This is a genomic window from Nocardia sp. NPDC003999, assembly GCF_053604885.1.
Map to the genome: position 1 here is coordinate 1 of NZ_JBSGIB010000016.1, position 57,671 is coordinate 57,671.

At 68.5% G+C, this 57,671-nt stretch carries 49 protein-coding genes and 1 tRNA gene (1 of these 50 running past the window's edge); 22 read left to right on the top strand and 28 right to left on the bottom strand.

The window, feature by feature from the left end; all coding sequences use genetic code 11:
• Nucleotides 1–204, bottom strand: a 204-nt coding sequence (locus ACWESM_RS26395) for a hypothetical protein (protein ID WP_452494028.1), incomplete at its 3' end; no start/stop codon positions are given.
• Nucleotides 205–861: 657 nt separating this feature from the next.
• Between ACWESM_RS26395 and ACWESM_RS26400 the strand changes: the two genes are divergently transcribed.
• Nucleotides 862–2,595, top strand: coding sequence for a glycerol-3-phosphate dehydrogenase/oxidase (locus tag ACWESM_RS26400; protein ID WP_364433314.1), 1,734 nt, complete (start codon nt 862–864; stop codon nt 2,593–2,595).
• A 6-nt stretch (nt 2,596–2,601) separates the two neighbouring features.
• Here the strand turns inward: ACWESM_RS26400 and ACWESM_RS26405 are convergent, their stop codons facing one another.
• From ACWESM_RS26405 to ACWESM_RS26420, 4 genes are all read right to left on the bottom strand, one after another.
• Entirely contained in the window at nt 2,602–3,168 is a 567-nt protein-coding gene (locus ACWESM_RS26405; protein ID WP_379252183.1) for a TetR/AcrR family transcriptional regulator, read from the bottom strand.
• A gap of 56 nt (nt 3,169–3,224) precedes the next feature.
• The gene (gene hpnE / locus ACWESM_RS26410) at nt 3,225–4,586 is read right to left on the bottom strand and encodes a hydroxysqualene dehydroxylase HpnE (protein ID WP_452494030.1); all 1,362 of its coding nucleotides are present in this window, start codon (nt 4,584–4,586) and stop codon (nt 3,225–3,227) included.
• A gap of 148 nt (nt 4,587–4,734) precedes the next feature.
• Complete coding sequence (locus ACWESM_RS26415; RefSeq protein WP_355073459.1) at nt 4,735–5,517, bottom strand: Fpg/Nei family DNA glycosylase; 783 nt, start codon at nt 5,515–5,517, stop codon at nt 4,735–4,737.
• 36 nt (nt 5,518–5,553) lie between these two features.
• The gene (locus ACWESM_RS26420; protein WP_452494032.1) at nt 5,554–10,446 is read right to left on the bottom strand and encodes an ATP-dependent helicase; all 4,893 of its coding nucleotides are present in this window, start codon (nt 10,444–10,446) and stop codon (nt 5,554–5,556) included.
• A 108-nt stretch (nt 10,447–10,554) separates the two neighbouring features.
• Between ACWESM_RS26420 and ACWESM_RS26425 the strand changes: the two genes are divergently transcribed.
• The 3 genes from ACWESM_RS26425 to ACWESM_RS26435 all read left to right on the top strand — a co-directional run bounded on the left by ACWESM_RS26425 (nt 10,555) and on the right by ACWESM_RS26435 (nt 12,946).
• A complete protein-coding gene (locus tag ACWESM_RS26425) occupies nt 10,555–11,103 on the top strand; it encodes a histidine phosphatase family protein (protein ID WP_039796212.1) in 549 nt (182 codons plus the stop codon).
• A 62-nt stretch (nt 11,104–11,165) separates the two neighbouring features.
• Nucleotides 11,166–12,113: a patatin-like phospholipase family protein gene (locus tag ACWESM_RS26430; RefSeq protein ID WP_364433303.1), complete on the top strand. Its 948-nt coding sequence runs from the start codon at nt 11,166–11,168 to the stop codon at nt 12,111–12,113.
• A complete protein-coding gene (locus ACWESM_RS26435; protein ID WP_452494034.1) occupies nt 12,110–12,946 on the top strand; it encodes an SDR family NAD(P)-dependent oxidoreductase in 837 nt (278 codons plus the stop codon). The genes ACWESM_RS26430 and ACWESM_RS26435 overlap by 4 nt, the downstream gene beginning before the upstream one ends.
• A 55-nt stretch (nt 12,947–13,001) precedes the next feature.
• Here the strand turns inward: ACWESM_RS26435 and ACWESM_RS26440 are convergent, their stop codons facing one another.
• Together ACWESM_RS26440 and ACWESM_RS26445 are read right to left on the bottom strand one after the other, a co-directional pair.
• The gene (locus tag ACWESM_RS26440) at nt 13,002–14,168 is read right to left on the bottom strand and encodes a lipase family protein (RefSeq protein ID WP_412807166.1); all 1,167 of its coding nucleotides are present in this window, start codon (nt 14,166–14,168) and stop codon (nt 13,002–13,004) included.
• Between the two features lie 378 nt (nt 14,169–14,546).
• Complete coding sequence (locus ACWESM_RS26445; protein WP_452494036.1) at nt 14,547–15,026, bottom strand: hypothetical protein; 480 nt, start codon at nt 15,024–15,026, stop codon at nt 14,547–14,549.
• A gap of 286 nt (nt 15,027–15,312) precedes the next feature.
• Between ACWESM_RS26445 and ACWESM_RS26450 the strand changes: the two genes are divergently transcribed.
• Complete coding sequence (locus ACWESM_RS26450) at nt 15,313–18,786, top strand: indolepyruvate ferredoxin oxidoreductase family protein (protein WP_397280089.1); 3,474 nt, start codon at nt 15,313–15,315, stop codon at nt 18,784–18,786.
• 144 nt (nt 18,787–18,930) lie between these two features.
• On the opposite strand, the gene ACWESM_RS26455 is transcribed toward ACWESM_RS26450, so the two are convergent.
• The 3 genes from ACWESM_RS26455 to ACWESM_RS26465 form a co-directional block, all read right to left on the bottom strand.
• Nucleotides 18,931–20,394, bottom strand: a complete 1,464-nt coding sequence (locus ACWESM_RS26455) for a subtype B tannase (protein ID WP_364433294.1) — start codon at nt 20,392–20,394, stop codon at nt 18,931–18,933.
• Between the two features lie 395 nt (nt 20,395–20,789).
• Entirely contained in the window at nt 20,790–21,419 is a 630-nt protein-coding gene (locus ACWESM_RS26460; protein WP_452494038.1) for a hypothetical protein, read from the bottom strand.
• A 609-nt stretch (nt 21,420–22,028) separates the two neighbouring features.
• A tRNA-Met gene (locus ACWESM_RS26465) sits at nt 22,029–22,102 on the bottom strand.
• Nucleotides 22,103–22,650: 548 nt separating this feature from the next.
• Here ACWESM_RS26465 and ACWESM_RS26470 point away from each other — a divergent pair.
• The 5 genes from ACWESM_RS26470 (at nt 22,651) to ACWESM_RS26490 (ending at nt 27,281) form a co-directional block, all read left to right on the top strand.
• Nucleotides 22,651–23,331, top strand: a complete 681-nt coding sequence (locus ACWESM_RS26470) for a helix-turn-helix transcriptional regulator (RefSeq protein ID WP_364433290.1) — start codon at nt 22,651–22,653, stop codon at nt 23,329–23,331.
• Nucleotides 23,332–23,412: 81 nt separating this feature from the next.
• Nucleotides 23,413–25,371 (top strand): M13 family metallopeptidase, encoded by a 1,959-nt coding sequence (locus ACWESM_RS26475; RefSeq protein ID WP_452494041.1) that lies wholly within the window; start codon nt 23,413–23,415, stop codon nt 25,369–25,371.
• A gap of 55 nt (nt 25,372–25,426) precedes the next feature.
• On the top strand, nt 25,427–25,681 hold the full coding sequence (locus ACWESM_RS26480; RefSeq protein ID WP_364433284.1) for a DUF2283 domain-containing protein: 255 nt from the start codon (nt 25,427–25,429) through the stop codon (nt 25,679–25,681).
• Between the two features lie 77 nt (nt 25,682–25,758).
• The gene (locus tag ACWESM_RS26485) at nt 25,759–26,568 is read left to right on the top strand and encodes an ABC transporter permease (RefSeq protein ID WP_397280095.1); all 810 of its coding nucleotides are present in this window, start codon (nt 25,759–25,761) and stop codon (nt 26,566–26,568) included.
• 2 nt (nt 26,569–26,570) lie between these two features.
• Complete coding sequence (locus tag ACWESM_RS26490) at nt 26,571–27,281, top strand: ATP-binding cassette domain-containing protein (protein WP_364433278.1); 711 nt, start codon at nt 26,571–26,573, stop codon at nt 27,279–27,281.
• Here ACWESM_RS26490 and ACWESM_RS26495 read toward each other — a convergent pair.
• The 7 genes from ACWESM_RS26495 to ACWESM_RS26525 all read right to left on the bottom strand — a co-directional run bounded on the left by ACWESM_RS26495 (nt 27,203) and on the right by ACWESM_RS26525 (nt 35,238).
• Complete coding sequence (locus ACWESM_RS26495; RefSeq protein ID WP_412807118.1) at nt 27,203–27,763, bottom strand: hypothetical protein; 561 nt, start codon at nt 27,761–27,763, stop codon at nt 27,203–27,205. The two genes, ACWESM_RS26490 and ACWESM_RS26495, sit on opposite strands and share 79 nt — an antisense overlap.
• Entirely contained in the window at nt 27,760–28,755 is a 996-nt protein-coding gene (locus ACWESM_RS26500) for a DUF6895 family protein (protein WP_364433272.1), read from the bottom strand. Before ACWESM_RS26500 ends, ACWESM_RS26495 begins: the two co-directional genes overlap by 4 nt.
• Nucleotides 28,752–29,546 carry an ABC transporter permease gene (locus ACWESM_RS26505; RefSeq protein WP_355073488.1) on the bottom strand — a complete coding sequence of 265 codons (795 nt, stop codon included), beginning with the start codon at nt 29,544–29,546 and terminating at the stop codon, nt 28,752–28,754. The genes ACWESM_RS26500 and ACWESM_RS26505 overlap by 4 nt, the downstream gene beginning before the upstream one ends.
• The gene (locus ACWESM_RS26510) at nt 29,543–30,469 is read right to left on the bottom strand and encodes an ABC transporter ATP-binding protein (protein ID WP_364433268.1); all 927 of its coding nucleotides are present in this window, start codon (nt 30,467–30,469) and stop codon (nt 29,543–29,545) included. The genes ACWESM_RS26505 and ACWESM_RS26510 overlap by 4 nt, the downstream gene beginning before the upstream one ends.
• 14 nt (nt 30,470–30,483) lie before the next feature.
• Entirely contained in the window at nt 30,484–31,875 is a 1,392-nt protein-coding gene (locus ACWESM_RS26515; RefSeq protein WP_364433266.1) for a lanthionine synthetase C family protein, read from the bottom strand.
• The gene (locus tag ACWESM_RS26520; RefSeq protein WP_452494046.1) at nt 31,872–34,985 is read right to left on the bottom strand and encodes a lantibiotic dehydratase; all 3,114 of its coding nucleotides are present in this window, start codon (nt 34,983–34,985) and stop codon (nt 31,872–31,874) included. The genes ACWESM_RS26515 and ACWESM_RS26520 overlap by 4 nt, the downstream gene beginning before the upstream one ends.
• Nucleotides 34,986–35,061: 76 nt before the next feature.
• Complete coding sequence (locus ACWESM_RS26525; protein ID WP_281875328.1) at nt 35,062–35,238, bottom strand: gallidermin/nisin family lantibiotic; 177 nt, start codon at nt 35,236–35,238, stop codon at nt 35,062–35,064.
• A 255-nt stretch (nt 35,239–35,493) separates the two neighbouring features.
• Between ACWESM_RS26525 and ACWESM_RS26530 the strand changes: the two genes are divergently transcribed.
• Genes ACWESM_RS26530 through ACWESM_RS26550 form a run of 5 tightly spaced genes read left to right on the top strand, consistent with a single transcriptional unit; the run spans nt 35,494 to nt 39,233 of the window.
• Complete coding sequence (locus ACWESM_RS26530) at nt 35,494–36,063, top strand: RNA polymerase sigma factor (RefSeq protein WP_364433261.1); 570 nt, start codon at nt 35,494–35,496, stop codon at nt 36,061–36,063.
• Nucleotides 36,060–36,959 carry a hypothetical protein gene (locus ACWESM_RS26535; RefSeq protein ID WP_355073498.1) on the top strand — a complete coding sequence of 300 codons (900 nt, stop codon included), beginning with the start codon at nt 36,060–36,062 and terminating at the stop codon, nt 36,957–36,959. Before ACWESM_RS26530 ends, ACWESM_RS26535 begins: the two co-directional genes overlap by 4 nt.
• Nucleotides 36,956–37,570, top strand: a complete 615-nt coding sequence (locus ACWESM_RS26540) for a hypothetical protein (protein WP_452494048.1) — start codon at nt 36,956–36,958, stop codon at nt 37,568–37,570. Before ACWESM_RS26535 ends, ACWESM_RS26540 begins: the two co-directional genes overlap by 4 nt.
• Entirely contained in the window at nt 37,567–38,340 is a 774-nt protein-coding gene (locus tag ACWESM_RS26545) for a hypothetical protein (protein ID WP_364433254.1), read from the top strand. The genes ACWESM_RS26540 and ACWESM_RS26545 overlap by 4 nt, the downstream gene beginning before the upstream one ends.
• 17 nt (nt 38,341–38,357) lie before the next feature.
• Nucleotides 38,358–39,233: an ATP-binding cassette domain-containing protein gene (locus ACWESM_RS26550; RefSeq protein WP_355073504.1), complete on the top strand. Its 876-nt coding sequence runs from the start codon at nt 38,358–38,360 to the stop codon at nt 39,231–39,233.
• On the opposite strand, the gene ACWESM_RS26555 is transcribed toward ACWESM_RS26550, so the two are convergent.
• A complete protein-coding gene (locus ACWESM_RS26555) occupies nt 39,234–40,283 on the bottom strand; it encodes a glycosyltransferase family 2 protein (RefSeq protein WP_452494051.1) in 1,050 nt (349 codons plus the stop codon). It abuts the gene before it with no gap.
• A 76-nt stretch (nt 40,284–40,359) separates the two neighbouring features.
• Here ACWESM_RS26555 and ACWESM_RS26560 point away from each other — a divergent pair, with 76 nt between their 5' ends.
• The gene (locus ACWESM_RS26560; RefSeq protein ID WP_397280109.1) at nt 40,360–40,800 is read left to right on the top strand and encodes a DUF2511 domain-containing protein; all 441 of its coding nucleotides are present in this window, start codon (nt 40,360–40,362) and stop codon (nt 40,798–40,800) included.
• 13 nt (nt 40,801–40,813) lie between these two features.
• Here the strand turns inward: ACWESM_RS26560 and ACWESM_RS26565 are convergent, their stop codons facing one another.
• The 6 genes from ACWESM_RS26565 to amaB all read right to left on the bottom strand — a co-directional run bounded on the left by ACWESM_RS26565 (nt 40,814) and on the right by amaB (nt 45,161).
• The gene (locus tag ACWESM_RS26565) at nt 40,814–42,157 is read right to left on the bottom strand and encodes a DoxX family protein (RefSeq protein WP_452494053.1); all 1,344 of its coding nucleotides are present in this window, start codon (nt 42,155–42,157) and stop codon (nt 40,814–40,816) included.
• 63 nt (nt 42,158–42,220) lie between these two features.
• Nucleotides 42,221–42,496: a hypothetical protein gene (locus tag ACWESM_RS26570; RefSeq protein WP_452494055.1), complete on the bottom strand. Its 276-nt coding sequence runs from the start codon at nt 42,494–42,496 to the stop codon at nt 42,221–42,223.
• Between the two features lie 18 nt (nt 42,497–42,514).
• Nucleotides 42,515–42,898 carry a hypothetical protein gene (locus tag ACWESM_RS26575; protein ID WP_452494057.1) on the bottom strand — a complete coding sequence of 128 codons (384 nt, stop codon included), beginning with the start codon at nt 42,896–42,898 and terminating at the stop codon, nt 42,515–42,517.
• Nucleotide 42,899: 1 nt separating this feature from the next.
• Nucleotides 42,900–42,983, bottom strand: a complete 84-nt coding sequence (locus ACWESM_RS26580) for a toxin C-terminal domain-containing protein (protein WP_364433334.1) — start codon at nt 42,981–42,983, stop codon at nt 42,900–42,902.
• A 62-nt stretch (nt 42,984–43,045) separates the two neighbouring features.
• Nucleotides 43,046–43,423 (bottom strand): DUF4258 domain-containing protein, encoded by a 378-nt coding sequence (locus ACWESM_RS26585; protein ID WP_355073518.1) that lies wholly within the window; start codon nt 43,421–43,423, stop codon nt 43,046–43,048.
• A gap of 208 nt (nt 43,424–43,631) precedes the next feature.
• Complete coding sequence (gene amaB / locus ACWESM_RS26590; protein ID WP_356964620.1) at nt 43,632–45,161, bottom strand: L-piperidine-6-carboxylate dehydrogenase; 1,530 nt, start codon at nt 45,159–45,161, stop codon at nt 43,632–43,634.
• 112 nt (nt 45,162–45,273) lie between these two features.
• Here amaB and ACWESM_RS26595 point away from each other — a divergent pair, with 112 nt between their 5' ends.
• From ACWESM_RS26595 to ACWESM_RS26605, 3 genes are all read left to right on the top strand, one after another.
• Entirely contained in the window at nt 45,274–45,726 is a 453-nt protein-coding gene (locus tag ACWESM_RS26595) for an Lrp/AsnC family transcriptional regulator (RefSeq protein WP_039796222.1), read from the top strand.
• A gap of 64 nt (nt 45,727–45,790) precedes the next feature.
• Nucleotides 45,791–47,125, top strand: a complete 1,335-nt coding sequence (gene lat / locus ACWESM_RS26600; RefSeq protein ID WP_364433233.1) for an L-lysine 6-transaminase — start codon at nt 45,791–45,793, stop codon at nt 47,123–47,125.
• A gap of 126 nt (nt 47,126–47,251) precedes the next feature.
• Nucleotides 47,252–48,493: a YncE family protein gene (locus tag ACWESM_RS26605; RefSeq protein ID WP_364433230.1), complete on the top strand. Its 1,242-nt coding sequence runs from the start codon at nt 47,252–47,254 to the stop codon at nt 48,491–48,493.
• 24 nt (nt 48,494–48,517) lie between these two features.
• Here ACWESM_RS26605 and ACWESM_RS26610 read toward each other — a convergent pair whose 3' ends face one another.
• Nucleotides 48,518–48,862: a hypothetical protein gene (locus ACWESM_RS26610; RefSeq protein WP_355073528.1), complete on the bottom strand. Its 345-nt coding sequence runs from the start codon at nt 48,860–48,862 to the stop codon at nt 48,518–48,520.
• Nucleotides 48,863–49,045: 183 nt separating this feature from the next.
• Here ACWESM_RS26610 and ACWESM_RS26615 point away from each other — a divergent pair, with 183 nt between their 5' ends.
• Nucleotides 49,046–50,515, top strand: coding sequence for a serine/threonine-protein kinase (locus tag ACWESM_RS26615; RefSeq protein WP_452494060.1), 1,470 nt, complete (start codon nt 49,046–49,048; stop codon nt 50,513–50,515).
• A 170-nt stretch (nt 50,516–50,685) separates the two neighbouring features.
• The gene (locus ACWESM_RS26620) at nt 50,686–52,650 is read left to right on the top strand and encodes a serine/threonine-protein kinase (RefSeq protein ID WP_364433223.1); all 1,965 of its coding nucleotides are present in this window, start codon (nt 50,686–50,688) and stop codon (nt 52,648–52,650) included.
• Nucleotides 52,651–52,828: 178 nt separating this feature from the next.
• On the opposite strand, the gene ACWESM_RS26625 is transcribed toward ACWESM_RS26620, so the two are convergent.
• From ACWESM_RS26625 to ACWESM_RS26635, 3 genes are all read right to left on the bottom strand, one after another.
• On the bottom strand, nt 52,829–53,767 hold the full coding sequence (locus ACWESM_RS26625) for a patatin-like phospholipase family protein (RefSeq protein WP_355073534.1): 939 nt from the start codon (nt 53,765–53,767) through the stop codon (nt 52,829–52,831).
• A gap of 132 nt (nt 53,768–53,899) precedes the next feature.
• Complete coding sequence (locus ACWESM_RS26630; RefSeq protein WP_452494063.1) at nt 53,900–55,705, bottom strand: acetyl/propionyl/methylcrotonyl-CoA carboxylase subunit alpha; 1,806 nt, start codon at nt 55,703–55,705, stop codon at nt 53,900–53,902.
• A gap of 197 nt (nt 55,706–55,902) precedes the next feature.
• Complete coding sequence (locus tag ACWESM_RS26635; protein WP_364433215.1) at nt 55,903–56,820, bottom strand: sulfurtransferase; 918 nt, start codon at nt 56,818–56,820, stop codon at nt 55,903–55,905.
• A 169-nt stretch (nt 56,821–56,989) separates the two neighbouring features.
• Here ACWESM_RS26635 and ACWESM_RS26640 point away from each other — a divergent pair, with 169 nt between their 5' ends.
• A protein-coding gene (locus tag ACWESM_RS26640; protein ID WP_355073540.1) for a helix-turn-helix transcriptional regulator crosses the window boundary here: on the top strand, nt 56,990–57,671 show its 5' portion. It continues 92 nt past the right edge of the window; 682 of the gene's 774 nt are visible here — the first part of the coding sequence; it begins with the start codon at nt 56,990–56,992; its stop codon lies beyond the right edge, outside the window.

The following is a 57,671-nucleotide window of genomic DNA, read 5'->3' on the forward strand; positions in this document are numbered from 1 at the left end:
ACCACCCAGGCCGTGCTGGACGTGTTCGAGACGCTGCGCGCGGGCCCGCTGTCCGGCGTGCGGGTCGGCTCCTTCGTCGCGGACGCGGCGGCCGCGCAAACGCGAGCCGGGCCGCGAACGGCGGATGCTCGGTCTCGCTTCGCTCGAAAGACGTGGTTGGGGTGCGCTGGGCGCGTCGGTGTAGGAACTCGCTACCAGGTGCACGCGGTTGTAGTGCTGGCTGCGGGTCCGGCGGTCTGTTTCTCCTTTCGTCGCGGACGCGGCGGCCGCGCAAACGCGAGCCGGGCCGCGAAGGGTGGATACTCGGTCTCGCTTCGCTTCGAAGGCGTGGGTGCGTCGGGGTCGAGGCTTGCTACCGGGTGCGCGCGGTTGGTGGTAGCTCTGGTGTCGGCTCGATCGGTTCGGCGAGTTGTCGGGTACGAGTCGGCTGTGTTGGCCGCCGGCGCGTGTGACTCGGCCGGGACTGCCCGGAGGGGCAGGCGTGTTGGCCGTTAGGGCTGTGGCGGGGCACGTGCGACTCGTGGGTCGAATTCGAGACGTTGTGCATGAGGCCGCAGTAGTTGCCGGTCCGCCGGGGTGTTTTGCCCTGCCTGGGCGGCTGCTCGGTCTCGGTTCGGTCGCAATTGTGCTGGGTCTGATGAGGCGATCCGGTCGTTGTGGCGGCGGGATTGTGAGTGCGGGAGTGTGCTGTTGTGTGGCTCACTGGGCGGTGGGGACGGGTCGCCGCTCGGCTAGGGTTGGGATTGTTACCGACGAGTAGGACGGGGCGACACGGGCCGGGGCGCGGGCGGTCGATTCGCGGCGGTTCGCCTAGCCTGGATCTGAACGCTCGATCGGACACATCCGCTGGAGGAGTCGAGCATGGCGAAGAAACCGGAATCGCAGCTTCTCGGGCCGGAGCAGCGCAGTGCGGCCTGGGAGCGCTTCGGCAAAGATCATTTCGATGTGGTCGTCGTCGGTGGGGGCGTGGTCGGGGCCGGCATCGCGTTGGACGCGGCGACCAGGGGCTTACAGGTCGCTTTGGTCGAAGCCCGCGATTTCGCGTCCGGGACGTCCAGCCGGTCGTCGAAGATGTTCCACGGCGGACTGCGCTACCTCGAGCAGCTGGAGTTCGGATTGGTGCGCGAGGCGCTGCGCGAGCGCGAACTCGCGCTGTCCATGCTGGCGCCGCACCTGGTCAAGCCGCTGCGCTTCCTGTACCCGCTGACCAACCGCGTGTGGGAGCGTCCGTACGTGGCGGCGGGCCTGGTCCTGTACGACACCATGGGCGGGGCGAAATCCGTTCCCGGGCAACGGCATCTCACGCGCGCGGGCGCGTTGCGGCTGGCGCCCGGGTTGCGGCGCGATTCGCTGATCGGCGGTGTCAGCTACTACGACACTGTCGTCGACGACGCACGCCACACCATGATGGTGGCGCGCACGGCCGCGCACTACGGTGCGGTGATCCGCACGTCCACCCAGGTCGTCGGATTCCTGCGGGAAGCCGATCGGGTGGTCGGTGTGAAGGTGCGCGACACCGAGGACGGTCGCGCGGGCGAGGTCCGTGGACATGTGGTGATCAACGCGACCGGCGTGTGGACCGACGAAGTCCAAGCTCTGTCGCATCAGCGCGGCCGGTTCCATGTGCGGGCCTCCAAAGGCGTGCACATCGTGGTCCCACGCGACCGGATCGTGAGCGACACCGCGATCATCCTGCGCACCGCCACATCGGTGCTGTTCGTCATTCCCTGGGGCGCGCATTGGATCATCGGCACGACCGACACCGAGTGGAATCTCGACCTCGCGCATCCGGCCGCGACCAAGGCCGATATCGACTATCTGCTGGAACGGGTGAACCAAGTACTGGTTCAGCCACTCACGCCGGACGACATCGACGGCGTGTACGCGGGCCTTCGCCCGTTGCTGGCCGGGGAGAGCGACGAGACCTCCAAGCTCTCACGTGAACATGCCGTCGCCCGGGTCGCACCCGGTCTGGTCGGCATCGCGGGTGGCAAGTACACCACCTATCGTGTGATGGCTCTCGACGCGGTGGACGAAGCGGCGCAGGACATACCGGCCCGGGTCTCACCGTCGATCACGGCGAAGGTGCCGCTGCTCGGCGCCGACGGCTATTTCGCGCTGGTCAACCAGACGGTGCAGCTGGCCGAGACCTACGGGGTGCATCCGTACCGGATCAAGCACCTGCTGGATCGGTACGGCTCGCTGATCGCCGATGTGATGGCCTTCGCCGAGGACCAACCCGAACTGCTGCAACCGATCACGGACGCGCCGTCCTATCTCCAGGTGGAGGCGGTCTACGCGGCGGCGGCCGAGGGCGCCCTGCATCTCGACGACATCCTGGCCCGGCGGACCCGGATCTCGATCGAGTACCCGCACCGCGGAGCCAATTGCGCGGAGCAGGTGGCCCGGCTGGTCGCGCCCGTCCTGGGCTGGGACGACGAGGAGATCGACCGGGAGGTACGCACTTATCAGGCGCGGGTCGAGGCGGAGATCCAATCGCAGACCCAACCGGACGACGCCTCCGCCGATGCCCTGCGGATCGCCGCGCCCGAGCCGCGCCCGCAGATCCTGGAGCCGGTGCCGTCGGAGGGCTGAGTGTGGTCAGTCGGGCGCTTCCATCGCCATGGCCCAGCCGACCAGCGAGCGCAGGTAGCGCAGCACCAGTTCGTCCGGATACGCGCTCGGGTCGGTGAGGTGCAGCCGGGCCAGTTCCTCCATGGCGGCCAACAGGATTCGCTCTGTCGGACCATTCGGATCCACGGTGACCCCGAGGTATCTGGACAGATGACGCGCGCCGATCGCCCGCGCGTAAGCGCGACCGAGCGCGAGTCGCTCGCGCAGCTCCGGCGGCCCGCCGTCGAACGGGCTGAGCATGATCCGCCAACTGGTCGGCGCGGCGTGCAGGTAGGCGAGGATGCCGCGACCGACCCGGTCCACGTCACCGTGGTCCCAGTCCACGCTGCGCACACCGGCGAAGGCGATGGCCGACTCGCGGTCCAGCAGCGCCGACGTCAGCCCGGACAGGTCGGTGAACTGCTGGTACACCAGCGCACGGGCGACCCGCGCTTCGCGGGCCACCCGGTCGATGCTCACCGCGCCGAAGCCTTCGGTGGCGACGATGTCGCGCGCCACGTTCAGCAGCTGGGTACGGCGGTCGGCGGCGGACATCCGGCGCTTCGGCCGCGCCTCGCTGGTACCGCGCTCGGCCGTGGAGCGGTCGGTGGTCACGCCGTCGAAGGTAGCTCGAGCAGCAGCTCGACCGCCCGCGCCGCGCTCTGCGCCGCGCTTTCCATCGTCGCCGACCAGTCGGTGGCGGTCCAGTCACCCGCGAGGGTCAAAGTGGGCACCGAGGTGCGCTGGCTCGGGCGCAACGCGTGGTTGCCGACGACTTGGGAGAAGGTGGCTTTCGGCATGCGGACGACTTGGGCCTGTACCACGTTCGCCGCTCGCGCCGCCGGATAGTAGCGGCGCAGCAGCGCCATCTGCTCGGCGACGATCTCGTCGCCGGACTTGTGGATCTGTTCGTAGGCGCCACTGGTGGTCAGGCAGTACAGCCAGGCCTTCGCGGTACTGCGCCCGGTCATCCGCTGGCGATCGAAGACCTCGTCGATGACGCCGGTGCCGCCGATCAGCGCCTCGAACTCGGCCGTGGTCCCCAGTGGGCGATCGAGATAGAGGTTGGTGCTGACGATCGGCGTGTAGCCGAGTTTGTCGGCCGCCGCGTAGATCTCGGCGTGCTCGGGTAGATCGTCGAGCAGGCCGCCGATGTTCGAGTTGGGCACGGCGCACACCACCGCGTCGGCCGGGATCGTGCTGCCGTCCGCCAACGCGACGCCGCTGGCCTTCCCGTCCACGATGTGGATCCGGCGCGCCACGGCTCGATAGCGCACCTGCACGCCGTGCTTCTCGAAGACACGCAACGCCCCGGTGACATACAACGTGTCCAGATCGGTGGTCGGATAACCGATGTCGACGGCCTGCCGGTGCCGCAGGCCCAGCCGGATGCCCGTGGCCATCACATCGGCGAACACCTTCGCCGACTCCCGCTGGACCGGCTCCGCCGCGATGCCGAGCGCCAGCCAATCCCACAGTGCTTCCCGGGCTTTGGCGGGCATGCCGACCCGGTCGAACCATTGCTCGGTGGTGAGGCCGGGCAGGTCGGCGGGCTGACGCAGGCACTGCCAGCCGAGCCGGACCGTGGCGATCGTCGCGCGCACGCGCTCCAGCGGGTTCGCATCGGGATGTGCGCCGGACAGCGTGCGCAGCGCGGCGATTCCTTTGGTGCGCATGGTGACGCTGCGGCCGTCGGGCCAGCGCAGTGTGCCGCCATGCGGGAAAGCGACGTACTGCCGTGTGCCGACGCTGGTCAGATAGCGGAACAGGTGGTCGTATCCGCTGGCGATCACGTGCTGGCCGTTGTCCGGTGGATCGTCCACGGCCTCGGCGCGCATGGCGTGGGTGCGTCCGCCGAGCCTGCCTCTGCGTTCGAGCAGGGTGACCTGCTTGCCCGCTTCCGCCAGCCAGACCGCCGAGGCGAGCCCGGCCAGGCCGCCCCCGATCACCACGTATCGCCGTCGGTCGCCCATGCTGCCTCCCGCCATAACTGACAAATTGTAAGTTAGGTGGGCGGGAAGTGCTCGTCAAGAGTTGTCGGCCGATATCGGCTGTAAGACAGCGAATTACCGCGCGGCGTGGCGGATCGCCGTGCCGGAAACCGGGACTCGCGGCATCGGATCAATCGGCCGGGATGGGCTGACATCGAGGGCAGAAGAAGATGCCCCGCTCTCGCTGCACCACGCGGTCGTGATCCGGTGCGGTGTCACCGAGTAGGTCGGCGACGAGTGGGGTGCCGCAGCGCTGGCACGGACGGTGTGTTCGGCCGTAGGCCAGAGCGCGCCGCGGCGGCTTGGCCACCGATTCGGCGAGGATGCGGTGTGCTTCGTTGACCATGGCCAACAGGTCCGGGACGTCGCCGACCCTGGTCGCGGGGTGGACGCGGCGCAGGAAACACACCTCGCTGCGGAAGATGTTCCCGATACCGGCGAGATTGCGCTGATCCAGCAGCGCGACGCCGATGGGTTGATCCGGATACCGCGCCAATCGCCGGACGGCTTCCGCCGCATCCCAATCCGGGCCCAGCAGATCGGGTCCGAGATGGTCGACGATGCGGTGCTCGTCGCCCACCCGCACGACCTCGACGGTGCCCAAGGAGAACCCGACGGCTTCGACGTCCGCGGTGCTCAAGACGACTCGTGCGGCGACGCGCGGTTTCGTCCAGCGCTGTCCGCAGTGGAACACGCGCCAGCTGCCCTCCATCTTCAGGTGGGTGTGAACGCTCACGGTGGGCGTGCGGATGAACAGGTGTTTTCCGTAACTGCCGACGCTTTCGATCACCTGTCCGCGCAGATCCACCGTCGCGTATCGCGGTACGCGGAAGTCGCTGCGCGTCAGTTCTTTGCCCTCCAGCGCGGTGCGAAGCCGTTTCGCGGCGAGAAAGACGGTGTCCCCCTCAGGCATACGGCAGCTCCGCCGAGTCGGCGCGGAATCGCGGGCTCACGGGCGGCTCCGGAGGCGCAGGCCGCGGGGGGTGGCGGAGAAGCCGGCTTCGGTGAGGAACCCGGCGAACGTGTTGCCATGCACGGTGTCTCCGTTGACCCGGTCGATGACCAGCGAGTCCACCCGGCGGCGGTGGACCAGGCCGGCGAGCGCCGCGGCGGCGGCGCGGCGGGCGCCGGGGTCCTCGGTGAAGGTGAGCAGGGTCTTGCCGCCCCGCTCCAGATATAGCACCAGTTCACCGTCGACGAGCACGACGAGCGCTCCGGCTTTGCGTCCGGGGCGATGCCCGCCCTCCACGTCGCTCTTCGGCCAAGCCAGAGCGGCGCCGTATGGGTTCGCCGGATCGGACGCGGCCAGTGCCAGTACCGTGCCGGTCGGCTCCCTGGACTCGGGACGGGCGCGTTCCGGGTCGAAGGAGCGCAGCCGGTCCACCACGTCGGTGGTGGAGAACTGCGCGCCGCCCAGCGAATCGACGAAATAACCGCGGCGGCAGCGTCCTCGGTCCTCGAACTCCGTGAGCACCCGGTACATCAGCGCGAACCCGCCCGGCACGCCCTCGTTCTGCACCGAGCCCCTGGTCAGCACGCCGTACCGCTCCAGGAGCAGGTCCGCGGTCGCGTGGGCGCGCAGCGTGTTGTCCGAGACTCGCTCCGGGAGCAAAGACCATCTCCCGGCGACCGAGGGCGGGCCGGAACGGGTGGGCATGCTCGGCCGGGGCAGGTAGGCCCGTCCTCGCGGGGCGCGGCGGGGCGTGCGGTGGGCCGTCGTGGTCCGGGCCGTGCCGGAAAGCAACGCCCGTACCGGCGCGAACGTGTCACCGGAAACCATTCCGGCCCAAACCAATTCCCACAGTGCTGCGGCCGCAGCGGTGTCGTCGAGCAGGCCGGTGGCGTCCGAGAGTTGCCGGAAGAAGTACGCGCCGCCGCCCTGCGGCACGGGTATCAGTCGTTCCGCGGGAGCGCCGGAGATCGAATGTCCCGCACCGGCCGCGTCTTCCGAGCCGACCGGTGATCGTCGGCCACGTCGGCCGTTGTCCGACTCGTTCGGTGTGGCGCCACCGGCCGTCTCGGCGGATCGCCTGCGCGCGCCGTGACCGTCGGACGCACTGCCGGTCGGCGGATCCGGCTCGTCCAACGGCACGGGCGGTCGATCCGGCACGGTTTCCGCGGGGCCGGGTGGCGTCCATGGCACGAAGGTCGCGCCGAGCGCGGCGAGCAGGCGTAATTGGACATCGGTGAGATCGACCTCGTCCGGCGGCGCGAGGGTGAACGGCGCCTGCTCGGCCGGATGCAGGGCGATCCAGCCGTCCTTGGCGGTGATGGCGCCGTGCCCGGACCAGATCACCTCACCCGTCGCCATGAGCTCGTCGAGCATGGCCGGGGTGTAATCACGCACCCGCGCGGGCAGGACGAGCGATTCCCAGGCGGACGCCGGGATCGGCACGCCCGCGAGCTGTTCCACGACGGCCGCCACGCCGTCGACGCCGCGCAGTTCGCCGCTGCCGACGTGCTGCCAGGACGGGAGAAAGCGCCCGAACGCTGCGGTCGAGACCGGCTCGACCTCGTGCCTGGCGGCGGCGAGCGATCTGCGGCGCAGCCGGCGCAGCACCTGCGCGTCGCACCACTCCGCCCCGGCGGCTCCGGGCGTGAACTCCCCCTCGACCACCCGTTTTTCGATGGCGAGCCGGTGTAGTGCGGTGGCGGCGACCGCGGTGCCGAGCCCGAACCGGGCTGCCACCGCCTCCGTGCCGAACGGGCCGTGTGTGCGGGCGTAGCGGCCGACCAGATCGCCGAGCGGATCGGCCACCGGCTCGATGAACGCCGATGGTGTGCCGATCGGCAGCGGAACCCCGAGCGCGTCGCGCAGCCGGGCCGCGTCCTCCACCGCGACCCACCAGCTGCGCCCCGCGAAGGAGACCTCCAGCGCACGGCGTGCGGACACGAGGCTCTCGAACCAGGCGACGGGATCCTCGTCGGAGCGCTCGGCGGCTTCGGCGGCGGTGAGCGGCCCGAGCAGCCGCAACAGATCCGCCAAGCCCTCGGCGTCGCGCGCGTGCCGCTCCGGAGTGAGCCGCTGCAGTTCTCGCTCGGTTTGCTCGATGACCGCGGCGTCGAGCAGTTCGCGCAGCTCGACCCGGCCGAGCAACTCGGCGAGCAGACCGGAATCGAGCGAGAGCGCGGCGGCGCGCCGCTCGGCCAGCGGGCTGTCGCCGTCGTACATGAACTGCCCGATGTAGTCGAACAGCAGGGCGTTGGCGAACGGTGACGGCGTCGCGGTCTCCACCTCGACCAGCCGTATCCGGCGCCGCCCCACCTGTCCGAGCAGGTCGCGCAGCGACGGCAGGTCGTAGACGTCGCGCAGGCATTCGCGCACCGTCTCCAACAGGATCGGGAATTCGGGGAACTTGCGCGCGACGTCCAGCAACTGGGCCGAGCGCTGCCGCTGCTGCCACAGCGGCGCTCGCTTGCCCGGGTCGCGGCGCGGCAGCAACAATGCGCGGGCGGCGCACTCGCGGAACCTCGAGGCGAACAGCGCCGAGCCGCCCACCTGCTCGGTGACGATGTCATCGATCTCGTCGGACTCGAAGACGAACAGTTCGGCGCCGGGCGGATCGTCGGTGGTATCGGGCAGCCGCACGACGATGCCGTCGTCGGAGGCGTTCGGCGCGGCGTCCACACCGAACCGTTCGCGCAGCCGCGCCCCGATGGCCAGCGCCCAGGGGGCGTGGACCGGAAGACCGTAGGGGGAGTGCAGCACCAGCCGCCAGTCGCCTAGTTCGTCGCGGAACCGCTCCACCACCAGCGTGCGGTCGGTGGGCAGATGTCCGGTCGCGGTGCGCTGTTCGTCCAAGAGTGTGAGCAGGTTGGCGGTCGCGTTGTCGTCGAGACCGGCGGAAAGCATGATATCCGCGACGCGCTCCGGTACCGCGGGCGTGCGACCCGTGCCGTTGGGTATCGAATCCGCCTGCGCGCGAGTCTGTTTCGACGCCTTCGGAGGTGTTCCGGCATCGCGCCGTGCGGTCTTCCCGGTACCCGTGGACGCCTCGGCGGCGAGGTCCTGTGCGACCGTGCGCACGAATTCACCGAGCGCAGCGCCGAGTTCGGCGGGCCGACCGAGCCCGTCGCCGTGCCAGAACGGCAACCGCCCCGGCTGTCCGAACGCGGGCGTCACCAGCACTCGATCGAAGGTGATCTCCTCGATCCGCCAGCTCGTCGCCCCGAGCGCGAACACGTCGCCGACCCGGGACTCGTAGACCATCTCCTCGTCGAGTTCCCCGACCCGGGAGGCTTTCTCGCCCACCATGTACACCGCGAACATGCCGCGATCGGGGATCGCTCCGCCCGAGGTCACGGCCAGCCGTTGCGCGCCGGGCCGCCCGGTGAGCGTGCCCGCGTCGCGATCCCAGACCAGCCGGGGACGCAGTTCGGCGAACTCGTCGGACGGATACCGCCCCGAGAGCAGGTCCAGCACCGATTCGTAGGCCGAGCGCGGCAGCGACGCGTAGCTGCCGGTGCCGCGCACGACGTCGAACCACGCGTCGACGTCGATCGGGTCCAGCGCGCACGCGGCGACGGTCTGCTGCGCGAGGATGTCCAACGGATGCGCCGGGATCTGGATCGCCTCGATCTGTCCGGCCGTCATCCGCCGCGACGCCACCGCGCAATGGATGACGTCGGTGCGGTGTTTGGGGAAGATCACCCCGCGGGAGATCTCGCCGACCTGGTGCCCGGCCCGCCCGATCCGCTGCAATCCGCTGGCCACCGAGGGCGGCGCCTCCACCTGGACCACCAGGTCGACCGCGCCCATGTCGATGCCGAGTTCCAGGCTGCTGGTCGCGACGACGCAGCGCAGCCGCCCGCTCTTGAGATCGTCTTCGATCAGCGCTCGCTGCTCCTTGCTGACCGAACCGTGGTGCGCGCGCGCCAGCAGGGGCCCCGCGCCGTGGATCACCTCGGTGGACGGGCCGAGCTGGGCGGGCGGCTTGTGCTCGGTCTCCACCGGCTCGCCCAGCCGCGCCGCGTAGGCCTCGTTCAGCCGGGCGGTGAGCCGCTCGGCCAGCCTGCGGGAGTTCGCGAACACGATCGAGGACCGGTGCTCCAGCACGAGTTCGACGATCGCCTCGTCCACGTGGGGCCAGATCGATCCAGGCTGGTCGGAGTCGCCGGGCTCGGTCATGTCCGCCACCGGCACGCGCACCGACAGGTCGAACGTCTTGGGCGCGGGCGGCGCGACCAGGGTGATCGGCGCGTTGCCGACCAGGAACCGGCCGACTTCCTCCGGCGGCCGGACGGTCGCCGACAGCCCGATGCGCTGGGCGGGCCGCTCGGTCAGCAGATCCAGCCGGGCCAGCGACAGCGCCAGGTGCGAACCGCGCTTGGAACCGGCGATCGCGTGCACCTCGTCCACGATCACCGTGCGCACGTCCCGCAGCGTCTCGCGGGCCGCCGAGGTGAGCATGAGGAACAGCGACTCCGGCGTGGTGATCAGGATGTCCGGCGGGGTGCGCAGCATGGACCGCCGATCGGACGCGCTGGTGTCGCCGGAACGGACCCCGACGGTGATCTCCGGCGGCTCCAGTCCCAGGCGTTTCGCCGTCTGCGTGACGCCGACCAGCGGCGCTCGCAGATTGCGTTCCACGTCCACCGCCAGCGCCTTCAGCGGGGACACGTACAGCACGGAAGTGCCTGCCCGCTCCGGCCGCCGTTCCCGGCCGGCCAGCTGGTCTATCGCCCACAGGAACGCCGAGAGCGTCTTGCCGGACCCCGTGGGCGCGACGACCAGAGTGTGCTCGCCCGCCGCGATCGCCTTCCACGCGCCCAGCTGAGCGGAGGTCGGCGCGGGGAACGCGCCGTCGAACCACTCCTGGGTCGCGCGGGAGAACGGGGCCATGGATTCAAGTGTGCACCGGCCCACCGACAAGCACGCCCGTACCGTTTCACGAGCGAAGCGGGAGCAATCGAACAACGGCCGTCGACGCCGGGCCGTACGCTTCGACAGGTGCAAAAAGTGCTCAGACTCGACCTGGTCAGCCATGGGATGACCGAGGCGATGCGGAAGGCACGGTTCCCGGTGGACGAATCGCTCACCGAGGCGGGCAGGCGGGCGGTGGCCGGATGCGGGCCGCTCACCGCCGCGCGCGTGCTCACCGGCCCGGAACGCCGGACGGTGGAGACCGCCGCGTTGCTGGGGCTGCTGCCGGATGAGGAGGACAACCGGCTGCGCGACCTGGACGCGGGCGCGTGGCGCGGCGGCGAACTTATGTCGGTGCCCCAGGATGAGCTGTACGCCTGGTTGACCGACCCGGCGTTCCGCGGGCACGGCGGCGAGTCCGTGCTGGACGTGATCGAACGGACCAGGCTCTGGATGGCCGAGGTCGCCGCGCGGTCGGTGTCCACGATCGCGGTCACCCACCCGGCGGTCGTCCGGGCCGCGCTGCTGGTGACGCTGGACGCTCCACCGAAGTCGTTCTGGCGCATCGATATCCCGCCCGGCAGCGTCACCCGCCTGCACTATCGCGGCGAATGGACGCTGCACTTCACGGCCTGAGCCGGGATACCGACCGCTCGAGGGGGTGGCTTTCGGGCCGAGCCGGGCTAGTGTCTGAGACTATGAGTAACAACAAAGGGTCGCAGCGGCGCGGCCTGGCCATCGGATGCGGTGGCACCGTGGGGGCGGCCTGGATCGTCGCCGCCCTCGTCGCCGCCCGGGACGTGCTCGACTGGGATCCGCGCGAGGCGGACGTGCTGCTCGGCACGTCGGCGGGTGCGGAGACGGTGACGATGCTCGGCAGTGGCGTTTCGGTGGACGACCTGGTCGCGTTGCAGCGCGGCACCGCGACCGACCCGATCCTGCGCGAGCACCGCGCCGCCGAGCCAGGCCGGTTTCCGCCGCTGCCGCGCCCGCGGCTCGGCTCGCCCCGACTGCCGCTGCGTCGCCAGGAGCCGGGCCAGGCGCTGTTGGCCGCGGGCAGCGGACTGCTGCCGGTCGGCGGTGGCGACCCGGGCTGGCTGCAACGGCTGGCCGAACGACTGAACCCCGGCCGCGACTGGGTGCCGCATCCGGCGACCCGGCTGGTGGCGATGGACTACGCGACGGGCGAGCGCGTCGCGTTCGGCGCGCCCGGTGCGCCCGCCGCGACCATCGGCGCGGCACTGCGGGCATCGTGGGCTGTGCCCGGCTGGTTCCCTCCGGTCACCATCGGGGGCCGCCGCTTCGTCGACGGCGGCGCGGGCTCCACGGCCTCGGTGGACCTGCTCGTCGCCGAGAACTTGGACGAACTCCTCGTGCTGGCTCCGATGGCCTCCGCGGCCCGGATCCCGGCGACCGGCCCTGGGCACCTGCTGGAACGGCAGCTGCGCAACCGGATGAGCGACAAGCTCCGCACCGAGATCGCACGACTGCGCGCCGCGGGCACGAAGGTGCTGTTCGTTGGCGCGACCGCCGATGACCTCGCGGTGACGGGACCGAACTTCATGGACGGCCGCCGCCGTCTCGCCACCTTCGAACACGGCCTGCGCAGTACCCGTCGCACGCTCGAACAAGGAGCATTCGTATGAGAATCCTCGGATCCGGTTACCCCGCGATCGACCTGCGCGAGGCGACAGTCCTGATCACCGGAGGCGGGCGGGGAATCGGCCGGGCCACCGCGGAATTATTCGCCGCGAAAGGATCCCGGGTCGTAATCGCCGACGTGGACAAACCCGCCGCCGAGGAGACGGCCGCCGCGATCGGGGCGAGCGCGTTCGAACTCGACGTGCGTTCGCGCGGGCAATGGGACGCGGTGACCGCTGCGGTCGGCGGAATCGACGTGCTGGTCAACAACGCCGGTGTCATGCCTGCGGGCGCGTTCCTGGACGAACCGGACGTGGTCGGTCAGGCCACGCTGGATATCAACGTCTGGGGTCTCATCCACGGCATGCGCGCCGTCGCGCCGGGCATGATCGAGCGTGGTCGCGGCCATGTCGTCAACGTCGCCTCGCTGGCGGGCAAGGTCCCGATTCCGGGGCTGGCCGTGTACAACGCGAGCAAGTTCGCCGCGGTCGGTCTCTCGGCGGCGACCCGCCTGGAATTCGCCGGGCATGGCGTCAGTGTCAGCTGCGTCCTGCCGTCGGCCGTGCGAACCCGCCTTTCCTCGGGATTGACACTCGGCCACGGCATGCCGACCGTCGACCTGGAAGACGTCGCCGGCGCGATCGTGCGCACCTGCGTCACCCGCAAAGCCGAGGTGGCCGTGCCGAATTACCTCGGCCCGCTCGACATCGCATTGGCGGCCGCGCCGGAACGCGCGGTGCGCCTGATCCGGGGCCTGTTCGACGGGGATCGCGCGTTGCACCCGGCCGACGAGAAGGTCCGCGCGCAGTACGAGAAAGAGGTGCGTTCCATCAGCTGATGCAACGAAAAGCGGGCCCGGGAGAAGCACTCCCGGGCCCGCTTGTCTTCTGGGTTCAGCAGCTGGTCGGTGCGGGTTCGCCGCGGAACCTGGCCTCGACGTAGTTCCACGCGTCCGCGAATCCGGCGGCGGCCGCGGTCAGGTGCTCGGAGATGTCGACGGTATGGAACGTCAACCGCGCACCCGCCTTGCAGTACCGGTCGGCGACCTCGGCGACCGGGTTGTAGAAGGTGAGGGTGTCGAAGCGGCCCTGCCACATGTAGGTCGGCACAGTCGGAACGCCGTCGAAGTACTTCAGGCTGTTCTCCCGCAGGACGGCGTGCGCCTCCGGGCTGTCCATCAGGCTCTTGGACGCCGCCATCTGCTCCGCGCTGCGGAAGGCGCCGTGGAAGAGCAGGAATCGGCGGCAGGCGTCGTGGGTGAATTCCCGGAACCACAAACCGTTCTCGTTGAGCTGATCGGAGATCGGCAGCCGGTCCGGGTACTCCCGCTCCAGCCCCATGGCGGCGGCGAATGCGAGGCCGAATCCGGGGTGCGGCTCGAAGCCGAGCGCCATCGCCATCTCCTCCAGGTCGGCGGGGATGCCACCGGCCACGGCGGTGGTGAGTTTCAGATCCGGCGCGTAGGTGGGTTGCATGGCGGCGGCCCACGCGGTGGCCATGCCGCCGCCGGAGTAGCCCGCGATGGCGACGGGGGAGTCGGACAGCCCCAGTTCGGCGACCTTGCGGACGGCCTTCACGCTGTCGAGGGTCATCATTCCGGCCAGGCGCGCGGCGCCGTAGGCGGAGGTGGGGCCCAGATAGTCCGGCAGCGAGATCGCCCATCCGCGTCCGATGGGCAACATCGCGCCGACCGCGTCCTGTAGTTCGCCGTTGAACAGCGAGCGCGACGGATTGCACTGGGTGCCGAGGGAATTGATCAGCGCCTGGTAGGAGACCAGCGGCGGATTCTTCACCCCGGCGGGCATCAGGACCGTTGTGATGCCCATGACGGGCTTGCCCTGCGAATTGGTGGAGCGGAACGCGACTTGCCAGCCCTCGGTCCCGACATACATACCGGTGTCGATCCTGCGGCTCCGTACGACGTCGCCCGGGGTGAGCGCCCCCAGGTCGGGCGGCGCGGTGTAGAAGGGATCGGGATCGGGAGTGGGATAGAGGGGTTGCGCAGTAGCGGGCAGGCCGAGCAGGCCGAGCGAGACGATGCTCACCAGCAAGATCGCGATCCTGAACGGAACTCTGGACACGGGTTTCCTTCGAAAGTCAGCCGTCACCGACCCACCGCCCCGCGGGCACGCCGCGACGTCGGTGCTTCGGACGCACCGGCACTACACGAGAACCGCAGCGAACCTTCACTGCGGGGCGGAGCAGAAGGAACCGCCGCCGTGGGCACCCTGAGTCGATCATGGCGGACTGCCGCACCTCCTTCGACTCCGGGACCGCCGGTAGCCGCGAAGGCGGCACCATCCGCTGCGAAGATAGCGCCCGACATTCTCCGGACGCCGCTTCGGAACAGGCGAACCGGACAAGTCACAAAGCCCGCGGCCCGCCATTCGACAAGATCACTAACGGAGGTGGCCTACCCGGTCGCGCGCTGATCCGGCTCATGTGAAGCTGAGCACCGCCCGTCCGCCCAGCGGGCGTTGCAGGTCGACGACGACCACGCCGTACTCGCGCTTCTGCTCCGGGTTCGCGCCCTGACACGGCGGCATGCCGCGATGCAGGCCATGGATCAATCGCACGCTCACCAGGTCGGCCGATTCCTCCACCCGCGCGGTGAATCCTATGCTCGGGCAGCCGACCGGGCCGGGGATGTGGATCCCGAGCTTGTCCGTCCCGTCCTCGACGTCGTACTCCGAGAAGGGTAAGGCGGAACTGGATTCCAGGTCCGCGGCATGCGGGATGACGACCATCGTCCCGCCCGCGTATCGCCGGGGACCCGGATCGGCCCGCATCCCCGCCGCCGCTTCCGCGGTGCGCTCCGGAGTGGCGGGCACGGCCGGGTCCGCCTGCTGCCCGCACGCGGTCAGCGTTCCGAACGTGATGGCGGCGACGATCGCCGTACCCATCATGCGCAGTGCCACCTCTCCACCTTCACACAGGTAGGCGCGGGCGCGGCGGAGGATGCGCGGTGTGGCACCGGTGCGGCTCGCGGAAATGACCGGACGCCTCGACGCGAGAGTGTGCGCGTCGTCACAGCGACCTCGCACAGTGCTTAGCCGGTGCCCATCTATGACACGTCGAATTGAGCAGATTGCTCAACCTAGTATTCAAAGGTTGTGCGTTCAGATCTTCGGATACACGATATCGGCACCAAGTGCTCAACAATGCGAAGCGCCGGATCGGCGCCGAGCGGACGGGTGGATCCGGATGACCGAGCTCGCCGACCGCGATCTGATCGCAGCTCCCTACGACCTCGCCGACCGTTACCGCGTCGGCTCGGGGACCGTTGTCCTCACCGGCGTGCAGGCCATCGCGCGGCAGCTGGTGGAGCAGCATGTGCGTGATCTGCGCGCCGGGCGGCGAGTGGGCACGTTCGTGTCCGGGTACCAGGGCAGTCCGCTCGGCGGCGTCGACAAGATGCTGTCCGGCATGCCGGAGGTGCTCGCCGAGCACGACATCTCGTTCGTCCCTGGATTGAACGAGGAACTGGCCGCGACCTCCGTGTGGGGCAGCCAGGCGGAGCTGCCCGCGGGCGCGGCGACCCACGACGGCGTCGTCGGTGTCTGGTACGGCAAAGGCCCCGGCCTGGACCGCGCGACCGACGCGCTGCGCCACGCCAACATGTACGGCGTGCATCCGCGCGGCGGCGTCCTGCTGCTGGTCGGCGACGATCCGGCGGCCAAGTCCTCCACCGTGCCCGCGGTGAGCGAGCGCTCCTTGGCCGCGATGAACATTCCGGTGCTGTTCCCGCGCAACGCCCGCGAGATCATCACCATGGGCCTGCACGGCGTCGCCCTGTCGCGCGCCTCGGGTTGCCTCGTGGCGCTGAAGATCGTCGCCGACGTCGCCGACGGCGCGTGGACCGTGGACGGTTCGGTTGGTGACATCGACATCGTGGTGCCCGAAATCGACTGGGAAGGTCAGCGGTTCCACTACCGGCAGCGTCCGATGGCCGCGCCCGCCGACAGCTTGCTCGCCGAAGCGGACCTCTACGGTCCCCGCTGGGAGATGGTGCGCGCCTACAGCACGCGCAACGGTCTGGACGTGATCGAGGTGAACCCGGCCCGCGCCACGATCGGCATCGCCGCCACCGGGACCACCTTCGACGCGGTCCGCCAAGCGCTGATCGACCTCGGCGCCGACGACGAAGCGCTGTACAGCGCGGGGATCCGCCTGCTGCGCATCGGAATGCCGTTTCCCCTCGCACCCGACCGGGTCGGCGAGTTCGCCGCCGGGCTCGACCAGCTGATCGTCGTCGAGGACAAGACCGCCTTCATCGAAACCCAGATCCGCGACATCCTGTACGGGGTCGCGGGCGCGCCGGAAATCCTCGGCAAGCGTGACGAGGCGGACCGCCCGCTGTTCGGCGCCGACGGCGAACTGACCTCCGGGCGCGTCGCCGCACCGCTGCGCCGCGTGCTCGACGGGCACCTCGAACTGAAACGTCCGCTGCCGCAGCCGCTGTCGCTGTCGGTGCTGCCCGCCAAGCGCGCGGCCTACTTCTGCAGCGGTTGCCCGCACAATCGTTCCACCGCCGTTCCGGAGGGCTCACTGGCGGGCGGCGGCATCGGCTGCCACACCCTGGTGACCATGTCCGGCCGCGCCGACAGCAAGGTCACCGGGCTGACCCAGATGGGCGGCGAAGGCGCGCAGTGGATCGGTCAAGCGCCGTTCACGGACGTGCCGCACCTGTTCCAGAACATCGGTGACGGAACGTATTTCCACTCCGGCCAGCTCGCCGTGCAGGCGTGCGTCGCCGCTGGCGTGAACATCACCTTCAAGCTGCTGCACAACGATGTGGTCGCGATGACCGGCGCGCAGCACGCCGAGGGCGCGCTCACGGTGCCGATGCTCACCCACAAACTCGCCGTCGAGGGCGTCCGGCGGATCATCGTCTGCGCCGACGAGCCCGAGCGCTACCGCAAGCGCGATCTCGCTCCCGGCGCCCTCCTATGGCACCGCGACCGCCTCGACGAAGCGCAACGCACACTGCGCGAGATCCCCGGCGTCACCGTGCTGATCTACGACCAGCACTGCGCGGCCGACGCGCGGCGGCAGCGCAAGCGGGGCGCCCTGCCGGTGCGCCGCACCCGGGTGGTCGTCAACGAGGCGGTGTGCGAAGGCTGCGGCGACTGCGGGGTGCAGAGCAACTGCCTGTCGGTGCAGCCGGTGGACACCGAGTTCGGGCGAAAGACGCGGATCGACCAGACCTCGTGCAACACCGACTACAGCTGCCTGAAGGGCGACTGCCCCGCGTTCGTCACGGTCGAACTGCCCGACCCGGCCGCGCGGAAGCCGCGCCGAGCCGTTCGCGCGCCGCAGCCGCCGCGGCTGCCGGACCTGATGCACGAACCGCCGACGACCACGCAGAACGTCTTTCTCGCCGGTATCGGCGGCACCGGCATCGTCACCGTGAACCAGGTCCTGGCGACCGCCGCGATGCGCGCCGGGTACGAGGTGGCGAGCCTGGACCAGATCGGCATGAGCCAGAAGGCCGGGCCGGTGGTCTCGCATCTGCGTTTCGCCGTCGGGGCGCTGGAGCCGGCCAACCGGCTGGCCCCGGCCTCGGCCGACTGCATCGTGGCGTTCGACCTGCTGGCCGCCACCGACAACAAGAACCTGGCCTACGGCTGCGCCGAGACGACCGTCTCGGTCGCCTCCACCAGCGAGACCCCGACCGGGGACATGGTCTACGACCGGTCCGTCACCTACCCCGGCGAGGCGACGTTGCTGCGGCGATTGGAACAGGTCTCGCGCTCGGTGCGGTCCTTCGATGCTCTCGCCGCCGCGGAGGCGCTTTTCGGCAACACTGCCGCCGCGAACTTCCTCCTGGTGGGCGCAGCCTACGAACTCGGTGGCCTGCGGCTGCCGGGCACGGCGATCGAGGAGGCCATCGAGATCAACGGCGTGGCCGTGGACGCCAACCTCGCGGCCTTCCGCTGGGGCCGGGTCGCGATAGCTCGGCCGGAGGAGTTCGCCGCCGCCACCACGCGTCGCACGGCCGAACGCACTCCGGTACCGGTGCCAGCGGACCTGTTCGACGAGCTGACCGCGACGGGCGAGACGCGGCGGCTGGTCGAGCTGCGGGCCGTCGAGCTGATCGGCTTCCAGAGCGTTGCGATGGCGCGCGACTACGTGGCCACGATGCAACGAGTCTGGGCTGCCGAGCGCGAGGTGACCGACCGTACCGAGTTCAGCGAGCAGGTCGCGCGCGGGCTGTACAAGTTCACGGCATACAAGGACGAGTACGAGGTGGCGCGACGGCTCACCGATCCGTCGTTCCTGGCCGAGGTCGCCGCGCAGGTACCCGAGGGGGCGAACCTCACCTATCGGCTGCACCCGCCGGTCCTGCGTGCGCTGGGACGGAAGGACAAGATCGGAATGGGGCCGGGCAGCCACTTCGCCCTGCGCTTGCTGGCCAAGGGAAAGCGGCTGCGCGGCACGAGATTCGACCCGTTCGGATACGCGCACGTGCGACGCGTGGAACGTGAGTTGCGCACTCACTACACCGCGATGGTGACAGACCTCGCCGAGGGGCTGGACCGGTCGGGCTACGACCGCGCCGTGCGGGCGGCCGCGCTCGCCGACGTGGTGCGCGGATACGAGGAGATCAAACTCGCCGGCGTGGCGGTCTACATCGAACGTCTGCGGGAGCTCGGCATCGAGCCGCCGCGCTGTTAGTGGGCTCCGACGCCGGTAGCCGGTCGGAGCGCCGCGCGGGCGTTGCCGGGACCAACGCCTCAGCAGGTCTTCGCCGCGAACCGAGTCCGGTGTGCCACCTGTGACCCGGCGAGCTCGTGGAAAGGCCACCCGTCGGCGAACGCCTCAGCCGGTGTAGCCGGTCACCTTGCCGATCCACGCGACGAAATCCGCGGCGTCCTCGTTGCTGCCGTGCCCCGCGTCCCAATACATCGCGGCGTCGACCTGGTCGCCCAGATTCGCCAGGCTCGCGGCGAGATTGCCCACGATGGTCAGCGACGCATCGGTGTCCTTGGTGCCGACGCGAATCCACCAGTGCTTCGCCCGGGCGGGATTGCGTTGGCGGAGAAAGAACATGGGGTTCATCATGCTGATCTTCTCGGGCAGGTCGCTGTCGAGTTGCGCGCCCGGGTCGCCCGTCGCTCGCCGCAGGCTGAACGGGGTGAAGTGCCTGGCCTTGACGGTGCCGGCACCGAACAGGTTGTTCTCCGGAGAGGACAGGTCGAAGGCGTCGAACGCGGGCACGCCCTTCTTCCGCTCGCCCACGTGCGCGAGGAAGTTCGGCCAGGTGAACTCCGCCCGGTCGCCCGACCAGGTGATCCACGTGTTGGCCGCCAGGTAGCTCGAACGCTCGGAGTCCTGCAAAGCGGTCAAATACCTGGTCGCCGCCGGTTCGAGGTAGGTCCGCACGAGGTAGTTGCCGTAGTTGTCGGCCGTGATCGGCCCGAATCCGTCCGCCCCTTGCAGTTCCAACGATGCCTGATAGTCCACGAACGCGGTGCTCAGTTCGCGCGAGGCCGTCGCGTCCAGTTCGCCGGAGCGCAGCGGGTTGGCGCCCCAATTCCACTCGTAGGCCATGTCCGCGTGGTCGAGATCGGTCACGGGACAGTAAGAAGCGGCGGCGAAAACGGCGTCGCTCGCGTCCGCCGCGCCGAGTTCGGCGAGATACCGGTCGTACATCCGGTTGTCGGCGGAGGCAGCCAGCAGCGCGGTCAGCGCGCCGCCCGCGCTGACCCCGGTGGCGACGATCCGGTCGGTGTTTCCCGGAACCCGGCCGGAGTTGTGCCGCAAGTATCGGACCGCGGCCTTGAGATCCACGATGGCGGCGGGCGCCACGCCGTAGTACGTGCCGTCCGGGGCGACCAGGTCGCGCCCGCGCGCACCGGGCTCGACGACGACATAACCCGCCGCGAGGGCGAGCTCGCGGTTCCTGTCCCGATCACCGCCGTCGTCCGGCTTGCCGCCCTCGGCCGCCGACGACAGATAGCCGCCGATGGAGTTGCTCAAGAGAATCGGAGCCTTGCTCGCGTCGACGGTGTTCCCGTCGATCTCGACGGGAACGCTGACGTTCAAGCTCTGATACGTCTTGTTCACCGGTTTCGCCACGTAGACAACGCTGTCGTAGAACCGGTAGGTCACGTTCTTGTCCCGCTCGAAGGTGGCGACGGTCTTCTTCCGCACCGTGAATTCGTCCGGGTCGAAAGCCAACTCGTCCGCCGGTTGCGCGTCGCTTTTCAGCAGGCCGCAGGCGGCGAACATCGGTGCGGCAACCGCCGCCACACACCCCTCGAGCATCGCCCTGCGCCGCACAGCGCTCTCCTTCGCCTTCGTGGCAAGCGTTCGGCGTCGCGGCCGTAGCGGCGTCGGTAGAACTCTTGCCCGGAACGAATCAGCTGGTCATCGGGTCGCTGAGATCGAAGGATAGCGGTAGGAGACGCCGCGCTGGCGTACCTGCGCGGCTGCGCCCGACGCGTCCGCCGAAAGGCGGGCGTCGGGCGCAACCTGCCGGTCGGCGGTCAACGACCGCCTGGTGGCGCGTCGGTCGGGTCATCTACTCCCAGCACTCGCTCGGCCCGTCGCAGGACGAGGCAGCGCGAGGAACAGATGACGTGGATTTCGAGAGCGCGCCGGGCTTGTCCCTCGGTGAGTTCGCCCGGATCGGTGAAGCAGTCGCCGATATTGGAAGTGACCGATCGCATGCGAGATCAGCCGACTTTCACTGGGACGACCGCGACGGCGGCGAATCGAGCACGACCGACGGTAAGGGCGACCAAACCGGCATTGCCCGCCGTGGAAATCATCGGACCGGCGATCGAAACGAATTCGAACCCGCTCACCAGGAGCACGCCGAGCAGGCCGAGGCCGTTCGCGAGTGCGTTCGCCGCGAACGTTTGCCACGTTTCCTCGTGCGGTTTGGACCATACATGCCGGAGCGTTGGAATTGTGGCGATGAGATTGGCGCATATCGCGAACAGCGCGCCGAATGCCTTTTCCTGTACGCCGACCGTCACCAGCACGCATGCGATCGAGGAGACCAGGCAGGCCCAATCGATATTGTCTTCCGGCCGCAGGCCGGACCCGCGGGTGATGCCGACGACGATGACCGCCGCGTTCATCGCCGCCGCGGCGGCGTTGATGGCTGCGGCCAGATAGCCGCCCTCGAGGTACGCCACCGCCGCGAACACCGTGTTCGCGGTGCACCAGGCCGCCCACGACGCGATGCGCGGCCGGGTGTCCCCTTCCAGTATCCCCGCCAGGTACGCGATGACGCCGAACAATGAAATGCCGACGCTGAGACACGCCAAAGACGAGCTCACATTCCAGAAATCACTCACGCGGAACTTTCCTCACAGATTGTTGTCGTTGCACGCAGAGATGGCCGACATTGGCGATCGAATCATTACGAACACGCCGAAGGAGACAAGGCGGGTGCGGTGATGGGAACCGGGGGTTGCCTGCGGGAAAACACTTCGGGATGATTTGTCCAGGTGACTCGAAAGTATCGTGACATGACAACTCGGACGTCACCAATCCAGGACGGTGCCGTAACCATCTTTTAACCGCCGATTCGCAACCGCGATCGACGGCTGGTCATTCTGCCGGAGATTCGGATGTGAGCTACGGAACAGGCAAGCGTCGAACCGTATCGTAGGATTGCGCACGTCGGAGTAAGCGACATCAGCAGTCAAAGAATCTGCACTTCGACTGTCGGGGTTCCCGACGTCAGCGGCAAGGGTCTACGCGATGCGCTCAGCGTCGGATCCTCGCCGACCACCTCGCTGGACCGCCGGCTCTCCGTGCATCGCTGAGACCTCGCCGGATCCGGAAGCCGCGGCGTTTAAGAGGTGTAGTGCTCGGACGACCCGCTGTGCGTGGACCATGGTCGCGACTCGACCCGGCAAAAGAGAAACGGCCCGGAGCGTGTGCTCCGGACCGTTCCGCAGTAGCGGGGACAGGATTTGAACCTGCGACCTCTGGGTTATGAGCCCAGCGAGCTACCGAGCTGCTCCACCCCGCGTCGGCTTTTCCAACAGTACACATGGTGGGCGCGAATAGCCCAATCGTGCTGGTGAGAGGGCATGTTGCGGGTGACTCGGCGAGGCCTGGGCAATCTTTTGCGCACGGGTGGAACCGAATGCGCCGACGCCGCGTCCAACCATGTGACGAGAAGTATCCGACGCAGATTGCGAGACGAGGAGTGGAAGGTGACGTCCAGCGTGCGGTCGGTGGCACGAGCCCGGGTGGCCCGCTGCAAGAGCGTGGTGCGTCAGCGGCGCGGCCGCAGGATCCGGCCGATGGGCCGCGGTGTGGTGGTGGTCCCGGCGACCGGCGTGGCTGCGCCGAAGCACCATCGCGCCTATTGTGACGGTACTCGAGGTACAGGGTCGAAGGCTTGCCGCTCGGTCGGGGGCTCGAGTACTGCCCGTCCTGCGCGTAGCGCCGGCGGATAGGTAAGAGGCGCGCGAAAGCGCGCTGAGCGAAGTGAAGGGGGCTTTCTTGAACGCCGTTCGAACCAGTAGGGATTCCGAACAAGCAACCGGGCGTGTCGCATTCGTCCATCCGGGCTTGCGTGACTATCTGGATCCCGCGGATGGGTCGTGGGGGAGCGTGTTCGGGCCGCATTTCGAGTTGGAGTTCGCCGACTACGACCAACTGGCCATGCGCAGGGACGCCGGCGGCGCCCCGATCGTGCTACCCGTCAACAGTGAAACCCAAGCCGAAAGCCTGCGGTCGGTTCGCGCCCGGCACGCCATGGGGCTCATCGTCGCGGTCACCGATGACGTCGGTGGTTACTCGACCTATGCCGCGATACGCTCCGGCGCCAACTTCGTGATCAACGTCGCGATATCCGTCGAGCGTCAGGCCGACCTCGTTCGCGCGCAACTCCTCGACCGCACGCGCTCGGCACCGGGGAAGCCGCTCCCGGCGGTGCTCGGTGCGGTGACCGGCCGCGAACCGAACGAACCGGCACGGCAACGCCTGCGCGGCCGGTCCGCTACACCGGCCACCGGCGCGGATCAGTCCGGCCGAGATGGTCTGACCGAGTCGGACACCCGGCTGCTGCGCATGCTGCGCACGTCGATGACCGTCGCCGAGATCGCGCGCCTGAACTATCTTTCGGAGCGGTCGATGTATCGACGCATCCGCAGCCTGTACGACACCTTGGGCGTGGGCAGCCGGGCAGAATTGGTCGGTTCGGAACATCGAGCGGACGTGTCCTTTCCGCTCACCGTGCTGCGCGGCTGATCGGTAGCGACGGTGCTGTCGAATTCGCCCGCAAAAGTGAGCCGTCGTATCGCATTGCGCACGTTCGGAGTGGTTGCCGCCGTGGCTGTTCCGTCTGCTTGCCGTCCGGCCGCACCACCCGGCGTGCCCGGCCCGGATGGGCTCGACGAGACTGTCCGTCCGCAGGACGACCTCTACCGGCATGTCAACGGGAGGTGGTTGCGCGACTACCGGCTGCCTCCTGATCAATCGGTGAGCAGCCCGATAACCGAAGTGATGCGGCGCGTCGAACAACAACTCTCGACCGTCATCCAGGAAATCCGCGAACCCGGGCTCGGTACGTCCGAGCAGCAGGTGCGCGACCTGTACGCGGCCTGCCTGAACACCGCGGCTGTCGAACGCCTCGGCACGACGCCGCTCGCCGACCTCTTCGCGGCGATCGACGCGGCCGCGTCCAGATCCGAGTTGGCCGGCGTCATGGGCATGCTGCCGATTCCGGGAGTCATCTCTCTGTATGTCGACATCGATGCCAGGGATGCCCGCCGATATGTCGCCACCCTCGCGCAGTCCGGTCTCGGGATGGACAGCCGGTACTACCGGAACTCCGATCTCGGCGCGCACCGTGACGCGTACCGGGCATTCTTGGCGCGAGTCGCGGCCGTCGCGAATTTCGCGGATCCGGCGGGCATGTCCGACCGAGTGTTCGAACTCGAGCGGCAGCTCGCCGTCGCTCACTGGGACGCGGTGCGAGACCAGGACGCCACGGCTACCTACAACCCGATGCGCTGGTCCGAAGTATGCGGTCTGGCAGATGATTTCGACTTCGACGCGTGGCGCGCCGGACGAACGTCGCGGCCACCGGAACTGTTCGCCCATGTCGTGGTGCGGCAGCCCGACTTCATCACCGCGGTCGGCCGGCTGTGGGCCGATACGGATATCGCGCACTGGCGTGACTACCTACGATTGAGTCTGCTCCAGGAGTTCTCTCGTTTCCTGCCCTCCGGAATCTCCGACGTCAATTTCGAGTTTCGCCGCAAGTTCCTCGGCGGTGCGGGCCGGCCGGCCGAACCCTGGCAACGAGCGGTCGCCACGGTGAACGCCGAGTTAGGCGACCAGCTGGAAAAACTCTATGTGGCGAAGCATTTTTCGGCCGCGGCCGAGGCCGCGCTGCGCGAGCTGGTCGACGATCTGTTCGCGGTCTACCGTGTAGCATTGCTCGACTCGCTATGGATGTCGCAGTCCACGCGTTCGGCCGCCGTCGCCAAACTCGACAAGATCACGATGATGATCGGCTCCCCGCGGCACCGACCGGACTGTGCGGGCGCGTCGGTCGATCCGGACAAGTTGATAGATTCGCTGCGCAGCATCCGCGATCTCGCCAGGCGGCGGGAGTTCGACCGACTTGCCACTGCGGTCGACAAGGGCGACTGGACAACCACCGCGCAAACCGTCAATGCCTTCTACAACCGATCGACGAACCAAGCCGTCTTTCCCGCCGCCTTCCTGCAGGCGCCATACTTCGACAAGGACGCGGATCCGGCGGTCAACTACGGCGCGATCGGTGCGATCATCGGGCACGAGATCGGCCATGCCTTCGATGACCAAGGCGCTCGATACGACGGTGACGGCAGGCTGCGCGAGTGGTGGACTGCCGAGGACCGCGCCGCGTTCGACGCTAGGACCAAGCAATTGGTCGATCAGTACGACAGCCTCGTTCCCGAGGGTTTCGATGCCACACACCGGGTGAACGGGCGGCTGACCGTCAGCGAGAACATGGCGGATCTGCGCGGTCTCCAGGTGGCGGTCGCCGCCTACCGACGGGCCGCGCTCCGCCGGGGCACCGTGCCGGACTTTCGCACACTGTTCTTATCGTGGGCGCGGTGCTGGCGGGTAAAACAGACACAACAGTTCGCCGCCGCGGCGCTGGCCGCGAACAGCCACGCACCGAGTGAGTTCCGAGCCAACCAAGTTGTCCGCAATGTATCGGAGTTCTACTCGGCCTTCGACGTCACACCGCGAGATCGACTGTTCCTTCCACCAGAGCAGCGAGTCGTTCTGTGACGAAGCGCCACCTGAATTTTGCTTTTCCAGAAGTAACGACGACAAGGAATACGATATGCAACTCGACTATCTCGACTACCTGACCTGGGACGAACAGCACAACATCGCCTATCTTGCGCTTCGGCAGAACAACAAGGGGCCGCGCCACGCTGCCCGCACCCTGCGCGTACGCGACGAGGACAGCGGCGAGATCGTCGCCGCCCTCGACTTCGGCGACGACGGCGAACTCATCGGCATCGAGTTGCTGAACGCGGACGTCCAGCTCGGCGCGGCGTTGAAGAGGAGGGCCCGCGCGGGGGAAGGCGAGTGACCCGGTCGCGCCGGACGTGAACCGCATCGCGTTCGACAGCTACAACCTCGATGGAACCGAACGACTCGAGGAGAGATATGGCCGCCACCGTGGCACGCTACGGGCCCGACCTTCGCCCACGGCGAGACCAGCCGAGTTTGTGGGACGTCACCGCGACAGAACTGGCGAGGATGCGTCGCGGCTTCATCGGCTGGTTCGCCATCCTGGTACCTGTCATCATCACCGTTCCGCTGTATCCCATGTCGTTGGCATCGCCAGAAGGCCGGTCGGGCCATACCTGGACGGTGTTTCGCGACGTGGTTCTCGAAGGCTGGGGCGTCCTGATCCCCATGACGGCCGCATTGCTGGCCGCCCTCTCGGTGCGAGCTGATCAGGACGCCTGGCGGTTGCTCTTCTCGTACGCGGTGCCGCGCAACAAGTACCTGCTCGCCAAGTATCTCGGGCTGGCCGCGCTGACCGCGGTGTCCACTACGCTGCTCGCGTTGCTGCTCAGCGTCGGGGCAGCATTGAGCGGCCGGTTCGGGACCAGCGTCGCGACTATCGTCGCCGCGTCCTACCTGCCTTGGCTGGCCGGGCTCGGTACCGCGGCAGTGGCCCTGGTCGTCTCGGTGGTTTGGGGCCTGGGCCCCACCATCACGACCGGTGTCGTCGGCATGATGTCGGGCATGCTCATCGCGGACAAGAGCTGGTGGATGGCGGTGCCGTTCGCCTGGCCCATGCGCGTGATCCTGCCCTTGGCCGGGATCGGCCCCAACGGCGTTCCCCTACCGGCCGACAGTCCGGTCCGGGACCACGGTGTCATACTGCCGGCCATCGCGCTCTCGATCGGACTCGCGGTGCTGGTTCTGGCTCTTGGCTCGCTCCACATGACGCGCAAGGAGATCTGACCGTGTTTGCTTTGGAAGTGGCGCAGCTGCACAAGCACTACGGAAAACACCACGCTCTCGACGGCGTCGATCTGTCGGTCCGCACGGGAGAGGTCTACGGGCTGCTCGGCCCGAACGGCGCGGGCAAGTCCACCTTGATGAAAACCGTTCTGGGGCTTCAGCGGCCGACCAGCGGCGTCATCCAGTTGTTCGGCCGACCCTATGATCGGACGCTGCTGGTCGATGTCGGCGCATTGATCGAGACACCGGGATTGTGGCCGAAACTGGACGCGGTGACGCATCTGCGCATTCACGCCCGACTGCGCGGTGTGCCCGAGGAGTGGATCGAGGAGACCTTGGCCGTCGTGCAGTTGACCGAGGTCCGAACCCGCAAGGTGCAGGCATACTCCCTCGGAATGCGCTGGCGTCTGGGTATCGCGATCGCTTTGCTGGCGCGACCGAAACTCCTACTGCTCGATGAGCCGACCAACGGCCTCGACCCGGTGGGCATCCGAGAGATGCGGGAACTCATTCGTACTCTGGCCGCCAACGGAACAACGGTCTTCATATCGAGCCACCAGTTGTCGGAGATCGCTCAGGTGTGTGACCGGGTCGCCGTTCTGGTCGCCGGAAAGACGCGCTACGAGGGCACCGTTCAGGGGATCGCGGGCGACGGTGATCTCGAGGAGGGGTTCTTCCGCATCCTCGAATCGTGCGGTTCGCAGATCCGCTGAAGCACTTGCACGCAACGCCGGGTGAGGGCGATTCGGATCGCCGTGTCGGCGGGCTCCTCGGTCCCGGGCACGAATCCGAATCCGCCGTCGACCTGTTGCTGCGCTAGCAGGAAGCCCACTGCCCGCGCGGGAATCGGCTGCTGGGTCAGTCCGAACTCGGCGCAGCCCAGCAGCAAGGTGGCAAGCGCGTCGAGGTCGTAGCGGCGGATCGCCAGCACCAGAAGTGAGTCCAGGACGGCGGCCCATTCGGCCGCGGATGCGCCCGAGGCAGCTGCGGCGTCGACCGCGGCCAGCGCACGCCAGCGCGTCGGATCGGAGCACAACATGGTCAGCGGTTCTCGAGGCGGCGAACCGGACCGTTGCGCGTTGCGCTCCGGTGTTCGGGCGGCCGGATGCTCCCTTGACGTCTCGGCCGCCAACCACTTCCGCGCAGCCGCCAAAGACCGGTCGGCGAGCGCCGGACCGGAATCAGTGGATCTCATCGTGCACGATGCCGTTCTCGCTCCGCTGCGGCCATCGCCGCAACCATTGTCGTGTGATGGCATGTTCCGAACGTGTATGCCTCGGCGACCGGGCCGCTCAGTCCCGACAGTCGGATCGGGTCGAACAGGGGACCCGGCACCGCACCGTCGGCCAGCCTGCGGCGAGTCAGCGTTTGCCATCCGTGCGCGGTGATCGCGCTGTCGTCCTGCGTGACCGCCAATAGGCACAGCATCAGCTCGCCCGCCAAATCCATGTCCCCGGCCGCGAGATAAGTCCCCAGCAGGGTCCGCATCGTGGCTACGAGCGCCGGTGCGGTACGCAGCGGCCGCGCTGCGAAATCCGTGGCATAGAAGACAACGTGGGTGAGCGCGTAGACCTCGTCGTCGCGCAGCCAGATCGGGTCGGGCTCCGCGGCGGCAATGGTCGCCCCGACCAACTCGTCCATCGGCGGCAGAGTATGCGGGAACCGGCCGAGCTCGAGCGCATACCGCAGCTCCAGACGGGACAGCGGCGGGTGCCAAGCGCCGTCCCGGCCACCGCATCCCGTTTCGAGTACCGTGCGCACCCGTTGCGCAGCACTTGGTATCGGGAAGCCGAGGTCAGCGAGCAAGGCCACCAAGTAGGCGCGATACGTGAACTTGTCGTCCGCACGCCCCAGTGCGTCGTGGAAGGCGGCCGCTTCCACCAGCGTGCGCGCCAGCCCGGTCGCGCCGTCGACGAGCGGGTGATCGCGCCATCGCCCACGACACAGCACACGGCACAGCACGAGCAGTTCGAGCGCAGCGCCCTCTGGGAACTGCCGGGCCGGCAGAAAACGATCCCACTGTGCTGGATCGAACCAGCGTAGGTTCGCGGCGAGCCAGTCCAGCGCCGCTTCCAGTATCGGAGTACTCGCTTCGTGATCGACCGCGGCCACTGCGGGCCATAGCGGAAAGCCGTGGACCCGGCCGCGCTGGTCCTCGGCGGGGTGCAGGCCGGTCGCCGACATCATCGCCCGATCCTGATGCGGATCGCGGCGGTGAAGAACAGCGCCAGGCACACCAGGACCAGCGCGTCCACGCCCATCGAAGCGAAGCCTGGCCCGCCGACCAATACCTGTCTGCCCATGTCGACCAGATAGGTCAGCGGATTGAGGCGAATCAACACCGAGAGCCAGGACGGCACCCCGGCGGGTTGGAACACCGAGCCCGAGAGAAACAGCATCGGCAGCATCGTGATCTGGACGCCGGCCTGCAACGTCTGGATCTGCCGCAGCGCGGTGGCCAGGAACAATCCGAGCAGGCTGAAGACCGCCGACCCGAACAGGTAGATCGCCGCGGCCGCCGCGATCTGCGCAGCTGTCGGTGACAATCCGAATACCGGCGCGCACAACAGCAACAGCGAACTCTGCGCCCCGACAACCACCCCGGTGCCGGCGACTTTGCCCATCGGCAGACACATCCGGGGCACCGGCGCGACGGTCATCTCGCGCAGCACGCCGAACTCTCGATCCCAGGCGTACGACAATCCGGTGGCGATTCCGATCGTCGCCACTTGGATGGCGATGATGCCGGGCAGGATATAGGCGCTGAAGGAGACCGTGCCCACGTTGCCGACCATGGCGTCGAAACCAACGGCATAGATGACGATGAAGAACAGCAACTGGGCGGCATTGCTGATCAGTAGTCCCGGACGACGAATCTGGCGTTGCAGGTCCCGGTACGCGATCACCGCAACGGCCCTGATGCTGCCGACCATGACGCGTTCCGGCCGATGGTCGGTCGTCGCCTGCGATGCGGTCACGGCATGTCCTTCCCGGTATGTGTAGTCGCGGCGGCGTAGACGTCGTCCATCGACGGGTTGTGCACGGTGACACTCAGAATCGGCAGCTGGAGCACGCGCACGATGTCGGCGACCCGCCGATCCGGCTCGGCGCACCGGATCTCCAGCGTCGTGAGCCCGGTGACCACCTCGAACCCGGCCGCGCGTAATTGCTCACCGGCCGCGGCGTCGTCGTGGGTCCGCAGCCGCACACAGGAGACGTGCAAATCGTCTTTGAGGTCTACCGGCGATCCCGATCGGCCGATCCTTCCACCGGCCATGATCACGATTTCGTCCGCGTACTCGGCTTCGTCGAGGTAATGCGTGGAATAGATCGTGGTGATACCGAGTTCGTCGCGCATGCGAAGCAGATCGCGCCAGAAGACCCGGCGAGAACGCGGATCGAGTCCCGTTGTCGGCTCGTCCAGGATGAGCAGACCGGGACGATGCAAGAGGGCGCGCGCCAGTTCGACCCGCCGAGCGGTTCCGCCGGACAAGCGTTCGACGGTGGCGCGCCGTTGCTCGGTCAGATCCAACAAAGCGAGCAGCCGATCGATCTGTGCCGCGGCGTCGACGCGGCGCATACCGAAGAGCCGGGCGTGAAACCACAGGTTCTGCTCGATGGTGAGTTCTTTGTCCAGCGTTCGTTCCTGGAACACCAGACCCAGCTGCGCGCGGGCACGCATCGGAGCGGTGCGCGCATCGTTGCCGAAGATACGCACGGACCCGGATACGGGCCGGGCCGCGGTGGACAGCACATTGAGCAGGCTGGATTTGCCCGCACCGTTCGGCCCCAGCAGCGCGGTCAGGCGGCCGGGGGCCGAACTCAGCGACACCGAGTCGACGGCCGACGTGGCGCCGTACCGCACGACGATCTCGGTGAGTTCGAAGGCGTTGACCGTCATCGGAAGTGCACCTTTCAGCTCAATGCCAGGACGCGATCCCACGGACGCGCGGGAGCCTCGGCCGCAGTGCCGAGCATCCCGTCCGGAATCACCGACAACAGCGCGCACGCCACCCCCGCGGAGCCCTCGAGGATCCCGGCGACATCCAGCAACTTGAACTCCGTAGGCCCCGGCGCCGACCGCGGATACCGCATCGGATGCCGGAAGCCGAATGGCGCGTCGGCATCCGCCATGGCCAAAATGGTGGAGGCGAGACGGGTTTTCGCGCCGAGCAGCACGTCGTCCCGCTCTGCCGTGCCGATTCGATGGACGATCTGCAGCAAGCCCGCGTAACCGTGGCATACCGTCGGCCCCGCGAGGGTCCAGCGCGATTCGTCCCTGGCGAGGGCATCGTGTAGAGCACGGACAGCGTGCAGGCGCCACTCGGCGATGTCGAGGGTTTCGCCCGCATGGTGTACCGCCGCCGCGACTCCCGGCGCGCCGTAGCACCAGGCGGTCCGCGTGAACAGGCTGCGCGGCGGTGCGGCGGCGACTTCGTCATCGAATCCGACTCGGCAGGGCCAGTACGTGCCCTGGTCGTCGGTGCGTATCCACCGGATCAACCACGTGACCATTCGCACCAGAGCCTCTCGCAGTCCCGGCACCTCGTGGCCACGGCGCAGGGCCAGCGACATGATCATGACCGGCCCTGGAATTCCATGCGCGAGACCTAGATTGAAGTCACCACGCGGGTAGTCGCGGCGGTCCTGCTCGACTGCTTGCCGTGCTGCGGGGACCCACCAACCAGGTACTTCATGGCCATCGACGGTGATCGGCCGGCTGATGGTCACCAGGTAACCGAGCGTCTCCCGCAGGGCGTGCTCGACCTGCGTGTCGTTCTCGACGGGATCCTCGACCGAATCGAGCAGCAGCCGTGCCGTGCCGGACAAGCCGTTGACGATGTCGTAGCACTCCCAGGAGATGCCGGGTCCCGGCGCGGCTCGGCACTGCCGCAGCCGGGTCAGTTGATCAGCGGCGAGCCACGCGGCGAGCCTGCGCCGCAGACCGGGATAGTGGTCGCGGCAGGTCTGGGTGGCCGCCAGCAAGGAAGCCGGTCCCGCGTACAGGCCCCGGCTCGGTTGATCGGGCAGCACGGCCCCCGCCGCTTGCACATGCCGATGAGTGACGCTGAACCAATCGGGAATTCTCGCGGCCAACTCCGCGTAGAACAGCGCCGTACCCGGCAGGCCGTTGGACAAGGTCGTCGGGCCCCACATGCCGGCGCCGTAGATGGGATCGCGGTTGTCCGGACGGCCGGCTATGCCGGCGACGGCGGCGGGGTCGCGGAGACGGGCGGCAACGAGCGACACTATTTCGGCGGCCCGCTCGGCCACCGAGCCGACCTGCCGCTGATCGACGTTGCTCATCGCGCGTAGTTCCTCCTGTTGAAGTTGTCCTGCACCGCTCCGCGGGCGATGGCGACGGCTGCCCGCTCCCGATCGCTGTCCCCACCGAAGAGCCGATTGCAGGTCATGTGCATCAGGCTGCCGATGAGCCGGTGGGGCCGTGTCCTGCTGCCCGCTGACGCGAGGCGCAGTTCGCCGACGGCCGCGTCTCGTGGCCGGAGTGCTTCGAGCGCCGCCGCCCCGTGCGGGTCGGCGCGCAGCGTGCTCCACCCGCCGTAAGGGTCGACGATCCCGCGCCAGCGCTGCGCATCCAGCCGGTATGTGCCGGGCAGGGTCTTGCGTGAGCCCGTCAGCGACAGCCAGGCCATCGCCGCGTCGTCGCTCCGGGCGCCGTGACCTGCCGGGTCCGCCTCTGGCAACCCGAAAGCGTCAGCGATCGCAGCGACGGAAACCGCCGCGAATGCGTCGAGCGAATGGGTGCACGTAGGCTCCTCGACCAGATCCAGGAAGCGGATCGCGGCCTCGCTGTCGGCTTCGAACACCCGCTCGGCTGCGGCCATCGCCGCCGCACCGCCGTATCGTTCGGTTTCGGCGTCGTACTGGTCGAGGCGATGAGCTCGGATCAGACCGCCGCGGTGCAAGTCGTCGAGTCGCCGGCCGAGCGGGCGTACGACGGCGCCCCAGATCTCGTCCGGCACGCCGTGGAAGCGAACCCGTAGATGCGGCCCGTCGGGGTCGGTGTACCGGATGAAGAACCAGCGGTCGCAACCATGCCCGCGTGCCTGCTCGACCAGTTCCGGCAAGTGAACGCGGAGGAAGTCGCTCTGGCGCGACGCCGGCAGGTACAACGCGAGAGACAGCCAGTCGCTTCCGAGTCCGGCCGGTCGGCGGTCCGGTTCCAGGTACCCGCCGTGCGGCGATCGGGCCGGTCGTGCATCGCGGCGCGACAGCGGGACGACCACCTCCATCGCGTGTCCGTGGATTCCGTCGGTGAAGTCGTCGTCGCCGGGCACCTCGTGGGCGACGATGGCCGGGTCCTTGCGCAGCTCGTCCCACAGCAGTTCCAGATGCGCCGGATCGGTCAGGTCGAACAGCAGCCGTTGATCCATCTGTACGGCCAGGATTCGATCCGGCACCCGCCATTCGCGGCGCCACTGATCGACCGCGGCGGCGAATTCCGATTCGGGCACATCGATCAGCGCGTCCATACGCCATACCGCGGGCGCGAGGACGAGGCGGCGGTGCCGGACGCGCGGCACGAACGGCAGCTCCGACAAGCCGGCCCAGGTCCACGGCTCCCACAACCGTTGGCCTTCGAGCCCGATCTCCCAGAGCAGTCGGGAGACGTTGGGCGCTTGCGTCATCGGGCTGATCATGGTGTTGAGCACTGGAACGATCTCGCGGCCGGTAGGCAAATGTATCGCGCATATTCGCTCCGTCGTCGCGCCGATGGCCACGTCGGCGAGCGGGATTTCGTCGATACCGGGAGCATCGGGCAGACCGACGCTGATCCGGACACCGCTGTGCGCCGTGGAATGCGCGAGGTTCGCGGCCTTGCCGGACCGGGGCATGAAGGACAGATCGACCCGGGCCGCATTCGTGACATGGACCGGAATCGCGCCGGACTCCGCCGCGACGTCCGCGCGGAGGTCCGGCGGCAGCAGGTCCGCGAACCGGGCCAGGGTCGCTCCGGCGTGGTGCGAGCCTGGACTCGGGGCTACCACGACACGGAAGTCACCGGCGGACAACGCGTCCAGCGATCGTGCGATGACGTGGAAGGTGATCTCGCACGAGTTCGGTACGTCGGCGGCTGGCTCGTCGCCGGGAATCAGCTCGTCGAGCAGCTCGTCGGACAGCTCGATCTCACGGGCGCCATCACGCAGGGCGGTGCCGATCAGGCGGTGCAACAACCGAATCCGGGACGCGTCACGGTCGATCGCCCGCTCCGCCGCCTCTTCACTGTTCGGCCAGCTGTATCCGGCGGGCGCACCCAGGCCCCGGGCGGGATCGAGGAGTTCACGGATGCCGATGATCCGATCGGTACCGTAGCGCTCCAGGAACTTCTCGTGATAGTCCCGCAGCGCTGCGAGCCCGAGCTTGGGTGCCGACATCCGCCACATCAGCGCCGCCGCCCGCTCGACTTCGGTGCGTACCTCGTCGGGGAGCTGAACCTCGACATCCAAGGCGGTGTCGATGTGCAGTGGCGTCTCGTGGGCGTGGAATTCGCGCGCCAAGTCGGCTGTCTCGATCAGCCGTGCGGTACCGGGACCCAGTGGTAGCCGGTCGCTCGACCGCCGGTGCTCGTCGATGTCGCGCAGTGCGCGCAACGCGTTCGCGATCGGCGCCGCAGGCTGGTCGATCTCGGCGAGAACCTCGATCACATGGCACAGCGGATCGCCGCCGTCCAGCGGCGGCCGCAGATCGGTAAGCAGGAATTCCTGCTCCACCAGCATTCGGATCAATTCGGCGACACGTGTCGGCGGGGCGCCGAACCGCGTCGCGGTCGTCGCGGTGAGCTCACCTACCGCGACGGTGCGCGCGGCCGCGTTGAGCACCACCTCCACCACGGGCGAGTCGCGTATCGAGACGACCGATCGGGTCGCTCCGTCCAGTGGCGCACCCAGCGGGGACGGACAATCGAGCACGACCCGCTCGCCGCGGCGGGTCAGCGCGGGGTGGGCACGAACACTCAAGCGGGGCAACAACTCCGGAAGGTCCTGCAAGTCGTGCACGACACCGAGGAGCCACTGCATGTCGAGGTGCGTCCTGGTGCGGTGGGCGGTGCCGCGATCGAGCTTTGCCGACGAGCCGAAGCGCCCGCCCGCCACACCGGAGAAAACCCCGAACGGAGTCGGTCGCGTGCGTGTTCTGATGTCGTAGCGCAGCACCGCCAGGGCGGCGCGACGCAACTGGCTCGCCTTGATCTCCGCGTGCTCTCCACGGTGGACGCGATCGAGCAGGCGGCCGAGACTCGGCGTCGCCAGCATGATCGCGGCGCGCAGCTCGTGGTCCGCCACCGCGGCTCGCACGATGTCGAGGTGGCTGCCCGTCGTCGGCAAACCGCTGCCCCCGACGCGCAGCGGAGCCCGGAGCAGGAAGACGTCCCATGCGCGGAAGATCGAATCCGACACCAGCCCAATTCCTTCGAAGTGTTCGACGATGTGGGGCGTCCGGGCCGAGCGGCGGTGCTCGACCCGGACCTCCGGATCAACAGCAGTGGCTGCAGCCGCTGCCGCCACCCGAGCTGGTGCAGCCGGGGGTGCAGTACGACCAGCTGGTGACCGCCGCGTTGCCCTGGATGTTGCCGACACCCACACGGATGTCGAGATCGAACAGGTCGACGGTTTCCACTGTCTCCACCGGTTCCACAGACGCCGTACTCACGGTGTTCTCCCTTCTGAGGCGAGTGCCCGGCCGATCGAACGACTCGGCCGAGGGAGGCCCAGCGATCCCACCGGGCCCTGCGGCCGGTGCTGTCCCCCGGGTATCGAGAAAAGCAGCGCCCCTGCGGCGGTACAACGTCGCGATCGGTATCTGGCAGCCGCGCCGTGGGCTGCCAACATGCGCCGGGCACCGCCGCGCGGATGTCGCCCCCGCCGCGGTTGAACCATTCGGAACCCGACCGCTACACAAGTGGGTGTGGACTCGGACGAAGCGCTGCTGGCCGCGGTGGCAAGGGGGGACCAGGCATGTTTGCGCGTGCTCTACGAGCGGCACGCGCCGACGATGCTGCGGTTGGTTCGCAGGATGACGACGCAGAGCGGGGTCGCCGAGGAGATCCTGCAGGAGACTTGGCTCGCCGTCTGGCGCTCGGCGGACAGCTTCCGCGGCGAGTCGTCGGCGCGCGGCTGGCTGTTCGGCGTCGCGAAGCGTCAGGCCCACAACTACTTGCGCAAGTCCGTGCTGGTGACGGTCGACCTGGACGAGACCGCGGAACTGTCCGACCGGACCGGCACCGTCGAAGACATCGTCCTGGCCAATGCCGCCAGGGCCGATCTCGTCGCGGGAATCCGCGAACTGCCCGAGCATCTGCGTGAGGTGTTGCTGCTCGTCCTGGTCGACGACCTGTCCTATCCGGACGTCGCCGCGATCCTCGGTATCCCGGTCGGCACGGTGAAGAGCCGGATGTCCCATGCCCGTAAGCGGTTGGCGCTGGCGTTGGCCGGCACCACCGCCGACCTGTCCACCCGATATGGAGGTGAGAAGTGACTTCCCCGATCTCATGGGGGCCGCATCTTTCGGATGACCAGTTGGTCGGTGGACGCGACGATGCCGCCGCCGCGCACCTGAGCGCCTGTCCTGATTGTCAGGCCCGCGCCGAGGGCTGGCAGAACGTGGCAGTCGCCGCGCGGCAGGTCTCCGCCGCATCGGCCGGTGTGTTCCGCACCCCTTCCTTCGATGCGCTGCTCGGCGATGCCCTCGGCATGCCGTGGTCCACGCCGAGGCGAGCGCGGGCCCTCGGATGGCCCGGGGCGCTGTCGGTGGCCGCGGCGCTGGTGCGCGCACAGCTGCGCCTATTGCCGCGCGCGCTGCTCGTGCTGAGCGTGCTCGGCTTCGTGGGGTGCGTCGTCGGGGCCGTGCTGACGAAGCGAAGCGAGTCCGCGCCGACCGTGTTCGGCCTTGCGGTAACCCTGGTGTTCCAGGCCGGAACCCTGACCGCGTGCCGATCGCGATCGGATCCGCGGCTGGAGTTGTTCAGCACTCTGCCCATCCCGCCCGCCGTGGTGTTCGCGTGCAGGCTGGTGCTGGTTCTGCTCGCCGACACCGCGCTCGCGCTGTTCACCTCCGTGCTGGCGAACCGCCTGGGCGCGGCGTCGGACGTCTCGGCCATGATCGCGGGCTGGCTCGGTCCGGCGATGTTCGCCTCGGCGGTCGGTGTCGTCTGCGCGGTCTGGAGTTCCGCGCAGATCGGGGCCGTGGCCGGGGCAGTCGTATGGCTGCTCGGCGCCGCCGCGTCCTCGGATGCCGGTCCGGCGCGACGAATCGGCGCGCTGATCGAGCCACTGTGGTCCACCTCGACGGCATCGCTCGTGCTCGCGGCGCTGCTGCTGGTTGTCGCCGCGGTCGGGATGAGCAGGCCGCGATACGACGCGGTGGTCGGATGAACCCATTCGCGCCGACCCGCTACCACCACGATGTGAATCCGATCTGGCTGTACGAAGCTCGCCGCTGCGGGGCAGGTGTGCTGGCCCTTCCGCTGCTGGTGGCCGCGTTGATCGCCCTCGCGTCGGCCGTGTTCGGCGCCGACGAAGTGTTGTGGAGCGCCGCGTTCGAAGCCATCCCGCTGGTGGCGGGACTGGCTTGTGCGACAGCCGTAGGGCGAGAGCGGTCGATCGAGGTGCAGCTGAGTGTGCCGACGCCGTACCCGGTGACCGTCGGGCGGCGGGTCGCACTCGTCCTCGGTACGACGGCCTGCGCCGTGGTGCTGAGCGGCCTGTCCGCGATGATCACCGATGGGCCCGCCGTCCTGGCGGGCAATCTGGTCTTCGCGCTCGCGCTGATCAGCATCGCGACTTGGGTCGGCGCCGGTTTCGGTTCCACCAGTGGAGCCTCCGCCGTCGTCACGACGGTGTGGCTGGTCAAACTATTGCTGCTGAGCGAGGTCGCGCGGCACACTCAGGCGGTGCTACTGCTCGCCCTCGCGGCGTCGTGCGTCCGGCCGACCCTCCTGCGCGTCACCGACAGCGAGGCACAGTTGCGCGGAGCACACCGATGAGCGCCTTCCTGGGGCTGGGCGCGACCATCCGCTATGAGGCGACGCTCGCACTCCGGCAGCGGGTGTTGTGGTTGTCGCTGCTCCCGCTCACCGCGTTGATCATGGTACTCGGCGGCTTTCCGCACGGCCGGAACCGAAGCGGGGAGATGGCCGCGATCGGTGACACCGCTCTGCTGATCAATTTCCTCGGTTCCCTCGGCATCGCCATCGCGCTGGCCGACCGCTTGGCCGGGCAGCGCAGACCCGGTCTGCGTGAATTGTTCGGGGCCACCCCAGCAGGCGGTGGGATCAGGTCTCTCGGTGTCCTTCTCGGGCCATGGCTGGTCGCGTCGATTCCCAGCGCGCTCGTCTTGTCGGCCATGGGCGCGTGGCTGACTATCACCACCGGCGAGCCGGAGCTGTCGGTTGCGGCGGCAGTCGGACTGCTGACGATCGTGGCGCCGGGATCGCTGCTGCTCACCGTCCTGGCCAACGTCGCGAGCCTGCTGCTGCCCAGCACCGTCGTCCGCGTGCTGCTCTTACCGTTCTGGTACTGGGCTACGGTGCTGACGCCACTGATCCCTCTCCCGACGGTGGCCAGGACAGTGCTGTCCCCGCTCGGCGACTACCAAGCGGCGCAATGGCTGGACGTCACGCTGGCCCGTCAGGACGGCGGCTGGCTGCATCCGGCGCCCGGTTTCCTCCATGGAGTCGCCGCGCTCGGAATCACCCTCGCGACCACGGCACTCGCCTTTCTCGTCGGCCATCTGCTGCTGGCCGAGAACCGTTGAGCTGGAATGGAGTTCGGATGACCATCACCCTGCGCAACGTCACCAAGGTCTATCGAGGCGGCACGGTCGCCTTGCACGAGATAGACCTGACCGTCCTCGAGGGCATGACCGGACTGCTCGGCACCAACGGAGCAGGCAAGACCACCCTGATCCGGATCCTGACCGGAACCATTCGGCCGACCTCGGGGACGGTATCGGTCTGCGGCCACGACCTGTCCACCACCGCGGGACGCACCGCCGCGAAGCGGCTGCTCGGTTATCTGCCGCAAGAGCTCACGCTCTACGCGGACTTGACCGGACGAGAGTTCCTCGACTACGTCGCTCTGCTCAAAGGCATCGACGACAAACGGAACCGGTGGTCCCAGATCGACAGCTTGCTGGAGCGGGTCGGATTGGATTCGGCCGGTGCGCAACGGATCGGCCGGTATTCCGGTGGCATGAAACGCCGACTCGGTATCGCGCAGACACTGCTCGGGGACCCGAAGCTGATCATCGTGGACGAACCGACGGCCGGACTCGACCCCGAGGAGCGGATTCGCTTTCGCGCTCTGCTCGGCCGGCTCGGCGGCGATCGGATCGTCGTCCTCTCCACCCACATCCTCGACGACGTGGCGCACAGTTGCCCGATGGCGGCCGTGCTGACCGAAGGCCGGATGGCCTATCACGGCACGACGCCCGGATTGGTTGCCCTGGCCGAGGGCCGGACGCATTTGGTGCGCGCCTCCCACGAGCCGCGCGGCGACTTCACCGTGGTGAACGTCACCAGCACCGCCGAGGGACCGGAGTACCGGATCGTCGGACCGACGCCGCCGCCCGGCTCGCGTCCGGTTGCTCCGACCTTGGACGACGGCTATATCGCTCTGCTGCGAACCGCCAGGGCGGGGACGCCGTGATCACGCCGTCGCGCCGCCGGTGAGTGTCCTCAGGTAAGCGTGCTGACGTGGGAACCGGGCACGCAGCACACCACCGATCGCTTGTGCGTGCTGGTCGGTGGCGCACCACAGCGGAAGCAGGATGGCGTATCGGCTGCCCACGGCCGTGCTAGCCAGCTCCTCCAGCAGACAGTGTTTCCCCTGTTGAACGAAGAACTCGCGTAGCTTGTCGTCGACCTCGTCGCGGACTATGCCCTCTGCCGTGCGGTAGCGGCTGGAATCAGCAAGAGCCGCATACCAATCGCGGAGTTCGGTGAGATGAATCGCGCGGGCGGCACTGCGGTGTTCGTCCGTTCCGATGGCCTGCAGAACCGCTTCGGCCTCGGCCTGGCTGTCCACCCACTGCAGTACGACCGCCTGCGGCGGGCGAAGTCCGTTGCGCCTCGTGTGCGGGCCGACCGTGAGGAGCGCGGTGCGCTCGGCGGCGACCGCGAAGTCGAAGCCGTGCCGGGCCGAGCGAAACCACAGATCCCAGTCCTCGTATCCGGCGTGTTCGGTCGTCCAGTAACCGACCTCCGCCAGCAGCTTTCGCACGTGACCGACGCGGGTCGGCTCGAACATGGCATTGGTGGTCTGCAATTCGGGATGCCAGATCAGATCGGTGAAGCCACTGCGATCCAGCTCCGCGTCGGACTCGTCGACCCGTATGCAGCCGGTGGCGGCGAGTGCGGCGCCGCCGTCGAGCAGCCCGAGCAGTGTCGCGAGGTGGGTCGGTGACCACCGATCATCGTGGTCCAGGTACGCGACATACGGCGCCGTCGCTGCCGCGACCCCCGCATTGCGCGGCCCTCCGGGGTGCCCGTAGGGGCCGACGCGCAGCAGTTGTATCCGCGGGTCGCGATAGGCGCGGACGACGTCGTCGGTGTCGTCGGTGGAGCCGTCCGAGACGACGAGCAGCGTCCAGTCGGCGACGGTCTGCGCCAGTACGCTGTCTATCGTTGCCCGGATCGCCGTGGAACGGTTGAACGTCGCGCACACGATATCGATCCGGGACGGCCGGTGAACGGACAACAACTCTCCTGGGTCGGGTGGGGCCTGTTCTCGAGCTTATTCGCCGCGGCTGCCATCGCCGCTCATGAACCGAAAGATGGCAGTGCGCAACGTTATGGATAGAAGAATTCCACTGTGCTCGGAGGAGGGGACGATGATTCGGCGTCTAGTGATCGGTGTGGTTTCCTGCGGTGTATTGGCCGTCGCGGCGTGTGGTGGCGGTTCGGGGGCCAAGGACCCGGATCATCCGAATCCGGTTCCGGTGCCCGAGCCGACATCCAACAGCCAAGCGGTGGCCAGTGAGAACCTCGGCTATCTGTGGCCGTTCACGATCGCGCACGGCACCATCGAATGCCGCGCGGGCGAGGTTGCGGTGTTCGTCGCTCCGGACGGAAAGGCGTACGCGCTCAACGAAAGAGCAGAACAAGCCGGGCTGGCCAGTATCGAACCCCTTCGCGCGAACGGTGCCGGGGGCGACAAGATCAGTCTCGGCGCCCTGCGCAGCCGCGCGCTGGCGCTTTGCAAGTTCGCGGGCTAGGAAGTCGGGTGGCTCAGCGGCTGTTCGGGTTGTACGGGTAATCCTGCACCCAGTGGAACCGGCGGCTCAGCAATGGAAATGTGCCTGTGTCGAGATGCCGAAGCCCGATCTCCACGCGGTGACCCTCGAGCGTGCCGGACAATCGCGCGCTGTCCGCTGTCGGGATTTCGAGCGTCAGCGTCGAGATGACGTTCGGCGAGTCGTACCGGCTCAGATCCAACCGATGGTTGGCCACGTCGACGGTTGCTCGGTAGACGGTGATGGAGTCGTCCATACGCTGCACCTTGAACTCGCCGGGGTATTCGAAGAACACGCGCCGCCAGCGTCGGTCATCGGTGACGAGCGGCGGCACCTCACGGCCGTCCGATACCAGCCGATCCACCTGCCATATTCCGTACATCGGAGGCCTCGGTCGCCCTTCGCCATGTTCGCTCCACGCGGCCATACAGTCCTGCGCAATGGGGATCGCGATCCACAGCCCCAGCAGTATCTGTCCGAGCAATGCCATGCGGTTCAACCGGCGGGTCTCGAACAGTGCAGGCAGGGTCGACAGCCCGACCGGTCGATGGGACAAGAGCACGTTCAGCAGCCTGCCGAGGTCTGGCGCCAGCAGGAAGACACTCATCGACAACAGATGTAACGACATCGACTTGACCGGTACGTCGTAGGTCAGATTCAGCACGAAGACCTGGGTCAAGCCGATGGTGCCGAGTAGCGCGCCGAGGGTCGTCGTACGCGGCAGCACGAGCAGCATGCCGCCGATGGCTTCGAAACTGCCGATCATGATCTCGTAGGCAGGTGCGGCGCCGACCGACGACCAGAGCAACCCCATCGGCGTCAGCTCGCCGAACGGCGTCACCAGCGTGGTCAACGGTGGTGACGGCATCTGCGTCAACAACACTTTCGCTGTGCCGTACAGCATCAGCTGCCCCGCAAGCGTGAACCGCAGAAACAGCCGGAACCAGACGAGCAGCGCCGGGTAGGCAGCTCGGTGGCGATCCAGAACGGACCAGACGAGGGTGGCCACGGCAGCGATGACCAACAGACAGCACAGCAGCACCCAGTCGTAGGTCCGGTCGCTACTCGCGGTCGCTTCGTGCACCAGCGGTTCGTGCACGCCGAAGACATGCGCGGCGGCCCAGTCCACGAGGGGAGCGGGCAGCAGTCCTGCGCTCAGTCCCGCGGACGGTCTGCTCACGAACCCGAGCAAGGGGCTGATCACCTGGGTGCACAAGCAGTAGAGAGCGAAATAGCCGAAACAGAAGCGGAATGCGATGCGCGTCAGTGGGTGCCACGCGCGCACCGCCGGGGCATCGTCTTGTTCCTGACGCGGCTGCGCAGCGATGATCACCGTCATTCGATCTCGATCCTGCGCTCGCCGGTGCCGACGAGCGCGGTCAGCGCCCGCGGGGCGGGCGAGTCAGTCCGGTGCGATGGACGCCGTGCGCCAGTCGTCGAGTTCCGCCAGGAAGTCGATGAGAACGAGCTGATTGCTCGCGGTGAGTGCGGCGCCGTCGAGGACTTTCTGGAAGATGTGGCGGTACAGCTCGACCGTCGCCCGGTCGTAGTCATAGCGGAACGTCGCCCGGTCGTCGATGCCGTTGTCGGCCGCGAACCGGGCCAACCGGGCCACCTGCCCTTCGGTCAGGCCGTCCGGGAAGAGGATCTGCCACCGTTGCGCTGCGGGCTCGGCCATGATGGTGCTCCAATCGTGTCAGTCGAAGTCGAAGAAACTGTCGTCCGCGTCATAGATTTCCTCGCGCGGATACGCCAGGTCTCGCAACCAGTCGTCGAACCGTTGGATGAGCCCGCGGATCGGTGCCAGGTCCTGGTCGGCCGTCGGCTCGTTGTTCACCACCTTGCGCAAGACCTGGCGGCAAGCATCCACTTCGGTGCTGTCGAGGACGCCCGAAAACCAGAACCGCGGGTCTCGCCCCGTCCGGAGGAAAGCCGCCGAGTCCGCGGGGGCCATGCCCTCTGCGACCGCGTAATCCGCGATACGCTCGACGCTCTCCTTCGTGATCCCCGGTTCGAAGCGTATTTGCCACGTTCCGGCGGCGGCCGGAGCAGCCGGGATCCGGTCGTTCGGACGATCCAAGTCAGTCACCAATCCGGTTGAGGTTTTCGTCGTACGTCCCCATCCGGGTGTCCTTCGAGGCGAGCCTTTCCGGGGAACTCGCCATCGGGTGCCGCGAGCGCCACACACATGCGGGCTGTCATCGGCAGTTGCCGGCTCGGAAGACCGCTACATCACCGTGACGATGTAGGCGTCCTCGTTGATCGCCACGGAGACTCCGCCCCAGGTCACCAGCCAGGTGCGGTGCTCGGGCTGCCATTGCCCCTCGTAGTGGCTGTAGATGGCGGACTCGACCTGATCCTCGTTGATCCGGCGCTCGGCCATTCGCTGGCGTGCGTGATCGGTGTATCCCGCGATGTAGTGGGGGCGGCGCCCCGCCACCGCGTCGAAGTCGATCTCGGTCACCGTCGCGGGCCGCTCGCTCAGGACGACGGCGGAACTCGCGCCCGGAACGACGGCGGAAGCCGCCGCCGCGAACGGTATGCCGGACAGCAGAATGGCGAAGCCGGCCAACGGTGCCGCGGCCGCGCGGATGATGGATCGCATAGTTCCCCTCCTGAATGACTTCGGGCGCGCTACCGCCCGGTGGCCGGGTGGCGTCCGAACCGGGCTGCCCACCCATAGCGGATCCCATAGTGCCCCCGCTGGGCTCGGGAAACGTCGGCCCATGCGGTTTATGGCACCCGCATGGCAGCCGAGCCGGTCAGGATGTGGCAGCCGCCGCAGATGTGGCAGCCGGGGAGGGGTGTGGCGTTCAGCCGAACTCGATGCCTTGGGCGAGGGGGAGTTCGGTGGAGTAGTTCACGGTATTGGTGGCTCGGCGCATGTACGACTTCCAGGAGTCCGAGCCGGATTCGCGGCCGCCGCCGGTCTGCTTCTCGCCGCCGAAGGCGCCGCCGATCTCGGCGCCCGAGGTACCGATGTTGACATTGGCGATCCCGCAGTCAGATCCGTCGGCGGCGAGGAAGCGTTCGGCCTCGCGCTGGTCTGTGGTGAAGACGGCGGACGAAAGGCCCTGCGGCACTTCGTTGTGCAGGGCGATCGCGCGATCGAAGTCGTCATAGGTGAGCACGTAGAGGATCGGCGCGAAGGTCTCCTCCCGCACCACCGCGGTCTGGGCGGGCATGCGCACGATGGCGGGCCGCACGTAGTAGGCGTCGTCACCGAACCCATCGACTCGCTCGCCGCCGCAGACCAGTTCGCCACCGTCGGTCACGGCCTTGTCGAGCGCCGCGCGCATTCCGGTGTATGCCTTGCCGTCGATCAGCGGCCCGACCAGCACCCCGTCGTCGAACGGATCGCCGACGGACAGTTGCCGGTACGCCCGTTCGAGACGGTCCAGCAGCGGGCCGGCCACGCTTCGGTGCACGATCAGCCTGCGCAGTGTCGTGCAGCGCTGCCCGGCCGTGCCCGCCGCCGCGAACACGATGGCTCGCGCCGCGAGGTCGAGGTCGGCGGACGCGGTGACGATCGCGCCGTTGTTGCCGCCCAGTTCCAGCAGGCAGCGCCCGAGCCGCTCGGCCACCCGTGGCGCCACCAGCCGACCCATCCGCACCGAGCCGGTCGCGCTCACCAGCGCTACCCGCTCGTCGTCGACCAGGCGGGAGCCGACGGCGCTCGCACCCTGGATCAATTGATGGATCTCGGGGTCCGCGTCCACTTCGCGGGCCGCCCGCCGCAGCAGCGCGTGACAGGCCAGCGCGGTCAGCGGCGTCGTCTCCGACGGCTTCCACACCACGGTGTCGCCGCAGACCAGCGCGATCGCCGTATTCCATGCCCAGACCGCGACCGGGAAGTTGAACGCCGAGATCACCCCGACCACGCCGAGCGGATGCCAGGTTTCCATCAACCGGTGGCCAGGACGCTCCGAGGGCATGGTGTGGCCGTACAGCTGCCGGGACAGACCGACGGCGAATTCGCAGACGTCGATCATCTCCTGTACCTCACCCGCGGCCTCGGCGGGGATCTTGCCCGCCTCGAGCGTGACGAGCTCGGCCAGGTCGCTCTTGTGCGCGGTGAGCAGCCGACCGAGGCTGCGCACGACCCCGGCCCGGACGGGCGCCGGAACCCCGCGCCAGGCGCGGAAGGCGGTAGCGGCCCGGCCGATCGCGGCGTCGACCTCGTCGAGCGAGCTGGATCGCACGGTGGTCAGCTGCCCTCCGGTGATCGGAGTGCGTGCGGGCAGATCGCCGGGTTCCGATGGCGGCGCGCCCAATTGGCGCAGCACCGCTTCCGCGCGGGCGGCGAGTCGCTGGGTGGCCTGGTCGTCGAGTACATCGGTCATCTGTTGTTCCGCCATACCTTTCGGCCGCGTCGCGGCGTGTCTGTCCCACATAGCGGGAGGGTGGAGGTCAGGTTCCGGACACGAGGCGGGCTGCCTGAGTTAGCCTTCGCTGATGGCGGATACACCGGCAAGACCCGTACTCGATGACATCGATCGCCTGCTGATTCGTGAACTGATGGCCGATGGACGGGCCACTCTGTCGAACCTGGCCGAAAAGGCGAGTCTGTCGGTGTCCGCGGTGCAGTCACGGGTCCGCCGATTAGAGGCGCGCGGTGTGATCCGCGGGTACACCGCGCACGTCGATCCGGAAGCCCTCGGCCAGCTGCTGTCTGCATTCGTCGCGATCACTCCTCTCGACCCGTCGCAACCCGATGACGCGCCGGCGGTGTTGCAGCACATCCCCGGCATCGAGGCCTGCCACTCGGTGGCCGGTGAGGAGAGCTACATCCTGCTGGTGCGCGTGGCGTCCCCTCGGCACCTCGAGCAGTTGCTCCAAGAGATCAGAGCCACCGCCAATGTGCGCACCAGGAGCACCATCATCCTGCAGACATTCTACGACAGGTGACGATTCGGTGTAATTAATCCGCCATGTTGTAGAGGTTCCGTAAATTTTTACGTACCCTCAGGGCGTGACCATCGAACTGGAACGCACCCGCCCGGCGGTCACCCCCGCCGCCCGGGTCCACGAGATCTTGTCGGCGAGCATCCTGGCCGACGGCTTCGACTTGGTACTCGACCTCACCCGTTCCCGTGGCTGCCGCCTCGTCGACGAACGCGACGGCAGCCCCTACCTGGATATGTTCGGCTTCTTCGCGTCCAACGCGCTGGGCATGAACCACCCCGCTCTGAGCGAGGACGCCCAGTTCCGGGCCGAGCTGCTCACCGCGGCGGTGAACAAGCCGAGCAACTCCGACATATACACCGTCGAGATGGCCCGCTTCGTCGAGACGTTCGTGCGGGTGCTCGGCGACCCGCGGCTACCGCACCTGTTCTTCATCGATGGCGGCGGACTCGCGGTGGAGAATGCCCTCAAGATCGCGTTCGACTGGAAGAGCAGGCACAACGAAGCACACGGCCGCCCAGCGGAACTCGGCGCCAAAGTGCTGCACCTGACCGGCGCGTTCCACGGCCGCACCGGTTACACCATGTCGCTCACCAATACCGATCCGGTGAAGACCGCGCGTTTCCCGAAATTCGACTGGCCGCGTGTCAAGTCGCCTTATCTCACCGACGCGTTCGACGTCGAGGAGGCGGAGGCCTGCGCGCTGACCCAGGTGCGGCGGGCATTCGAGGAAAGCCCGCACGACATCGCGTGTTTCATCGCCGAGCCGATCCAGGGCGAGGGCGGCGACCGGCATCTGCGTCCACAGTTCCTGCAGGCCGTGCAACGGTTGTGTCACGAGAACGACGCGCTGTTCGTGCTGGACGAGGTGCAGACCGGCGTAGGCATGACCGGAACGGCCTGGGCCTACCAGCAACTCGGCTTGGCGCCGGACGTCGTCGCGTTCGGTAAGCGGACCCAGGTGTGCGGCGTCATGGCGGGCGGGCGGGTGGACGAGGTACCCGACAACGTCTTCGCGGTCAGCTCCCGGCTCAACTCGACCTGGGGCGGCAACCTGGCCGACATGGTGCGCAGCAGGCGCACCCTGGAGGTGTTGGAGCAGGACGCGCTGATCGAACGCTCCCGGCCGTTGGGGGCGCACCTGCTCGAACGGCTCGGCGCGCTCGCCGCCCGGCACGCCGATGTCAGCGAGCCGCGCGGGCGCGGCCTGATGTGCGCGATCACCCTGTCGTCCTCCCGGCTGCGCGACGAGGTACTCACCGCGCTGCGTGAGCGCGAGCACGTGCTGATCCTCGGCACCGGCGAGCGGGGCATCCGGTTCCGTCCTCCGCTGACGGTCACCGGCGCCGAACTGGACGAGGCCGTCGACGCGCTGGATCGGGTGCTGACCAGCCTCGCATAACGCACGGAGGTTCGATCCGGACATTCCGGTGCACTCCGGCGCGGGCGCGCCGGAATTCCGGATTCGGCTCCTAGGCTTCGCACCCATGTCATCTCGTCTTCACCACGCTCCGACAAGGTGCAGCAGGTGAACCGACAGCGGATGTTTCGGCGTTGCGCGCCCCACCTCGTCGTCTCCATGCTGCTGCTGTCGGCGCCGGCCGGCTGCGCGGCCGGTGACGCCGGCACGGTGGGCGACGAGCAGAGCCGGACCGCCCAGATCACCGTCGCGACCCCGGCCGCCGCGGCGGCCCCCACTACAGGCGTGCTCCCACCGCACATGACCGATCCGCTGCCGGGGATGCCGCCGCCGCTCTCAGCCACCGACGTGTACGTGGCCGACCGAGAGCTCAGCCCCACCGTGGCCGACCACCGCCCGCTCGTCTACGTGCCCAACAGCAAGTCGAATACGGTCTCGGTGATCGATCCCGAGACCTTTCGAGTGATCGACACCTATGCGGCGGGCGGCTCGGAACCACAACACGTCGTCCCGTCGTACGACCTGCAGACGCTCTACGTCACCAACGATCTGCCGATCGGCGCGGGCAGCCTGTTGCCGATCGACCCGAGGACGGGCAAGCCGGGCGAACCGTTTCCCGTGCGCGATCCCTACAACATGTACTACACGCCGGACGGCCGGTACGCGCTCGTGGTCGCGGAGGCGGACAAGTCGCTGGATTTCTACGATCCGCGAACCTGGCAGAAGACGCACGCCATGGCGGTGCCCGACTGCGCCGGAGTCGACCACATGGACTTCACGGCCGACGGCCGTTTCGCCCTGGTCTCGTGCGAATTCAACGGCCGCATGCTGGTTTTCGACGTGGCCGAGCGCAAAGTCGTCAAGCTGGTCGATCTGCCCGGCGGTCGCTCGGGCATGCCGCAGGACGTGAAGCTGTCCCCGGACGGCCACACTTTCTTCGTCGCCGACATGACCGCCGACGGCATCTACCTGTTCGACGCGCACACTTTCGAGAACACCGGATTCGTGCCGACCGGCAAGGGTGCCCACGGCCTCTACATCACCCGCGATTCCGCGCAGATGCTCATCACCAACCGGCACGAAGGCAGCGTCTCGGTGTGGGACTTCGCGGCGAACGGGCTCGTGCGCAAGTGGTTCGTGCCCGGCGGCGGCAGTCCCGACATGGGCAACATCTCCGCGGACGGCCGCGTCTTCTGGGCGTCCGGCCGGCACCACGACGAGGTGTACGCCATCGACATCGTCAACTGGAATCTGCTGGCTCGCATCCCGGTAGGGAAAGGGCCACACGGACTCACGATCTGGCCGCAGCCGGGCCGCTACTCCACGGGCCACACCGGCGTCATGCGCTGACCCTCGGCCCGGCCTGCGCAGCGGTCAGGACCTGACCGGACGCAACCCCAGACCGCCTTCGACGAAGCGCTGAACGGACGTCAGCCCGGCGTCCAAAGCGGCCTCGTAGCCGGGGCGCGCCCATCCGCTCACCTTCGCGGTGCCGTCGGCCTCGGGCGTCACCCCGATTTCGGCGACCAGCTCGGCTGTGGTCGGTTCGCAGACCGCCCAGGAGAAGTGCGTCTCCTCCGCCCAGCCCGCACCGCGCCGGGCCACGTAGTCCGGTTCGGTGATGCCGCCCGCGGCCAGGGCGGGGCGGTCGTCGATGCGGTCGTCGGCGCGCAGGGCGCGCAGATACCAGGCGCCCGCGTTGATTTCGATCGGCTCCATCAGCGTTCGGCCGTTCCGCCGCGCGAGTCGTCGGCGGGCACTCCGCCGAATTCCGCGACGCCGAACGGCCTCGCTGCGACATGATCGGATGGCCGCCACGTCGCTTTTGCGCGTTTCGCGGTAACGAACCGGATTTGGGGTAGCTCGATCATGAGGAAGAGGCTAGCGGGAGGTTCTATCGATATGGGCGAGCTATGGTTCGGCCATTACCGCCTCGATCGGTTGCTGGGCAGCGGCGGCATGGGTGAGGTCTGGCTCGCGCACGACACCACGACCGACCGTGCGGTCGCGTTGAAGCTGTTGACCACCGCGTACGCGGCGGACCCGAAATTCCGGCAGCGGTTCACCAGGGAGGCTCGGCTCGCCGCCCAGGTGCGCGGGCCGCACCTGGTGCCGATCCATTCGTTCGGCGAGCTCGACGGCCGCCTGTACATCGATATGGAGTTCATCGAGGGCTCCGACGTGGCCGCGCTGCTGCGGCGTTCGGGGCGGCTGGACCCAGAGCGGGCGATCGAGATCATCGCGCAGACGGCCGCCGCGCTCGACATCGCACACCGTGCGGGCCTGGTGCACCGCGACGTGAAGCCGTCCAACATCATGGTGACGCCCGGCGACACGGTCTATCTGATCGACTTCGGCACCGCGCACCGCAGCGACCAGCCCGCGATCACCGCCACCGGCAACGTGGTGGGCACGCTGGCCTACATGGCGCCGGAGCGGTTCGACCGGGCTACGGGCCCACGTTCGGATCAGTACTCGCTGGCCTGTGTGCTGTTCGAGTGCCTGACCGGGTACCGGCCGTTCGACGACGGCGAGCCGCCACGCCTGTTGCGCGCCCACCTCATGCAAGCACCGCCGTCGGCATCGGCGCTGAATCCGGCTCTCCCGCCCGCACTGGACGCGGTGATCGCGCGCGGCATGGCGAAGGACCCGGACCAGCGCTGGTCCAGTGCGGGGGAACTGGCTTCGGCCGCGCACGTGGCGCTGACCGGCCGGGACGTGAACACGGTCGAACTCGCCTCCGCGGTGCCGACCGTCGTACTGCCGCCGCTCCGTGCGGTGGCCACCTCCGGCGTCTCGCCCCGGACCGGTGTCTCGCCCACGACCGGTGTCTCGCCCACGACCGGTGTCTCGCCCACGACCGGTGTCTCGCCCACGACCGGTGTCTCGTCCGGTACGCGTACGTCCCTCGGACCGCGCCTGGCGCTGGCGTCGTTCGGGGCGCTCGCCGCGGCGGTCGCCGGGGCGTTGTGGCTGGGACGGCCGGACGTGGCCGACGCGGGACCGGCGACAACGCCGCTGCCGTCGTCGAACCAGGACCACGGGACACCGTCGAACCCGCCGTCGCAAGCCCCGGCCGCGCCTGCGCCGATCTCGGCGCCGATCGTGGTCCTGCCCGGCGCGGGCCAGCCGTGCGATCCGGCGGTCGACGTGCACAGCGTCGTTGTGGACGGCCTGGTGCTCACCTGTACTCCGTCGGCGGGCCGCCCCAGCTGGCTTCCCGCGTCGCCCGCGTCCGGCGGTGTCGCCGTGCGGAACGCCGACGACTCGAACGGACCCGGGCAGCAGTATTCCGGCGACAAGCACGACCGGGGCAAGCCGGATCACGCGAACCAGGGACATGGCAGGGACAAGCCCAAACCGGGCAAGTAGGCGGGCCGTTGCCGGACTGTCGTCGAGCCCACAGTGGTGTGTGACGCGGGGCGGGGTTACGCTCCGAAGAAGGCCATTTTTACGGCATTCGCGCGGTGACCTGCTGATTTTCGTTCCGCGCCGCGGGGAGGCCGGATCGGCCAGATGTCAACGCTGACTGGAGGTTCGCGATGGGGGAGGTGCGATTCGGGGGCTACCGGCTGGAGCGACTGCTCGGCAAGGGCGGTATGGGGCAAGTGTGGCTCGCCTACGACACGGTGGCCGCGCGGCGGGTGGCGTTGAAGCTCCTGCCTGCCGAACTCGCCGCCGCCGCGGGATATCGCAAGCGATTCGAGCGTGAAGCCGAAGCGGTGGCGCAACTGCGCGATCCGCACGTACCCCGGATCCACCGGTTCGGCGAGATCGACGGCCGGCTCTACATCGACATGCAGTTCGTCGAGGGCACGGATCTGGCGGGCAAACTGCTGGCCGAGGGAGCGCTGCCACCGGCCGTCGCGGTCGGCGTCATCGGCCACGTCGCCGCGGCGCTCGATGTGGCGCACCGGCGCGGACTGGTGCACCGCGACGTCAAACCGTCGAACATCGTCGTGCACCCCAGCGGCTTCACCTACTTGATCGACTTCGGCATCGCGCACGGGCTCGGCCAGACCGCCGTGACCACCACGGGCATGGCGATCGGCACCCTGGCGTACATGGCTCCGGAGCGGTTCACCGGGAAGGTGGACGGACGCGCCGACGTCTACTCGCTGGCCTGCGTGCTCTACGAGTGCCTGACCGGCTGCCGGCCCTACGGCGACACCGACCCCGCACAGCAGATGCACGCCCATCTGATGGCGACGCCCCCGCGAGCCGGTTCGGTGTGCGCCGCTGTCCCCGCCGCTCTGGATGCCGTCATCGCCCGCGGTCTGGCCAAGGAGCCGGACGAAAGATTCGCGACCGCCGGGGAATTCGCCGCAGCCGCGCGGTCGGCGATCGGCGTTCCCGACTCGCGAGCCGTGCCGCCGCCAGCGCCCCGTGCTGGTGGCGACGGCGGTCTCCCTGGGCAAGAGAGCCTTTCGCCGCGTCCGTCAGCTGGAGCCTCTGCGGCAGAGCGTTTTTCGGAAGCGCCGAGTGCACCGCCACGGCGCACGCCTACCCCGACCAAAGTCATGCCCCAGCCAGGCCCGACGCCGACGCTCGTGGCGACCAGGCTCGACTGGTCCACGGTCACCCCTGGGCCGATTCCCACCCCGGGCAAGGACGTTCCGCAATCGGGTCCGCCGGTGCGGGGATATGCCGGTCGGTCGGCCGTCCCTGGTCACCCCGCTGCGGGGCAGCCATATTCAGCAGGCGGGTATCGAAACGCGCCGTACGCCGCTGGAGGCGGACAGCCAGGTTGGCAGGGCAGACTGCTCGCCCTGCAAGCACGCGTGCTGTCCCCGAAGCCCGGCCCGGTCGCGCCGCCGTACCGGGCGCAGGCGCGCAAGGTCTTCCCGGCGGTCCCGCGTCCGGGTCGGCGGTCGGTTCCCCAGCGGCCGGGCGCCGCGATCCCCCGACGTCGGCGGAGCTTGCTGTCGAAGCTGATCGGCGCGCTGATCGTGGTGTTCCTCACGCCGTTCGCGTTCGCGGCCGGTTGCGTCGCGTTGATCGCGGCGGGAACCAGAGCCGGCGACTCCGGCACGCCCGCACCGACCCTGCCGCCCGCGGCGGTGGCGGTGGAACAACCCGGACCGTCCCGGGACGACCCCGTGACCGATCCGGCTGCCGTGGCGCCGATGGGCACTCCCGTTCGCGACGGCAAATTCGAATTCGTCGTCACGAAGGTCGACGCGGGCGTGTCACGCATCGGATTGCAGACGGCCGCCGGTTCGTTTCTGATCGTCACGCTGGCCGTCCGCAATATCTCCGACGAATCGAAGTGGTTCCTGCCGCTGGGCCAGCGCCTGCTGGACACGCAGAACACGCTGTTCGACCACAACGCCACCGCCACCATGTGGCAGAACACCCAACGGCGCCTCGGCTACTCCTTCGAGCTGCGCCCCGGGCAATCCGCCACGACCCAACTCGTCTTCGACCTCCCGCCGACGGTCACTCCCGACCATTTGGAACTCCACGACTTCGTTCTGTCCAACGGCGTCCGAGTCGCCCTCGGCTGAACGTCTTCGCGCGGCGATGCCGGTGCCGATCCGGAAACGGATGCTCTCCGCCCGAACACCTCGCTACCGGGGTGACTCCGCTGCACGGCGCGGCGAGCGCGGTGTCGAGCTCGGCCACCTGTATGCGGGTCCGCGATGCTTCGGCTTGCCCGCTGTGGATGGGAAGCGGCGAGCCCGCTCAGGCGGCTGGGAGGACGGCGGACAGCGCGGTGAGGACGGCTTGGCGGCCGATTCGCAGGCCCGCGGCCAGCAGCGTGGTGTCGCGGGCGGCGCTGTCGATGTCGGGAGAGCCGAGGGGCGGGTGGATTTGCAGTACCGAGTCGCCGAGTTCGGCGAGCGCGCGATCCTCGATGTCCTGTTGGCGGGGGCGTTCGAGCCACGCCCGGTACGCGCCGGGGGCCACCGCGCGCATATAACCGCCGCCGACGAGCTGGTGCAGGCGCGACGCGGCCGGGCGCCGTTCGTCCACGCGCCGGGTACGCAGGACCAAGGCGAGGGTGGCGCCCGCTCGGACCGCGGTGCGGATCGGCACGGTCTCGGAGAGACCTCCGTCGAAGAAGGCCGAACCGCCCAGGGCGACCGGAGGTCCGGCCAGAATGGGCAGGCCCGCCGACGCGCGCAGCGCGCGCATGAGCGTCCGCTTGTCGGTGATGTGCGGATGCAGGTCGACCGCCTGCCCGGTCCGGATATCGGTGGCGATCGGATGGAACGTCGTGGAGTTGGCGAGGATCGCCTCGAAGTCCATCGGTTCGATGCCGTCGTACACCTGATGCACGAGATACCGCAGATCGAACGCGGGGCGCCCGCGCAGCAGCCGAGCCGGGTCGATGGCACGGCGCATGATGGCAGGATCGGTCCACGAGCGCATGCCGGGGATCGCGCGCCCGCACAACAGCCAGGCGCCGTTGATCGCGCCCGCCGACGTGCCGTATACGGCATCGAATATCCCGGCGAGTCCGAGTTCCTCCAGCGCGGACACCATGCCGCTGGAGTACACGCCCCGGCTGCCGCCTCCCTCCACCACCAGCGCCAGGCGGTGACCGTCGGCACGGCCGCCCGTGGCACGACGCGCGCGGATCACTTCCGCGACAGGAGAGAGACTTGTCGAGCTGGTCACCGGATCACGATACGACACCACGGTATGCGTATCGGTCCAGCGGCGTGACGACGGAGGGACCGCCGCGTGAACAAAGGAGCGGGCGCGAACCTCCAGGTCCGCGCCCGCCCGTTTCCCGGTCTGCGCCGGGTACTACTTGATCTCCGCCAGAACGGTGCCCTGCGTGATCGCCGCGCCCGCCTCGACGGAAAGGCCGGTGACCACACCCGCCTTGTGCGCGTTGACCGGGTTCTCCATCTTCATGGCCTCGAGCACCACGATCAGATCGCCCGCCTCGACCGACTGGCCCTCTTCCACGGCGACCTTGACGACGGTGCCCTGCATCGGAGCGGTGACCGCGTCACCGGAGGCCGCGCCGCCGCCCGCGCCGCCACGCTTGCGCGGCTTGGGCTTCTTGCGGATCACGCCCGCGCCGTTGCCCGCTGCCCCGCCCGCTCCGGCGCCAACGGTGAAGTTACCCGGCAGCGAGACCTCGACCCGGCGTCCGCCGACCTCGACGACGACCTTCTGCCGCGGCGCTTCCTCGTCCTCGTCGGCCGGGGCGCCCGCGCCGGTGAAGGGCTCGATGGTGTTGACCCACTCGGTTTCGATCCACTTGGTGTAGACCTCGAACTTCTCGCCGTCGCCGATGAACGCCGGGTCCTCGACGATGGCCCGGTGGAACGGGATGACCGTGGCCAGTCCATCGACCTCGAACTCGGCCAGCGCGCGCCGCGCCCGCTCCAGGGCCTGCGTACGGTTCTCGCCGGTGACGATCAGCTTGGCCAGCATCGAGTCGAACTGCCCGCCGATCACGCTGCCCTGGACCACGCCGGAGTCGACGCGGACACCGGGGCCGGTGGGCTCCTTGTAGACGGTGACCGGGCCGGGGGCGGGCAGGAAGTTGCGGCCCGCGTCCTCGCCGTTGATGCGGAACTCGAAGGAGTGGCCGCGCGGCGTCGGGTCCTCGGTGATCTCCAGCTTCTCGCCGTTGGCGATGCGGAACTGCTGGCGCACCAGGTCGAGGCCCGCGGTTTCCTCGGTGACCGGGTGCTCGACCTGCAGACGGGTGTTCACCTCGAGGAAGGAGACCGTCTCGCCCTGCACCAGGTACTCGACGGTGCCCGCGCCGTAGTAGCCGGCTTCCTTGCAGATGGCCTTGGCCGAGGCGTGGATCTTCACGCGCACTTCGTCGGACAGGAACGGCGCGGGGGCCTCCTCGACGAGCTTCTGGAAGCGCCGCTGCAGCGAGCAGTCGCGGGTGCCCGCGACGATGACGTTGCCGTGCTTGTCGGCGATGACCTGAGCCTCGACGTGGCGGGCCTTGTCCAGGTACTGCTCGACGAAGCACTCGCCGCGACCGAAGGCGGCGGTCGCCTCACGGACGGCCGAGTCGTACAGCTCCGGGATCTCCTCGATGGTGTGCGCGACCTTCATGCCGCGGCCACCGCCGCCGAACGCCGCCTTGATGGCGACCGGCACGCCGTAGGTCTTCGCGAATTCGACGACCTCGCTCGCGTCTTTGACCGGGTCCTTGGTGCCCGCGGCCATCGGCGCCTTCGCGCGCTCGGCGATGTGCCGCGCGGTGACCTTGTCGCCCAGGTCGCGGATGGACTGGGGGGAGGGGCCGATCCAGATCAGCCCGGCGTCGATGACGGCCTGGGCGAAGTCGGCGTTCTCGGAAAGGAAGCCGTAGCCAGGGTGGATGGCGTCGGCGCCGGACTTGGCGGCGGCGTCGAGGATCTTGTCGAAGACGAGATACGACTCGGCCGAGGTCTGCCCGCCCAGGGCGAACGCCTCGTCGGCGAGCTTGACGAACGGGGCATCGGCATCCGGCTCCGCGTAGACGGCGACGCTGCCGATACCGGCATCCTTGGCCGCCCGGATCACGCGCACGGCGATCTCGCCTCGGTTAGCTACGAGTACCTTTGTGATCCGCGCGCTGGCATGGCTGGGCACTGAGCCTCCTGTGTGCATTCTTCTGGTCGCTTCGCCGGGGGTGGGGTCGCTGTGCGGGCTCCGCTCCCATAATCGACAAACTTACGTCTCGGGCGAGTGTAGGCAGTCTGCCAACAGTCGCCGAACTCGGCTAGGCCTACTGAACAGTAGGTCGCGGATCACAACGTACGCGTCCTGTGTTTGGGACCGCGCCCCGCCTACCTGCTCCGCGTGCGTCGCGACCCGCCGCGCGCGGGCGCCTCGCCGGGTTCTTCCCCCGTGGCGATCGGCATGCGCACCGAGTTGCCCCACTCGGTCCACGACCCGTCGTAGTTGCGTACGCCGTGGCGCCCGAGCAGGTAGGTCAGGACGAACCAGCTGTGAGCGGATCGCGCGCCGACTCGACTGTAGACGATCACCTCGTCCGCGCCTGCCAACGCGCGGTAGACGTCGTCGAGTTCGGTGCGGGAGCGGAAACGCCCGTCGGCGGTGAGCGCCTCGGACCACGGGATGTTCGACGCGCTGGGAATATGGCCGCCGCGCAATGCCGCGTCCTCGGGGTTGGCCGGTTGGAGCACATCCGCGCCGGAGTACTCCTCGGCCGAGCGCACGTCGAGCACCGGTTTGCCGAGGTGGGCGAGCACGTCCTCGCGGAAGGCTCGGAAGGTGCTGTCGTCCCTGCGCACAGCCGGATAGCCGCTGCGCACCGGGTAGTCGGGTTCGAAGGTCGTGTCGCGCCCTTCGGAGATCCACGCCGCGCGGCCGCCGTCGAGCAGGCGCACGTCCTCGTGCCCGAACAGGGTGAACACCCATGCCGCGTGCGCCGCCTGCGCGTTCCCGCGATCCCCGTAGATCACAACCGTGTCGTCACGATCTATACCTTTCGCGCGCATCAGTTCGGTGAATCGCGTTCCGTCGATATAGTCGCGCGTGACCGGATCGTTCAGATCGCTTCGCCAATCCAGTTTGGTGGCGCCCGGAACGTGCCCGATGTCGTAGAGCAGCGTGTCCTCGTTGGCCTCGATGATCTTGAGTCCCCGCGCGCCTATGTTTGCCGACAGCCACTCCGTGGTTACTAGTCGGTGTGGGTGTGCGTAGGAACCGAGCGAGGGATGAGGGTCCGGAGCGACGGGCACGGTGTTTGGGTCCTTCACGCATGGGTGGACGGTGGTGGCAGCGGTTCGAGGCCTCACAGCGATGGTAGGTGTGAGGCGACAGTGGCTCTCGTTTCAGATCACAAATCGGATGAGGGCCGAATAAAGGGCACCTACATCCGATAAAGTCTCCCGGGAGGAGGGGTGAGCTATGTCCGATTCTTGGCCGCGGCGGCGACTGCTCGCGATCCTACGTGGCGCCAGCGAGCCTCTCGACGCCCAGGAACTGGCCAGAATCACCGGACAGCACGTCACCACGGTCCGGTTCCATCTGGACGTGCTCACCAGGGAATCCCTCGTCCGGCAGTTCCAGCAGCCGCCGCGTGGCCGCGGGCGACCGCGCATCGGATACAGCGCGGTGCAGCGATCGGTGGGCTACCAGGATCTCGCCCAGGTGCTCGCCGACCAGCTCGGCCCGGATCCCCGGCGCAGGGCGGAGGCGGCGAATGCGGCGGGCCGCGCCTGGGGCAGCAGACTCGACGTCGGTGACCATCGGGTCGAGTCGCTGGAGGACGCCAAGGATCTCACGATGACGTTGATGTCGGAACTGGGTTTCGCGCCCGAGCGCGACTCTTCCCCGGAGAACGAGGGGAAGGTGCTGATCCGGATGACCGCGTGTCCGCTGCGCGAACTCGCGCGAACGCATTCCGAAGTGGTCTGCGGCGTGCACCTCGGGCTGCTCGAAGACGTCCTCCGCCGGGGCGGCGCGCAGGGGACCATCGACGTGCGGATGCATCCGTTCGTGGAGCCGGAGCTGTGCGTGGCCCGTCTGGAACTCATCGCGGCGCAGCGCGCCGAGGCCCAGGAGACCGCGAAGGTGCCCGGCGGTGACG

Coding starts and splice junctions, on each gene's coding strand:
- ACWESM_RS26400 (WP_364433314.1), top strand. CDS start 862: ATGGCGAAGAAACCGGAATCGCAGCTTCTCGGGCCGGAGCAGCGCAGT.
- ACWESM_RS26405 (WP_379252183.1), bottom strand. CDS start 3,168: ATGTCCGCCGCCGACCGCCGTACCCAGCTGCTGAACGTGGCGCGCGAC.
- hpnE (WP_452494030.1), bottom strand. CDS start 4,586: ATGGGCGACCGACGGCGATACGTGGTGATCGGGGGCGGCCTGGCCGGG.
- ACWESM_RS26415 (WP_355073459.1), bottom strand. CDS start 5,517: ATGCCTGAGGGGGACACCGTCTTTCTCGCCGCGAAACGGCTTCGCACC.
- ACWESM_RS26420 (WP_452494032.1), bottom strand. CDS start 10,446: ATGGCCCCGTTCTCCCGCGCGACCCAGGAGTGGTTCGACGGCGCGTTC.
- ACWESM_RS26430 (WP_364433303.1), top strand. CDS start 11,166: ATGAGTAACAACAAAGGGTCGCAGCGGCGCGGCCTGGCCATCGGATGC.
- ACWESM_RS26435 (WP_452494034.1), top strand. CDS start 12,110: ATGAGAATCCTCGGATCCGGTTACCCCGCGATCGACCTGCGCGAGGCG.
- ACWESM_RS26450 (WP_397280089.1), top strand. CDS start 15,313: ATGACCGAGCTCGCCGACCGCGATCTGATCGCAGCTCCCTACGACCTC.
- ACWESM_RS26480 (WP_364433284.1), top strand. CDS start 25,427: ATGCAACTCGACTATCTCGACTACCTGACCTGGGACGAACAGCACAAC.
- ACWESM_RS26485 (WP_397280095.1), top strand. CDS start 25,759: ATGGCCGCCACCGTGGCACGCTACGGGCCCGACCTTCGCCCACGGCGA.
- ACWESM_RS26495 (WP_412807118.1), bottom strand. CDS start 27,763: ATGAGATCCACTGATTCCGGTCCGGCGCTCGCCGACCGGTCTTTGGCG.
- ACWESM_RS26500 (WP_364433272.1), bottom strand. CDS start 28,755: ATGATGTCGGCGACCGGCCTGCACCCCGCCGAGGACCAGCGCGGCCGG.
- ACWESM_RS26510 (WP_364433268.1), bottom strand. CDS start 30,469: ATGACGGTCAACGCCTTCGAACTCACCGAGATCGTCGTGCGGTACGGC.
- ACWESM_RS26515 (WP_364433266.1), bottom strand. CDS start 31,875: ATGAGCAACGTCGATCAGCGGCAGGTCGGCTCGGTGGCCGAGCGGGCC.
- ACWESM_RS26540 (WP_452494048.1), top strand. CDS start 36,956: ATGAACCCATTCGCGCCGACCCGCTACCACCACGATGTGAATCCGATC.
- ACWESM_RS26545 (WP_364433254.1), top strand. CDS start 37,567: ATGAGCGCCTTCCTGGGGCTGGGCGCGACCATCCGCTATGAGGCGACG.
- ACWESM_RS26550 (WP_355073504.1), top strand. CDS start 38,358: ATGACCATCACCCTGCGCAACGTCACCAAGGTCTATCGAGGCGGCACG.
- ACWESM_RS26560 (WP_397280109.1), top strand. CDS start 40,360: ATGGCAGTGCGCAACGTTATGGATAGAAGAATTCCACTGTGCTCGGAG.
- ACWESM_RS26565 (WP_452494053.1), bottom strand. CDS start 42,157: ATGACGGTGATCATCGCTGCGCAGCCGCGTCAGGAACAAGACGATGCC.
- ACWESM_RS26570 (WP_452494055.1), bottom strand. CDS start 42,496: ATGGCCGAGCCCGCAGCGCAACGGTGGCAGATCCTCTTCCCGGACGGC.
- ACWESM_RS26580 (WP_364433334.1), bottom strand. CDS start 42,983: ATGGCGAGTTCCCCGGAAAGGCTCGCCTCGAAGGACACCCGGATGGGG.
- ACWESM_RS26585 (WP_355073518.1), bottom strand. CDS start 43,423: ATGCGATCCATCATCCGCGCGGCCGCGGCACCGTTGGCCGGCTTCGCC.
- amaB (WP_356964620.1), bottom strand. CDS start 45,161: ATGACCGATGTACTCGACGACCAGGCCACCCAGCGACTCGCCGCCCGC.
- ACWESM_RS26595 (WP_039796222.1), top strand. CDS start 45,274: ATGGCGGATACACCGGCAAGACCCGTACTCGATGACATCGATCGCCTG.
- ACWESM_RS26610 (WP_355073528.1), bottom strand. CDS start 48,862: ATGGAGCCGATCGAAATCAACGCGGGCGCCTGGTATCTGCGCGCCCTG.
- ACWESM_RS26615 (WP_452494060.1), top strand. CDS start 49,046: ATGGGCGAGCTATGGTTCGGCCATTACCGCCTCGATCGGTTGCTGGGC.
- ACWESM_RS26620 (WP_364433223.1), top strand. CDS start 50,686: ATGGGGGAGGTGCGATTCGGGGGCTACCGGCTGGAGCGACTGCTCGGC.